The sequence below is a fragment of the Amycolatopsis coloradensis genome (genome assembly GCF_001953865.1).
Lineage (GTDB): Bacteria > Actinomycetota > Actinomycetes > Mycobacteriales > Pseudonocardiaceae > Amycolatopsis > Amycolatopsis coloradensis.
In genome coordinates this window covers 1-42,608 of the sequence record NZ_MQUQ01000016.1, presented here as the reverse complement: position 1 = coordinate 42,608, position 42,608 = coordinate 1, and the positions used below count along the sequence as shown (strand labels likewise).

The 42,608-nt window shown below is 68.4% G+C and carries 35 protein-coding genes and 2 pseudogenes; 29 read left to right on the top strand and 8 right to left on the bottom strand.

Annotation, left to right across the window (positions count from 1 at the left end; genetic code table 11):
- Positions 1-81: 81 nt before the first annotated feature.
- Positions 82-1,455, bottom strand: coding sequence for a glutamine synthetase family protein (locus BS329_RS29275; RefSeq protein WP_076164584.1), 1,374 nt, complete (start codon positions 1,453-1,455; stop codon positions 82-84).
- Between the two features lie 95 nt (positions 1,456-1,550).
- Here BS329_RS29275 and BS329_RS29270 point away from each other — a divergent pair, with 95 nt between their 5' ends.
- The 3 genes from BS329_RS29270 to lgt are packed head-to-tail and all read left to right on the top strand — an operon-like array spanning position 1,551 to position 4,920.
- Positions 1,551-2,693 (top strand): amidohydrolase family protein, encoded by a 1,143-nt coding sequence (locus BS329_RS29270; RefSeq protein WP_076164583.1) that lies wholly within the window; start codon positions 1,551-1,553, stop codon positions 2,691-2,693.
- Positions 2,690-3,856, top strand: coding sequence for a M20 metallopeptidase family protein (locus tag BS329_RS29265; RefSeq protein WP_076164581.1), 1,167 nt, complete (start codon positions 2,690-2,692; stop codon positions 3,854-3,856). Before BS329_RS29270 ends, BS329_RS29265 begins: the two co-directional genes overlap by 4 nt.
- A 29-nt stretch (positions 3,857-3,885) precedes the next feature.
- Positions 3,886-4,920, top strand: a complete 1,035-nt coding sequence (gene lgt / locus BS329_RS29260; protein WP_076164579.1) for a prolipoprotein diacylglyceryl transferase — start codon at positions 3,886-3,888, stop codon at positions 4,918-4,920.
- Between the two features lie 119 nt (positions 4,921-5,039).
- On the opposite strand, the pseudogene BS329_RS45560 reads toward lgt, so the two are convergent.
- Positions 5,040-5,171, bottom strand: a pseudogene (locus BS329_RS45560) (short-chain dehydrogenase); the annotation flags it as partial.
- Between the two features lie 422 nt (positions 5,172-5,593).
- Between BS329_RS45560 and gltB the strand changes: the two are divergent.
- The 8 genes from gltB (at position 5,594) to BS329_RS29210 (ending at position 17,749) form a co-directional block, all read left to right on the top strand.
- Entirely contained in the window at positions 5,594-10,162 is a 4,569-nt protein-coding gene (gene gltB, locus BS329_RS29245) for a glutamate synthase large subunit (protein WP_076164574.1), read from the top strand.
- Positions 10,155-11,663 carry a glutamate synthase subunit beta gene (locus BS329_RS29240; RefSeq protein ID WP_076164572.1) on the top strand — a complete coding sequence of 503 codons (1,509 nt, stop codon included), beginning with the start codon at positions 10,155-10,157 and terminating at the stop codon, positions 11,661-11,663. Before gltB ends, BS329_RS29240 begins: the two co-directional genes overlap by 8 nt.
- A 178-nt stretch (positions 11,664-11,841) precedes the next feature.
- Positions 11,842-13,236 (top strand): alpha/beta hydrolase, encoded by a 1,395-nt coding sequence (locus tag BS329_RS29235; RefSeq protein WP_076164571.1) that lies wholly within the window; start codon positions 11,842-11,844, stop codon positions 13,234-13,236.
- A gap of 191 nt (positions 13,237-13,427) precedes the next feature.
- A complete protein-coding gene (locus tag BS329_RS29230) occupies positions 13,428-13,640 on the top strand; it encodes a hypothetical protein (RefSeq protein WP_143253250.1) in 213 nt (70 codons plus the stop codon).
- A complete protein-coding gene (locus BS329_RS29225; RefSeq protein ID WP_076164567.1) occupies positions 13,637-14,170 on the top strand; it encodes an RNA polymerase sigma factor in 534 nt (177 codons plus the stop codon). The genes BS329_RS29230 and BS329_RS29225 overlap by 4 nt, the downstream gene beginning before the upstream one ends.
- Positions 14,167-15,156 (top strand): FHA domain-containing protein, encoded by a 990-nt coding sequence (locus tag BS329_RS29220; protein ID WP_143253249.1) that lies wholly within the window; start codon positions 14,167-14,169, stop codon positions 15,154-15,156. The genes BS329_RS29225 and BS329_RS29220 overlap by 4 nt, the downstream gene beginning before the upstream one ends.
- 188 nt (positions 15,157-15,344) lie before the next feature.
- Positions 15,345-16,277: a trypsin-like serine peptidase gene (locus BS329_RS29215; protein WP_076164565.1), complete on the top strand. Its 933-nt coding sequence runs from the start codon at positions 15,345-15,347 to the stop codon at positions 16,275-16,277.
- A gap of 80 nt (positions 16,278-16,357) precedes the next feature.
- On the top strand, positions 16,358-17,749 hold the full coding sequence (locus tag BS329_RS29210; protein ID WP_076164591.1) for a class II 3-deoxy-7-phosphoheptulonate synthase: 1,392 nt from the start codon (positions 16,358-16,360) through the stop codon (positions 17,747-17,749).
- A 72-nt stretch (positions 17,750-17,821) separates the two neighbouring features.
- On the opposite strand, the gene BS329_RS29205 is transcribed toward BS329_RS29210, so the two are convergent.
- Positions 17,822-19,138 carry a wax ester/triacylglycerol synthase family O-acyltransferase gene (locus tag BS329_RS29205; protein ID WP_208619294.1) on the bottom strand — a complete coding sequence of 439 codons (1,317 nt, stop codon included), beginning with the start codon at positions 19,136-19,138 and terminating at the stop codon, positions 17,822-17,824.
- 221 nt (positions 19,139-19,359) lie between these two features.
- On the opposite strand from BS329_RS29205, the gene BS329_RS29200 reads away from it, so the two are divergent.
- Positions 19,360-19,869: a DinB family protein gene (locus tag BS329_RS29200; protein WP_076164563.1), complete on the top strand. Its 510-nt coding sequence runs from the start codon at positions 19,360-19,362 to the stop codon at positions 19,867-19,869.
- Here the strand turns inward: BS329_RS29200 and BS329_RS29195 are convergent.
- Together BS329_RS29195 and BS329_RS29190 are read right to left on the bottom strand one after the other, a co-directional pair.
- Entirely contained in the window at positions 19,856-20,641 is a 786-nt protein-coding gene (locus BS329_RS29195) for a DUF1295 domain-containing protein (protein ID WP_076164586.1), read from the bottom strand. The two genes, BS329_RS29200 and BS329_RS29195, sit on opposite strands and share 14 nt — an antisense overlap.
- A complete protein-coding gene (locus BS329_RS29190) occupies positions 20,641-21,912 on the bottom strand; it encodes an SAM-dependent methyltransferase (protein WP_076164561.1) in 1,272 nt (423 codons plus the stop codon). Before BS329_RS29190 ends, BS329_RS29195 begins: the two co-directional genes overlap by 1 nt.
- A gap of 87 nt (positions 21,913-21,999) precedes the next feature.
- Here BS329_RS29190 and BS329_RS29185 point away from each other — a divergent pair, with 87 nt between their 5' ends.
- The 11 genes from BS329_RS29185 (at position 22,000) to BS329_RS29135 (ending at position 31,242) form a co-directional block, all read left to right on the top strand.
- Positions 22,000-23,277: an NAD(P)/FAD-dependent oxidoreductase gene (locus BS329_RS29185; RefSeq protein WP_208619293.1), complete on the top strand. Its 1,278-nt coding sequence runs from the start codon at positions 22,000-22,002 to the stop codon at positions 23,275-23,277.
- On the top strand, positions 23,271-24,011 hold the full coding sequence (locus tag BS329_RS29180) for a DUF1365 domain-containing protein (RefSeq protein ID WP_076164560.1): 741 nt from the start codon (positions 23,271-23,273) through the stop codon (positions 24,009-24,011). Before BS329_RS29185 ends, BS329_RS29180 begins: the two co-directional genes overlap by 7 nt.
- Entirely contained in the window at positions 24,004-24,615 is a 612-nt protein-coding gene (gene sigK, locus BS329_RS29175) for an ECF RNA polymerase sigma factor SigK (protein WP_076164558.1), read from the top strand. The genes BS329_RS29180 and sigK overlap by 8 nt, the downstream gene beginning before the upstream one ends.
- Complete coding sequence (locus tag BS329_RS29170) at positions 24,612-25,370, top strand: anti-sigma factor (protein WP_076164556.1); 759 nt, start codon at positions 24,612-24,614, stop codon at positions 25,368-25,370. The genes sigK and BS329_RS29170 overlap by 4 nt, the downstream gene beginning before the upstream one ends.
- 250 nt (positions 25,371-25,620) lie before the next feature.
- Positions 25,621-26,943, top strand: coding sequence for a cell division protein FtsZ (gene ftsZ, locus BS329_RS29165; protein ID WP_076164555.1), 1,323 nt, complete (start codon positions 25,621-25,623; stop codon positions 26,941-26,943).
- Positions 26,944-27,153: 210 nt separating this feature from the next.
- Complete coding sequence (gene pgeF, locus BS329_RS29160; RefSeq protein WP_076164553.1) at positions 27,154-27,861, top strand: peptidoglycan editing factor PgeF; 708 nt, start codon at positions 27,154-27,156, stop codon at positions 27,859-27,861.
- Positions 27,858-28,589 (top strand): YggS family pyridoxal phosphate-dependent enzyme, encoded by a 732-nt coding sequence (locus tag BS329_RS29155; protein WP_076164551.1) that lies wholly within the window; start codon positions 27,858-27,860, stop codon positions 28,587-28,589. The genes pgeF and BS329_RS29155 overlap by 4 nt, the downstream gene beginning before the upstream one ends.
- Positions 28,590-28,671: 82 nt before the next feature.
- A complete protein-coding gene (locus BS329_RS29150) occupies positions 28,672-29,280 on the top strand; it encodes a cell division protein SepF (protein WP_076164549.1) in 609 nt (202 codons plus the stop codon).
- 114 nt (positions 29,281-29,394) lie between these two features.
- Positions 29,395-29,670, top strand: coding sequence for a YggT family protein (locus tag BS329_RS29145; RefSeq protein ID WP_076164547.1), 276 nt, complete (start codon positions 29,395-29,397; stop codon positions 29,668-29,670).
- Between the two features lie 54 nt (positions 29,671-29,724).
- Positions 29,725-30,588, top strand: a complete 864-nt coding sequence (gene wag31, locus BS329_RS29140) for a DivIVA-like cell division protein Wag31 (RefSeq protein WP_076164545.1) — start codon at positions 29,725-29,727, stop codon at positions 30,586-30,588.
- Between the two features lie 93 nt (positions 30,589-30,681).
- On the top strand, positions 30,682-31,242 hold the full coding sequence (locus tag BS329_RS29135) for a hypothetical protein (RefSeq protein WP_076164543.1): 561 nt from the start codon (positions 30,682-30,684) through the stop codon (positions 31,240-31,242).
- Here the strand turns inward: BS329_RS29135 and BS329_RS44745 are convergent.
- Positions 31,239-31,394, bottom strand: coding sequence for a hypothetical protein (locus tag BS329_RS44745; protein ID WP_244197333.1), 156 nt, complete (start codon positions 31,392-31,394; stop codon positions 31,239-31,241). The genes BS329_RS29135 and BS329_RS44745 overlap by 4 nt on opposite strands.
- Positions 31,395-31,419: 25 nt before the next feature.
- On the bottom strand, positions 31,420-31,815 hold the full coding sequence (locus BS329_RS44740) for a hypothetical protein (protein ID WP_076164541.1): 396 nt from the start codon (positions 31,813-31,815) through the stop codon (positions 31,420-31,422).
- Between the two features lie 505 nt (positions 31,816-32,320).
- Between BS329_RS44740 and BS329_RS29125 the strand changes: the two genes are divergently transcribed.
- A complete protein-coding gene (locus tag BS329_RS29125; RefSeq protein ID WP_076164540.1) occupies positions 32,321-33,577 on the top strand; it encodes an HNH endonuclease signature motif containing protein in 1,257 nt (418 codons plus the stop codon).
- Between the two features lie 32 nt (positions 33,578-33,609).
- Here BS329_RS29125 and BS329_RS29120 read toward each other — a convergent pair.
- Positions 33,610-34,148 (bottom strand): annotated as a pseudogene (locus BS329_RS29120) (transposase).
- Between the two features lie 239 nt (positions 34,149-34,387).
- On the opposite strand from BS329_RS29120, the gene BS329_RS29110 reads away from it, so the two are divergent.
- The 5 genes from BS329_RS29110 to BS329_RS29090 all read left to right on the top strand — a co-directional run bounded on the left by BS329_RS29110 (position 34,388) and on the right by BS329_RS29090 (position 42,505).
- Complete coding sequence (locus BS329_RS29110) at positions 34,388-34,639, top strand: hypothetical protein (protein WP_076164536.1); 252 nt, start codon at positions 34,388-34,390, stop codon at positions 34,637-34,639.
- Between the two features lie 556 nt (positions 34,640-35,195).
- A complete protein-coding gene (gene ileS, locus BS329_RS29105) occupies positions 35,196-38,366 on the top strand; it encodes an isoleucine--tRNA ligase (protein ID WP_076164534.1) in 3,171 nt (1,056 codons plus the stop codon).
- Positions 38,367-38,583: 217 nt separating this feature from the next.
- A complete protein-coding gene (locus tag BS329_RS29100; protein WP_076164532.1) occupies positions 38,584-40,188 on the top strand; it encodes a penicillin-binding transpeptidase domain-containing protein in 1,605 nt (534 codons plus the stop codon).
- A gap of 43 nt (positions 40,189-40,231) precedes the next feature.
- Positions 40,232-40,915 carry an ArsR/SmtB family transcription factor gene (locus BS329_RS29095; RefSeq protein ID WP_076164530.1) on the top strand — a complete coding sequence of 228 codons (684 nt, stop codon included), beginning with the start codon at positions 40,232-40,234 and terminating at the stop codon, positions 40,913-40,915.
- A 111-nt stretch (positions 40,916-41,026) separates the two neighbouring features.
- Entirely contained in the window at positions 41,027-42,505 is a 1,479-nt protein-coding gene (locus BS329_RS29090) for a potassium/proton antiporter (RefSeq protein ID WP_076164528.1), read from the top strand.
- Positions 42,506-42,608 lie beyond the last annotated feature (103 nt).

Below are 42,608 nucleotides of genomic sequence, written 5' to 3'. Positions count from 1 at the left end.
CGCGTGAAGGCCCCCTTCCCTCGGCTGGTCACTCAAAACCATGGCCGAGGGAAGGGGGCCTTCACGCGACAGTGGGCTCGCTCAGTGCCGCCACCGCTGCGCCTCGGTGATCTCCTCCGGGCTCGCGTGCGCGAACCGCTCGATCTCCGCCCGCCGCACGTCCACGATCGTCGTCGCCAGCGGCGCGCCGAACGCGGCCGCCAGCTCCTTGTCCGCTTCGAACGCCGCGACGGCTTCCTCCAACCGCAGAGGCAGCCGCTCGATCCCGCGGGCGGCACGTTCGGCCTCGGTCAGCGTCCCCGGATCCACGTCGACAGGCTCCGGCAGCGACGCGTCCTCGTCGGCACCGGCCATCCCGGCGAACAACAGCGCGGCCGCCAGCAGGTATGGATTCGCGGTCAGATCGAAGCATTTGACCTCGAGGTTCGCCGCCGAGGCACGGTTACCGGCCACCCCGCGCACCAGCCGCAGCGCCGTCTCCCGGTTCTCCAGCCCCCAGGCGGTGTACACGCCCGCCCAGTGGTGCGGCTCCAGCCTCAGGTAGCTGACGACCGACGGCGCCCCGATCGCGAGCAGCGCGGGAAGCCGCCGCAGGATGCCCGCGCTGAACGACTCCGCGACCGGCGTCAGCCCGAAAACCCTTTCACCGCCGGAGAAAAGGTTCCGTGCGCTGTCCCAGACGCTCAGATGCACGTGCCCGCCGTTGCCGACGCCGGCGGGCGCGAACTTCGGGGTGAAGGACGCCCGCAGTCCGTGCCGGTGGCTGAGCGCGCGGATCGTTTCCTTCGTCAGGACGGCGACGTCGGCCGCACGCACCGGGTCGGCGGCGGCGACGGACAGTTCGAATTGGCCGTCGGCGTACTCGGGGTGGATCTGTTCCACCCCGACCCCCTGCTGGTCCAAAGTGGACACCAGCTGACGGAGATAGTCCGCACGCTCGGAAAGCCGCGTGTAGCCGTAGGCCGGTCCCGCGGTGGCCGACGTCGGATCGTCCGGGGTGTCGGCGCTGGTGATCACCCATTCGATTTCGAAACTCATCAGCGCCCGGTGACCGCGCGCGGCGAGCCGGTCCACCGCCGTCGCCAGCAGAGCGCGCTGATCCTGCGGATGCGGCTCGCCTTCCTGGTCGAGTTTGGTCACCGGCGCCCAGGCCCAGCCGGGCTGCCCGGCGAGGACGGTCAGCGCGTCGAGATCCGGATGCAGCCGCAGGTCACCGACCGGCCCGAGCGAATGTTCGCCACCGGTGATGCCGTCGTCGAAACCGAAGAAGTCGAAGCAGGTCGCGGCGCCCACACCCCACGCGGCCGCGGACGGCAGCTTCCGCAGCGGCACCGCCTTGACCCGCGCGATCCCGGCGTTGTCCACGAAGGTCAGCGCCACCAGTTCGACCCTCCGCGCCCGGAGGTCCCCGACGAGGGCGGTCGCGCGGGCGGTCAGTGCTTCCCGGTTCACCATGGTTCCCCATCCTGGCCTCATCCCGAGCCCCTTGCCACGCCCGGATCCGGTCATAAGGTGGGGCCGCACTCGTCGATCACGAGAAGGGACGCGCCATGCCGGGAACCCCGATCCTGCCGTTCGTCGCCGAGGCCCGGCTGGTGGACCACCACTGCCACGGTGTCGTCACCGGAGATCTCGGCCGGATCGAGTTCGAGCAGATGCTCACCGAGGCCGACACCGTCTCTTCACTGGGCACGACGTTGTTCGACTCGCTGATCGGCCTCGCCGTCCGCGCCCGCTGCGCCCCGATGCTCGGCCTGCCACCGCACGTCCCGGCCGAGGTCTACCTGGCCCGCCGCGCCGAATTGGGCGCCGCCGAGGTCAACGCGCGATTCCTGCGCGCCACCGGCACGACGGAGTTCCTGCTCGACGGCGGCTTCCTGCCGGACACGCTGACCACGACCGGGCAGTTCGCGGCCCTGTCCGGCGCCCGCGCGCGGGACATCGTCCGGCTCGAACAGGTCGCCGAAGCGGTGATCGTCTCCACCACCGCCGCGGGATTCGCCGCCGCCTTCACCGGTGAGCTGGCGAAACGCGCCACGACGGCGGTCGGCTTCAAGTCCATCGCCGCCTACCGGGTCGGACTGGACCTGGCGGGGGAGCGCCCCACGGGCACCGAAGTCACCGAGGCGGCCGGTCGCTGGCTCGCCGGGATCGAGGCGGGCGAACCGGTCCGGCTCGCCGACGAGGTGCTGCATCGGTTCCTGATCTGGACCGGGATCGACCTGGCCCTGCCGATCCAGTTCCACGTCGGCTTCGGCGATTCCGACGTCGACCTGCACCGCTGCGATCCGCTGCTGCTCACCGGGCTGCTGCGGGCGACACGGTCGCGCGGGGTGCCGATCATGCTGCTGCACAACTACCCCTTCCACCGGAACGCCGCGTATCTGGCGCAGGTGTTCGAGCACGTGTTCATCGACGTGGGACTCGCGACGCACAACGCCGGTCATCGTGCGCCCGCGATCATCGCGGAGACAATGGAGATCGTGCCGTTCGGAAAACTGCTGTTCTCCACCGACGCGTTCGGGCTGGCCGAGCTGTACCACCTCGGCACCGGGTTGTTCCGGCAAGGACTGTCGGACTTCCTGTGCGCCGGGCTGTCCGCCGACGTACTGTCCGAAGTGGACGCACGCCGGATCACGGCGCTGGTGGGGCACCGCAACGCCGAACGGGTGTACGGGCTGGAGGGGACATGACGGAACTGGACGAACTACAGGACCGGTGGGAGGCCGCCGTCGAGGCGGAGCTGCCGTCCGCGATCGAGCTGCGGCACCGGGTGCACGCCGACCCCCGCGCGTCGGGGAATGAAGAGGACACCGCGCGGGTCGTCATCGAGGCGCTGGGCATCGACGGCGTCCGGGTCGCCAAGACCGGCCGGGCCGTGCTGTTCCCCGGCACCGGGCCGGGACCGGCCGTGGCGCTGCGCACCGAACTGGACGCGCTGCCGGTCACCGAGCGGACCGGCGTCCCGTGGGCTTCGGAGACGTCGTTGATGCACGCGTGCGGGCACGACGTGCACATGGCCGCGCTCGTCGCGACCTGCCGCGCGGCTGCCGTCGTCGGGGTGCCACGGCCGCTCCTCGCGCTCCTGCAACCGCGTGAGGAGACGTCGCCGTCCGGCGCGCTGGACATCGTCGAGTCCGGGGTGCTCGCCGAGTACGGCGTCGAGTCGGTCATCGGCGCGCACGTCCAGCCGCGGCTCGCGGCGGGGGTGGTGTCGGCGGTGCCGGGGCCGGTGAACGCGTCCACCGAAGAATTCGACGTGGTCGTCCGCGGCCGGGGCGGGCACGCCGGCTACCCGCATCTGCTGCGGGACCCGATCCTCGCGCTCAGCCAGATCGTGGTGAGCCTGCAACAGCTCGCGAGCCGCCGCGTCGATCCGGTGTTCGGCGCGGTCTGCTCGATCGGCCGGATCGAGGCGGGGACGACGGCGAACGTGGTACCGAACGAGGCCCGCCTCTCCGGCTCGCTGCGGCTGATGCGCGCGGAGGACCGCGACCTCGCGCTGGAGGGGCTCGCCGAGGTCGTCCACGGCACCGCCAAGGCGCACGGCTGCCGGGCTGAACTGGAGATCCGTCCGTGCGAACCGGTGCTGCACAACGACGCCGGGCTCACCCAGCACGCGCACCGGCGGCTCGTCCGCGCGGGGGCGAACGTCGACCTCGACTTCCGGTCGTTCGGCGCCGACGATTTCGCGCACTACTGCGGGGTGACGCGCGGCCTGATGATGTTCGTCGGCCTCGGTGACACCGCCGGCGCTCCCAGCCTGCACGACGAGCTGTTCCTGCCGCCGGACGCAGCAGTCGGGCAGGTGGCTTCCGCGCTGATCGCGGGCTTTTTGGCCGCCGTCGAGGGCTGACGGTCCCAAGACGCGGAAGAAGCGCTACGGTGGCCGACGTGAATACCGCCTCGGCAGCGTTCCTCGCGACCATCCCCAGCCCCGACCAGGGCGTCTGGCATATCGGACCGGTCCCGCTCCGCGCCTACGCGCTCTGCATCATCGCCGGCATCATCGTGGCGATCTGGCTGGGCGAACGGCGCTGGATCGCCCGTGGCGGCACGAAGGGCACCGTCATCGACGTCGCCGTCTTCGCGGTGCCGTTCGGCCTGGTCGGCGGGCGGCTGTATCACGTCATCACCGACAACCAGCTGTACTTCGGCGAGGGCAAGAACCCGGTCGACGCGCTGAAGATCTGGGACGGCGGCCTCGGCATCTGGGGCGCGATCGCGCTGGGCGCGGTCGGCGCGCTCATCGCCTGCCGCCGCCGGGGGATCCCGCTGCCCGCGATGGCGGACGCGCTCGCGCCGGGGATCGTGATCGCGCAGGCACTGGGTCGGGTCGGCAACTACTTCAACCAGGAACTCTACGGCGCGCACACGGATCTGCCGTGGGGACTGGAGATCTACCAGCGCTACAACCCGGCCAACCCGGACGACTTCCTGAACGGCATCGCGATCGGGCACGTCCCGCTGCCGGACAGCCCGGTGCACCCGACGTTCCTCTACGAGCTGATCTGGAACCTCGGCGTCGCGCTGCTGGTCATCTGGGCGGACAAGAAGTTCCGCCTCGGCCACGGCCGCGCGTTCGCGCTCTACGTCGCCGGGTACACCGCGGGCCGGTTCTGGATCGAGATGATGCGGACCGACACCGCGAACCACATCCTCGGCCTGCGGGTCAACGTGTGGACCTCGATCCTGCTGTTCGCCGCGGCGATCGTCTACTTCGTCCTCGCCGCCAAGCGAGGGCCGCGGGAGCTGCCGGAAACGCTGTGGAACAAGGGCGTGCCACGAGACGACCCCTCGGATGCCGAAGACGCGCCCAAGAGCGAGGAACACGCGGAGATCGCGGCGGCCCCGGACACGGTCCGGGACTCGGCCGTCGACAAGGCGACCGAGGACCCGAAGCCCGACTCCGAGAAGTAGCGCTCCGCGTTGCCCACCACCACCTCGAGCGCGGACGTCGTCACCGAGCCGACGGAGATCGCGTTCACCCGGACCTTCGGCGCGAGGTACGCGGCGAAGCCCCGTCCGGTCACGCGGCCCATGACGGACGAGATGTTGACGACCGAGCCGCCGGTCTCCAGTAGGGACGGTGCCGCCGCGACGGTCAGCGCGTGGGCGGTGGAAACGGTGAAGCGGAAGGATTCTTCGAGGAACTCGGTGCTGGTTTCCAGCAGCGGCCGGGTCGCTCAGACGTCGCCGCGCCGATCCCGCGTCCGGCGCCGGTGACGACGGCGACCGGGTCCGTGAGCCGGAAACGGCCAGGATCAAGCGCAGAACAGTAACATGTTCTAGTTATGTGGCCCAGCGTGCGAAGCGCGCCCGAAGTGACTAGGGTCGCCTCGCCGCGTCTCGTGACAACCCGGAACAGGACATATACTTAGCGGGACGAACTACCGTGACCCCATCAGGAACTGTGTCGTTCCGGGCATCCAGATCGTTACCCATCAGCGGGCTTTCTCGTCCGATGAACTGATGCCCGCATGTTTCCCAGGTGTTAAAGTCGCGCTAACGAACGGGCCATCGTCGTCCCGTGCGCATTCCCCCGGCCGGCCCGTCCGGCCCGCTGAGCACAGACGACGAAGGAGGTCCCTTCATGATCTTCTCCGCCATTCCCGGCAAACAAGGTCTCTACGATCCCGAATCCGAACAGGACTCCTGCGGTGTGGCCATGGTGGCCGACGTCCGCGGGCGCCGCTCGCACGGCATCGTCACCGACGGCCTGGCCGCGCTGACGAACCTCGACCACCGTGGCGCCGCCGGTGCGGAGCCGACCAGTGGCGACGGTGCGGGCATCCTGTTGCAGCTACCCGACGGGCTGCTGCGGGCCGAAGTGGAGTTCGCCCTGCCCGAGGCCGACGCGGACGGTCACCAGACCTACGCGACCGGGATCGGTTTCCTGCCATCGGACACCGAGGAGCGCGGCGAGGCCGTCGCCCTGATCGAGCGGATCGCCACCGAAGAGGGCCTCGACGTCCTCGGCTGGCGTGAGGTCCCGGTCGACGCCGACCGCGCCGGCATCGGCCCGACGGCACGTTCGGTGGCGCCGCATTTCGCGATGCTGTTCGTCGCGGGCGCCGAGACCGACGGACGGCGCCCCGGCGGGCTCGAACTGGACCGCCTGGCCTTCTGCCTGCGCAAGCGCGTCGAGAACGAGAGCGTGACCGCGGGACGGGGCACCTACTTCCCGTCGCTGTCCTCGCGGACGATCGTCTACAAGGGAATGCTGACCCCCGAGCAGCTCCCGCTCTTCTTCACCGACCTGACCGACACCCGGCTCACCAGCGCCATCGCGCTCGTGCACTCCCGGTTCTCCACCAACACCTTCCCGTCGTGGCCGCTGGCGCATCCGTTCCGGTTCGTCGCGCACAACGGCGAGATCAACACCATCCGGGGCAACCGCAACCGCATGCGCGCCCGCGAGGCGCTGCTCGAATCGGACCTCATCCCCGGCGACCTCACCCGCCTGTACCCGATCTGCTCGGCCGACGCGTCGGACTCCGCCTCCTTCGACGAGGTGCTGGAGCTGCTGCACCTCGGCGGCCGGTCGCTGCCGCACGCGGTGCTGATGATGATCCCCGAGGCGTGGGAGAACCACACCGGGATGAACGCCCAGCGTCGTGCGTTCTACCAGTTCCACGCCAGCCTGATGGAGCCGTGGGACGGCCCGGCCTGTGTCACCTTCACCGACGGCACGCTCGTCGGCGCGGTGCTGGACCGCAACGGCCTGCGTCCCGCCCGATGGTGGCGCACCGCCGATGACCGGGTCGTGCTGGCCAGTGAGGCCGGAGTCCTCGACGTCGCCCCCGCGGACGTCGTGGCCAAGGGCCGTCTCAAGCCCGGGCGCATGTTCCTGGTGGACACCGAGGCGGGCCGGATCGTCGACGACGAAGAGGTCAAGTCGGAGCTGGCCAAGGAACTCCCGTACGAGGGCTGGCTGCACGCCGGTCTGCTGCAGATCGCCGACCTGCCCGACCGCGACCACATCGTGCAGAGCCACGATTCGGTGCTGCGGCGTCAGCTTTCCTTCGGCTACACCGAAGAAGAGCTGAAGATCCTCCTCGCGCCGATGGTGGCCAAGGCGGCCGAGCCGATCGGTTCGATGGGTTCCGACAGTCCGCCCGCGGTGCTGTCGCAGCGTTCCCGGCTGCTCTACGACTACTTCAAGCAGAATTTCGCGCAGGTCACCAATCCGCCGCTGGACGCGATCCGCGAAGAGCTGGTCACCTCGATGAGCCGGATCATGGGCCCCGAGCGGAACCTGCTCGCCCCCGGCCCGGCCTCGTGCCGCCACGTGCAGCTGCCGTATCCGGTGATCGACAACGACGAACTCGCCAAGCTGATCCACATCAACGACGACGGCGACCTTCCCGGCTTCGCGTGCAGTGTCCTTTCCGGACTGTACGAAGTGGACGGCGGGGCCGACGCGCTGGCGTCCGCGATCGAACGGGTCCGGCGCGAGGCCTCCGAGGCGATCGCGGCGGGCGCGCGCACCCTCGTGCTGTCCGACCGCGACTCCGACCACCGCATGGCGCCGATCCCGTCGCTGCTGCTGGTGTCCTCGGTGCACCACCATCTGGTGCGCACCAAGGAAAGGCTCCGCGTCGCGCTGGTCGTCGAGACCGGTGACGCCCGCGAGGTCCACCACATCGCGCTGCTGCTGGGCTACGGCGCCGCCGCGGTGAACCCGTACCTGGCCTTCGAGACCATCGAGGACATGATCTCGACCGGTGCGATCACCGGCATCGAACCGGCCAAGGCGATCCGCAACTACGTCAAGGCGCTCGTCAAGGGCGTTCTGAAGATCATGTCGAAGATGGGCATCTCGACCGTCGGCGCGTACACCGCGGCGCAGGTGTTCGAATCCTTCGGGCTGAGCCAGGATCTGCTCGACGAGTACTTCACCGGGACGTCGTCGAAGCTCGGCGGCGTCGGACTGAGCGTGCTCGCCGAAGAGGTCGCCACCCGCCATCGCCGCGCGTACCCGGACAACCCGACCGACCGGGTCCACCGTGGACTCGAGACCGGCGGCGAGTACGCGTACCGCCGCGAGGGCGAACTGCACCTGTTCACCCCGGAGACCGTCTTCCTGTTGCAGCACGCGACGAAGACCGGCCGCGAAGAGGTCTACAAGCAGTACTCCGACGAGGTGCACCGCCTCTACCGCCAGGGCGGCGCGCTGCGCGGGCTGTTCTCCTTCCGCGAGGGCACCCGCGAACCCGTCCCGCTGGACGAGGTCGAGCCCGTCGAGGCCATCTTCAAGCGCTTCAACACCGGCGCGATGTCCTACGGCTCGATTTCGGCCGAGGCACACGAAACCCTCGCCATCGCGATGAACCGTATCGGCGGCCGGTCCAACACCGGTGAGGGCGGGGAAGACCCCGAACGCCTGTACGACCCGGAGCGGCGCAGCGCGATCAAGCAGGTCGCGAGCGGCCGGTTCGGCGTCACGAGCGAGTACCTGGTCAACGCCGACGACATCCAGATCAAGATGGCGCAGGGCGCGAAGCCGGGCGAGGGCGGGCAGCTGCCGCCGAACAAGGTGTACCCGTGGATCGCGCGGACGCGGCACTCCACGCCGGGCGTCGGGCTCATCTCGCCGCCGCCGCACCATGACATCTACTCGATCGAGGATCTCGCCCAGCTGATCCACGACCTCAAGAACGCCAACGAGAACGCCCGCATCCACGTGAAGCTGGTGTCCTCGCTCGGCGTCGGCACGGTCGCGGCGGGCGTGTCGAAGGCACACGCCGACGTCGTGCTGATCTCCGGCCACGACGGCGGCACCGGTGCCTCCCCGATGAACTCGCTCAAGCACGCGGGGACGCCGTGGGAGATCGGACTCGCCGAGACACAGCAGACGTTGCTGCTCAACGGTTTGCGTGACCGGATCACCGTGCAGGTCGACGGCGCGATGAAGACCGGCAAGGACGTCGTCGTCGCCGCGCTGCTCGGCGCGGAGGAGTACGGCTTCGCGACGGCGCCGCTGATCGTCGAAGGCTGCGTCATGATGCGCGTCTGCCACCTCGACACCTGCCCGGTCGGCGTCGCGACCCAGAGCCCTGATCTGCGCAAGCGCTACACCGGCCAAGCCGACCACGTCGTCAACTACTTCCGGTTCGTCGCCGAAGAAGTCCGGGAAACGTTGGCGGCACTCGGTTTCCGCACCCTCGACGAGGCCATCGGCCACGCCGAGATGCTGGACACCGACAAGGCGATCGAGCACTGGAAGGCCTCCGGGCTCGACCTGTCGCCGATCTTCGAGATGCCGAAAGAGACCCCGTACGGCGGGGCGAAGCGGCGCACGCGAACGCAGGACCACGGCCTGGAACACGCGCTCGACCGGACGCTGATCCAGCTCGCCGAGGCGGCGCTGGAGGACGCGCATCCGGTGCGGCTGGAACTGCCGGTGCGGAACGTGAACCGGACCGTCGGCACGCTGCTCGGTTCCGAGATCACCCGCCGCTACGGTGGCGAGGGCCTGCCCGAGGACACGATCCACGTGCTGCTGACCGGTTCCGCCGGGCAGTCGCTCGGCGCGTTCCTGCCGCGTGGCATCACCCTCGACATGGTCGGTGACGCGAACGACTACGTCGGCAAGGGCCTGTCCGGCGGGCGGATCATCGTGCGCCCGCATCCGGACGCGAAGTTCGCCGCCGAAGGCCAGACCATCGCCGGGAACACGCTCGCCTACGGGGCCACCGGCGGCGAGATGTTCCTGCGCGGCCAGGTCGGCGAACGGTTCTGCGTGCGCAACTCCGGCGCGGTGGTCGTCGCCGAGGGCGTCGGCGACCACGCCTTCGAGTACATGACCGGCGGGCAGGCCGTGGTGCTCGGCCCGACCGGGCGCAACCTCGCGGCAGGCATGTCCGGCGGCGAGGCCTACGTGCTCGACCTCGACCGGAGCCGGGTCAACGAGGAGATGGTGAACCTCCTGACCCCGCGGTCCGAGGATCTCGCCTGGCTCAAGAAGACCGTGCAGAAGCACTACGACCTCACACGTTCGGCCGTGGCCGCGTCGCTGCTCGGCGACTGGCCGCGTCGCTCGGCGGCGTTCACCAAGGTGATGCCCCGCGACTACCAGCGTGTCCTTGACGCGGCGAAGGCGGCGCGTGCCGCGGGCCGCGACGTCGACGAAGCGATCATGGAGGCCGCACGTGGCTGACCCGACCGGTTTCCTGAAGTATGAGCGCGAAGAGCCGAAGAAGAAGTCCAAAGAGGAGCGTCTCGCCACCTGGGGCGAGGTGTACGCCGACGTGGAACCCGGCGAGCGCAACGAACAGGTGCGCAAGCAGGCCTCGCGGTGCATGGACTGCGGCATCCCGTTCTGTCACTCCAGTGGTTCCGGCTGCCCGCTGGGCAACCTGATCCCGGAGTGGAACGACCTGGTGCGCCGCGGCGACTGGGCCGCGGCGAGCGACCGGCTCCACGCGACCAACAACTTCCCCGAGTTCACCGGGAAGCTGTGCCCCGCGCCGTGCGAGGCGGGCTGCGTCCTGTCGGTCTCGCCGATGTCCGGCGGCCCGGTGGCGATCAAACGCGTCGAGCAGACCATCGCCGACCAGTCCTGGGAAGCGGGCTACGTCCAGCCGCAGATCTCGGCGGTCTCGTCGGGCCAGCGGGTCGCGGTCGTCGGCTCCGGCCCGGCCGGGCTCGCCGCCGCGCAGCAGCTGACCCGCGCCGGCCACGAAGTGACCGTCTACGAACGGGATGATCGGCTCGGCGGCCTGCTGCGATACGGTATCCCCGAGTTCAAGATGGAGAAGAAGGTCCTCGACCGGCGGCTCGCGCAACTCCGCAACGAGGGCACGAAATTCGTCACCGGCTGCGAGGTCGGCGTCGACCTGACCGTCGAGGAACTCCGGGCGGGCTACGACGCGGTGGTGCTCGCCGTCGGCGCGCTGCGCGGCCGCGACGACACGACGACCCCAGGCCGCGAGCTGTCCGGGATCCACCTGGCGATGGAACATCTGGTCCCGGCCAACAAGTACGTCGAGGGCGACGGCCCGTCGTCGGTCGACGCCGCGGGCAAGCACGTGGTCATCATCGGCGGTGGCGACACCGGCGCCGACTCTTACGGCACCGCGACCCGCCAAGGCGCGCTTTCGGTGACCCAGCTGGACCAGTACCCGACGCCACCGTCCACAAGGGACGACGAGCGGTCGCCGTGGCCGACCTGGCCGTACATCCTGCGCACCTATCCGGCGCACGAGGAGGCGGGCGAGCGCAAGTTCGCCGTCGCGGTCACCCGGTTCCTCGGTGACGACGACGGCACCGTGCGTGCCATCGAACTCCGGCAGGTTCGCGTGGTCAAGGACCCCGAGACCGGCAAGCGGATGGTGACCCCGGTCAACGACGAGGTCGAGGAACTGCCCGCCGACCTCGTCCTGCTCGCGATCGGGTTCGAGGGTGTCGAGCACATGCCGCTGCTCGACGGGCTCGGGCTGTCGTTGACCAGGCGTGGCACGCTTTCGTGCGGCGCGGACTGGCAGACCTCCTCGCCCGGCGTGTTCGTCTGCGGCGACGCGCACCGCGGTGCCTCGCTGGTGGTGTGGGCGATCGCCGAAGGACGCTCGGTGGCGAGTGCCGTCGACGCCTATCTCACCGGTGCTTCGGACCTGCCCGCGCCGGTGCACCCGACGGCGTTGCCGCTCGCCGTCGTCTGATCCCGCTGGAGATGTGCCGCGAAAGCCACTTTCGAGACATCTAGTGTCCCGAAAGTGGCTTTCGCGACATCCGGCGGGGATGACGAACGGCAGCGGGAGACCCCTACCCAAGGCGGAGGGCCGGGATCAGCCTCGGGGCCGACGCGGTAGGGCCGCCACGCGAGTCAAGCTCTCCCGCATGAGAAAAACGCTGGCAATACTGGCTTTCCTGCCACTCGCCGCAGCTTCCCCGGTGACCGCCGAAGCGGCGCCGGCGCTGCGCTGGACGTCACCCTGTCCGGACTACGGCATGACTCCCTCGCCGACCGCGGGCCTCGAATGCGCGAAACTCAAGGTGCCGCTGGACTATGCCGATCCCGGCGGGCGAAAGATCGAACTCACCGTTTCCCGTAAGGCGAGCACCTCGCCGAAACGCCGGGGCGTCCTGCTGATGAACCCTGGCGGTCCCGGGAGCCCCGGTCTGGCGATGCCCGCGCAACTCGCGCAGCGACAGGGGCACACCGGCCTGCTCGACAGTTACGACGTCATCGGTTTCGATCCGCGCGGCACCACCTACAGCACACCGGTGACCTGCGATCTGACCGAGGAGCAGCGGTTCATCCTCGTCGGACCGTATGCGGAAGGTCCCCGTGACGTTGCCGAGAAGGCGACGAAATCCAGTGTGGTGGCCAAGCAGTGCGCCGCGTCGAAGACCAGGGATCTCCTGCCGCACATGACCACCGCCAACACCGCGCGCGACATGGACCGGATCCGGGAGGCGCTGGGGGAGCGGAAGATCTCGTTCTACGGCGTTTCGTACGGGAGCTACCTTGGCGCCGTCTACTCCTCGCTGTTCCCGGCGAAGACGGACCGGATCGTGCTGGACAGCCTTCTCGGCCCGAAAGGCCTGGACGTCCAGGCACACCAGCGCTTCGCGGACGGTTTCGACGACCGGTTCGGTGACTTCACCGCCTGGGCGGCGGCGCGGGACGAGGTCTACCACCTCGGGCGAACGCAGGCCGACGTGACGGCGAAGTTCTTCGAACTGGTCGAAAACCGCCCGGGAATCCGAAGCGACACCTGGGCGGCGCTCTACGACGACGCGAACTTTCCGGCGCTGGCCGAGAAATGGGCCACCCCGGCCGTGTCCGCACAGGGCGGGCCGCTCGACGGCGACAACCACGCGGCACTCCAGCTCCAGGTGCTGTGCAACGACTCCGACTGGCCGGAAAGCGTGCGCTACTACCAAAAGGCCGTCGAACGCGCTCGGGTGACGCATCCGCTGTTCGGCCCCGCCGCCTCGAACATCACCCCCTGCGCGTTCTGGCCGGTGGAGCCCCGCGAACGCCCCGTGCGGATCACCGACCGGGGACCGTCGAACATCCTGCTGGTGCAGAACCTCCGCGACCCGGCGACGCCACTCGTAGGGGCGTTGGGACTGCGCTCGGCGCTGGGCGGACGGGCCAGGTTCGTCACCGTCGACGCGGGCGGGCACGGCGTTTTCACCAAGGAGAACGCGTGCGGGAACGACGTCGTCGTCCGATACCTGCGGGACGGCGTCCTTCCCGCCACCGATTCGCACTGCCTCGCTTGACCAGGAGAACAGTACGAAGATCAGCCCAGACAGCTGGCCTATTTAAGGGGGAATGCTGGGGCGGACTTCGTGACCCCACACCCCAGCCACCTTTGCCCTACCTCTCAATGACTCTTTCGAGTGACGGTGTAGACGTCCAGGGGGCCTGTCGCGAGTACTCCGCATGAGCGAACCGACTGGAGGTGATGATCATGGAATCGTGGGCTGTCCTCGCGATCGTCGTCCCGGCCGCCGTCACGATTCTCCGCGACCTCGTGGCACTGCGCCAGGACGCCGTCCGGAGGCATAACATCGAGCGCCTCGTGGAACTCGCGCCGTCGGGGCTGTGGGTCGTCGACCGGACCGCGAACGGCGGGGCAATGGAAATCGTGACGGGCAGGCCGGCGGAGCGATCGGGGTCATGACCGAATATTCGGAACGATTCGAAGACTTCTACGTCGATACCGCCCGAAGAACCAGGGATATCGCGAACTTCTTGGCGGGCGACCGTGAAATCGGGAGCGACGCGGCGCAGGACGCCTATCTGGTGATGTTCGAACGCTGGGACGAACGCAAGGCGCGGCCCCCGAGCGACAACCGTCGCTACGTGGTCGGCATCGCCGCGAAGAAAGTGGCCGACTGGTACCGGCGCAACAACCGGTTCGTTCCCCTCGACGACGAGAACGAGTTCCCGGGGCAGGGCGACCTCCACGAGCAGGTGCTCGATCGGCTGACGTTGTACAAGGAAGTGACGCTGCTTCTGGAGAACCAGCCCGCCCGGCGGAGAATGATCGGGATCCTGTACTTCCTCGCGGAGTTCAGCGGCCCGGAGATCGCGGAGCACCTCGAGATCAGCACGTCCACCGTCCGGACACAGGTGGAACGGCTTCGTGTCCGGTTGAGACCGCTGGCCTACCGGCACGAAAGGCTCGATGAAGGAGGTGAGCGGGCATGACCGCGAACGAGGACGAGGCCCTTCGCGGGCTCGTGCGGCAAGCCTACGAAGCCGCCTCTGCCGAGAGTGAGTTCGAGGTCGAAGCAGGACTGCGGGAGGTCATGAGCAGGGCAGGCCACTCGATGAGCGCCCACGCCACCGGCTCAGGGAAAACGGCGTCGTTCGTCGGGGCATTGGGCCAGGCCGCCGCCGACCTTCTTGTCAACTCGCCCTGGATTGTTTACGACGCGTCGTCGGATTCGGAGAATGATTCCGGCACCCGCTTGAACACGCTCGTCGCGAGGACTCTCGACGGTGGCTATTCCTGCGAGCCGGGGGAAGGGCGGAGGGTTTCCTTCGGGCGGAACCATCACGACGTCCACATCCCCTTGGGCGTCGACGATCGCCGGGTCGCTCGCGAATGCGGTGAGCTGACCTTCCACGACGGCCTCTGGCGGGTGCGCAACACCGGAAAGGTGCCGATCAGGCTGGGCTTCCGCCTGGTCCTGCCGGACGGGGAGCCGCTCCCGCTCGGTCCGGGCTATTCGACCCTGCTGGTCGAAGGCTCGCCGGGCCGGGTCCACGCGCTGGAACTGCGAGTCGTCGGGCGGGACCACGCGATCCCCGTCGCGCGCCCGAACGACCAGACCGTGGTTCCGGCGACCTGGTCACTCTCGCCGGTGGAAAGGGTGCTGTTGACGACGCTCAGCCAGCGGTATCTGCTTCACGAACCGGAGCCACGGCCGTTGTCCGCGCGGACCGCGGCCGCTTCGCTGGCGGAATTGCAGCCGGACGTCAACTGGACGGCCAGACGCGTCGAACACATCGTGACCGCTGTCCGCACACGCTTGGCCGCAGCCGGTGTCCCGGGGCTGACGAGGGAAGAAGTCGGTGAACCGGTCGGCGATGCGTTGAAGCGCAACCTGATCCGCGAACTGCTGAAATCCGCGACCTTGACACCGGTCGACCTCGGGTTGTTGCGGCAGGACCGCCACCGCGTCGGATAGGGCCGTTTTCGAACGCCGCGGGTGAGGACACGTTCTCGCCCGCGGCGTTCGCCGTGCTCGGCCGAACGGTCCATACGCGACCACGGATGCGGCCGAACGGCCGCTTGTACGGCCAGTAGTGAGGCAAATACTTTCAGAATGTCGTGCAAGTCATACGGCAATTCACCGGTGGCGAAAGGTGGTACGCCATGAAGAGGACGGCTTCCCGGGCCGGGATCCTGGCGGCGTTCGTGGGACTGGCGGTGACGGCGCTGACGGCGGTCGCGAGTTCCGCTCACGCCGGACCGGTCCACCATCAGGCGGCGGTCGACGCGCAGGCGGTCGCGGCGTACTGGACGCCCGAGCGGATGCGGTCGGCGATCCCGATCGAACAACTGGTCAAGGCCCCGGACCTTTCGCCGAAGGACGTCGCGAAGGGGGAGAGCACGATCATCCAGAGCATCCCCAACGGCGGCGGTGCGTGGACCGGGGCGGGCAAAGTCGCGCAGACCGCCGGCCGCGTGTTCTTCACCATGGGCGGGCGAAACGCGTCGTGCTCCGGTGACGCTGTCACCAGCGCGAACGGCAGCGTTGTCATCACCGCTGGGCACTGCGTGAAGTACCAGGGCGCCTGGCACACCAACTGGACGTTCGCGCCCGGTTACGACAACGGCAACACGCCCTACGGCACCTGGGCCGCGAAGAGCACGCTGACCACTCCGCAGTGGGAAGCGAGCGAAGACATGAATTACGACGTCGGCGCGGCCGTGGTCAACCCGCTCAACGGGCAGAAGCTGACCGACGTCGTCGGCGCACAGGGGATCGCGTTCAACCAGGCGCGCAACCAGACGATGTACACGTTCGGTTACCCGGCGGCGGCGCCGTACGACGGCACGAAGCTGATCTATTGCAGCGGAAGCACGATCACCGACTTCCTGCTGACCAAGGACCACGGGATGAACTGCGACATGACCGGTGGTTCGAGTGGTGGCCCGTGGTTCCTCAACTTCAGCGAGGCGACCGGCGCGGGTGTCCAGGCTTCGGTGAACAGTTTCGGTTACACCTTCCTGCCCGGCTACATGTTCGGCCCGTACTTCGGCGTGGACGTCCAGAACCTCTACAACAAGGCGCAGGCCGCCTGAGCACACCGGTCGCCCGTCCACCTTTTGGGAGCTTCGTCCCGGTGGGCGGGCGGCTTTCGCGGCGGCATATCCTGGTGCCTGTGAACTGGACAGTGGACGTTCCCGTCGACACGCTCCCCGAACTGCCTCCTCTCCCTCCCGAGCTGCGCAATCGGCTCGACGACGCGCTTTCCCGGCCCGCGGCGCAGCAGCCCGAATGGCCGGATCCCGAGCTGACGAAACGCGTACGCGGCGTGCTGGAGAGCGTGCCGCCGATCACCGTCCCCGCCGAGATCGACCGGCTTTCCGACCGGCTCGCCATGGTCGCCCGCGGCGAGGCGTTCCTGCTGCAGGGCGGTGACTGCGCGGAGACGTTCGAGTCGAACACCGAACCGCACATCCGCGCCAACCTGCGCACCCTTTTGCAGATGGCCGTCGTGCTCACCTACGGCGCGAGCCTGCCGGTGGTGAAGGTCGGCCGGATCGCCGGCCAGTACGCGAAGCCGCGTTCGGCCTCCACCGACGCGCTCGGCCTGCCGGTGTACCGCGGCGACATCATCAACTCGCTCGTCGCCAAGCCCGAACTCCGCGTGCCCGACCCCGGCCGGATGATCCGCGCCTACGCCAACGCGGGTGCCGCGATGAACCTCGTCCGCGCGCTCACCGGCGCCGGGATGGCGGACCTGCACCAGGTGCACGACTGGAACAAGGACTTCGTGAAGTCCTCGCCCGCCAGCGAGCGCTACGAGGCGCTGGCCGCGGAGATCGACCGCGGTCTGCGGTTCATGTCGGCCTGCGGGGTCACCGACACCTCACTGCAATCCACCGAGATCTTCGCCAGCCACGAGGCACTGCTGCTGGACTACGAGCGCTCGATGCTGCGGATGGACCGCGCGGACGCGACGAACCCGAAGCTGTACAACCTGTCCTCGCACTTCCTGTGGGTGGGTGAGCGGACCCGGCAGCTCGACGGCGCGCACATCGCCTTCGCCGAACTGCTGGCCAACCCGATCGGCCTCAAGATCGGCCCGACGACCACGCCCGAGCAGGCCGTCGAGTACGTCCGGCGGCTCGACCCGCGCAACGAGCCCGGCAGGCTGACACTCATCGCCCGGATGGGCAACGGCAAGGTCCGCGAGGTGCTGCCCGCTATCGTCGAGAAGGTCGAGGCGTCCGGGCACAAGGTCATCTGGCAGTGCGACCCGATGCACGGCAACACGCACGAGTCGTCGACGGGCTACAAGACCCGGCACTTCGACCGTATCGTGGACGAGGTCCAGGGCTTCTTCGAGGTGCACCGCAAGCTCGGCACCTACCCCGGCGGCATCCACGTCGAGCTGACCGGCGAGGACGTCACCGAATGCCTCGGCGGCGCGCAGGAGATCTCGGATCTGGACCTTTCGGGCCGATACGAGACCGCTTGCGACCCGCGTCTCAACACGCAGCAGTCACTGGAGCTGGCGTTCCTGGTCGCGGAGATGCTTCGCGGCTGACGGGGCCCTCGGATGTTATGAACGGACCTTTCATAACAAATTCTGTTATGAAAGGTCCGTTCATAACACGCGCTAAGCGGTGTCCAGGAGACGCGAAGCCGACTTGAGCACCCCGTCCCGCAGCGAACCCACGTCCGAGACCGCCGCCCCGTTCGCCTGTAGTCCGATGTGGACGGAATCCCGATAGGTCGCCACCGCGATCCCGACCGCCTGCCGTGGCGCCAGCGGCACGAACGGGTACACGCCCTCGAGCCGTGTCCCGTCGAGGGTGAGCCGGTCCGGTGGCACCGGCACCGTGGTCACCACGAGGTCGAACAGCAGCGGCGTGGCCAGTCCGGCGGCCTTGGTGCCGAGCCGGTGCAGGATCGGCGGCATCCGGTCGGCGAGCAGCGGGAACGCGCCGGCGCCCCGGGCCGGGCCCGCGGCCTTGTTCCGGCCCATCTCGCGCTGGACGGCCAGCAGCCGATCCACCGGATCGTCGAGCCCGACCGGCAGCTCGCAGAGGTACCCGGACAGCTTGTTGCCGCCGAGTTGCCCGGCCGACCGCCGGCGCATGCTGACCGGGATGAGTGCCCGCAGGGTCCGGTCGTCGGCGCGCTGGCCGCGGTTGATCATCCATTCGCGCAGCGCGCCGGAGAGGACCGCCAGCACGACGTCGTTGGCAGTACCGCCGTGGGCCCGGCGGATCCGCCGGATCTCGGCGGTGTCCAGCCGGGCGAAGCCGAGACGGCGTTCGGTCGACGGTGGCGCGCTGATCGGCGACAGCGGCGAGCGGGTCGCGCGGACGACCGACGACGCGATCCTGGCGGACTCCCCGGCCTGGGCCAGCGTGGAACCCAGCACGTCCTTGATCGCGTCCACAGGGGACCGTGGCGCGGGTGACCCGGCCCCGCTGTGCACGCGCCTCACCTTGCGGGGGAGCGCGTCGAGCAGGCCCGAGGCGACGGCGTACGCGCCGGCACCGTCGGTGAGCGCGTGGTGCAGTTTCAGCAGCAGCGCGAACTCGCCGTCCGGCAGGCCGGTGACGAGATGCAGGTTCCACAAGGGCTTTCCGGTGTCGAGCGGTCGTCCCATCCACCGCGACGCGTAGGCGGAGAGCGGGTCCGGTTCGTACAGGGAGCTCAGGTGGTGATGTGAAATATGTTCACTGGCAACGAAAGTCGGGTCCTCCACCCAGCTGGCGGCGCCGGGCGGGAACAGCGCGGCGCGAGGGCGCCGGCGAAGCTTCGGGATCCGGGCGGCCCGCTCGGCGAGCAGCGAGGTCAGCTTACGCGCGTGCACCTGCCCGTGCGGACGGAAGGTGACCACCGCGCCCATGTGCATGGGCGTCGTTTCGCTTTCCAGGCAAAGGAAAGCGACATCGAGTGCGCTCAGCTGGGGGCCTGACATCAGTGACCTTTCCCGGATCCGGCGGCGATGGGCACAACTTCACCAGCCTGACATGACGGGCGGGTGGTCGTCATGTTTCGCGGGCGCTAATTACCGCCGGTTTCACTCGAACGATGGGACCTCGGCCGGACATGGCCCACCGCTTCGCGGCCAGATGGTGGACGACCCGGCGCGAGAACTCGCTCGCGAACTGTCGGTGGGGCCCGGCAGACTGCACGACCATGACCGACGAACCGAAGCGCCCCGAACCACCGCTCACCGGCGATGAGCGCACCCAGCTGAACGGCTTTCTCGACTTCCTCCGCGCCACCGTGGTGTGGAAGTGCTCCGGGCTCACCGACGAACAGGCCCGGCGCCCCCTCGTACCCAGTGAGCTGACCACCGTCGCCGGTCTGCTCGGGCACCTGACCCTGGTCGAGCAGTACTGGTTCAACGTGGTGCTCGACGGCCAGGAGGACGTCTGGAAGGAGGCACTCGAAACCGACCCCGACGCCGAGTTCCGGGTCGCCATGCAGACCCCGGTCGAGCAGCTGATCGCCGCCTACGAGGCCGAATGCGAGCGGAGCCGCAAGATCGTCGCCAGGATGGGACTGGACGACGAGGTCGCCTTCCGTGGCGACCGCAAGGTCAACGTGCGGTTCGTGGTCACGCACATGATCGAGGAGACCGGCAGGCACGCCGGCCACCTCGACCTGTTGCGTGAGCTGACCGACGGCCTCACCGGGGAATGACCCGGCGCGGGGGCAGGGGGAAGAACCCGCTGGTCCGCTCGACATACGTCGCGTATCCCGGCCGGGACCGCCGCAAACCCTTCTCCAGCAAGGGCTTTCCGGTGCCCTTGGCCAGCGTGTAGGTCATCGCGATCGGCGACAGCACGGTCGCCGCCCCCACCCAGCTCGAACACGCCAGCAGGTACAGGCCCCACCACACGCACGCGTCGCCGAAGTAGTTGGGATGCCGCGTGTAACGCCACAGCCCGCTGTCGAGCACCTTCCCCTTGTTGTCCGGGTCGGCCTTGAAGCGGCGCAGCTGCTCGTCGCCGATGGTCTCGAATGCGAAGCCGACCAGCCACACCGCGACGCCGATCCACGCCGTCACGCCGAAGGAGCCGCCGTACATCGCGAACTGGACCGGGAGCGACACGAACCAGAGCACCACCGCCTGGAACAAGTACACGCGGACGAACAGCTTGAGCGCCGGATTCTCCCCGGCGCTCTCCGCCATCCGCACGTAGCGGGGGTCTTCTGGCAGCTTGTGGTTGCGCAGGTGGAGGTGCACGCCGAGACGCACACCCCAGATCACCGTCAGTGCCGCGGCGACCACGCGCAGCGCCACCGGCCCGTCCCCGAGCGGGGCGGCGACCAGCGCGACGAGCGCGAAGCCCGGCCCCCAGAACGTGTCGACGGTGTCGTAGCGCTTGCGTGCCAGCGCGATGCCGAAGGTGACGACGATCGCCAGCAGGGTCACCCCGGCGGTGACGAGCAGGGTCCCCCCGAGAGGCATCAGGACCACTCCCGGGTGGCGGGCAGCCCGCTCGAACCCTCGTCGGACGAGCGGACCGCGAGGATCTGGTCCACGCCCATCCGGTTCTCCTCGAACGCGAGCGCGCCGCCGACTAGGTAGAGCCGCCAAACCCGCGCCCCGGCTTCGCCGATCAGCGCCACGACGTCGTCCCAGTTGCTTTCCAGGGTCTTCTCCCAGGCCCGGACCGTCCACACGTAGTGCTCGCGCAGCGCGTGGACGTCGCGGATCTCGAACCCGGCGTTCTCCAGATGCCCGAGCGTGCGGCTCAGCGGCCGCATCGTCATGTCGGGGGCGATGTAGCGCTCGATGAACGCGCCGCCGCCGGGCGCCACCGCGCCGCGGGACATCTGTTGCAGGACCAGCCGCCCGGTGGGCTTGAGCATCCGGAACAGCGTCCGCGTGTACTCGGGGTAGTTCTCCTCACCGACGTGTTCACCCATCTCGATGGTGGCGACGGCGTCGAAGGGCTCGTCGGTCAGTTCGCGATAGTCCTGCCTGCGGACTTCGACGCGATCCTCCAGGTCGTGCTGGGCGAGGCGGCCCCGGACGTGCTGTAGCTGTTCCGCCGAAAGCGTGATGCCGACGGCGTGCACGCCGTGGTGCTTCGCCGCGTGCACCAGCAGCGAACCCCAGCCGCAGCCGACGTCGAGCAGCCGCATCCCCGGCCGGAGCGCGAGTTTGCGGCAGATCAGTTCGAGCTTGTCCCACTGGGCCTGTTCGAGGTCGTAGCCCTCCTCGCCGGACGTCCAATACGCGGACGAGTAGGCCATCGATTCGTCCATCAGCAGCTGGTAGAAGGCGTTGCCGAGGTCGTAGTGGTGCGAGATCGCGGACTTGTCGCGGAGCAGGCTGTGCAGTTTCCCCGACAGCCGGGCCTCCTCGACGGGCGGTTTGGGCGGCGGCCCGACGACGCCGAGGCTCACCGCGAGCCGGAGGGCTTCGGCCCATTCGCGGGGACCGAGCTTCGCGCCGCGCACGGCGCCGGACCGGGTCAGCGCCCAGATCCGGCGGAATCCGTCGGCGAGGTCGCCTTCGACATCGAGATCACCGGAGACGTAGGCCCTCGCCAGACCCAATTCGCCGGGGGCGTAGAGGAGACGGCGCAGCGCGCGGCGGTTGCGGAGGACCACGGTCGGGGCGTCCGGCGGACCGGCGCGGACGCCGTCCCAGGTACGGAGACCGACCGGGAGGGAACCACCGAGGAGCCGCTCGACGAACGGGACCAGGCGGGACGCGGGACTGTTCGGCATAGTCGTCATTCGCTCCCGGACCGGAAAGGGATGGGTCGGACGATGCGCCGGTTCACGCGATCCAATCCTCTCGCGGCCCGGCTCCGAATGCCTCACGTGCACATCAAGGGTCAACGCATCGGAGTCATCGGCAGCGGCGTCGCCGGCCTCACGGCCGCGTACTTGCTGCAACGCCGCTACGAAGTGCTGCTGTTCGAAGCCGAAGACAGGCTGGGCGGGCACGCGCACACCCACGACGTCCCGAGCGCGCGCGGCGGCACCGTCGGCGTCGACTCCGGGTTCATCGTGCACAACGAGCGCACCTACCCGAACCTGCTCCGGTTGTTCGCCGAACTGGGCGTGGCCACCCGCGACACCGAGATGTCGATGAGCATCCGCTGCGACGGCTGCGGCCTCCAGTACGCCGGCGCGAAGGGCCTGAAGGGCCTCTTCGCCCAGCCACGCAACGCCGCACGCGGGCGCTATCTGCGGATGCTCGCCGACGTCAAACGCTTCCATCGGCACGCGAAACGCGTCCTCGAAGCGCCCGAAGCGGGCGATGTCACCCTCGGCGCGTTCCTCGCGATCGGCGGGTACACGAAGTACTTCGTCGACCACTTCATGCTCCCGGTGGTCTCGACCGTCTGGTCGGCCGACCGGAACGACACGCTGAAGTACCCCGCGCGCTACCTGTTCGAATTCCTTCGCAACCACGGGATGCTGTCGGTCGGCGGGTCCCCGAGCTGGCGCACCGTCGTCGGCGGTTCCCGCGAGTACGTCGACCTGGCCGCCAAGCAGCTGACCGCTGTGCACCTGTCGACGCCGGTCCGTTCGGTCGAGCGCACCGCGCGCGGCATCGAGGTCCGCGACGACGCCGACACCCGGCACCGGCTCGACAAGGTCGTCCTGGCCACGCACGCGGATCAGGCGCTGGCGCTCCTCGCGTCGCCGACCAAGGCCGAGCGCGACGTCCTCGGCGCGTTCCGGTACTCCAGCAACGAGGCGTGGCTGCACACCGACACCGGCGTGCTCCCGACGGCGGAATCGGCGCGGGCGGGCTGGAACTACGCCATGCCGTTCTGTGGTGCCGACCTCGGCGCGGTCCAGGTGTCCTACGACATGAACCGCCTGATGCGGCTCGACGAGCCGACCGGCTACGTCGTCACGCTCAACCCCGGCACCGCCCCCGACGACGGAGCGGTGCTGGCCAAGATGAACTACGAACATCCCGTCTACACCCCGGAATCCGTCACTTCCCAGCGACGGCTGCCCGAACTCAGCGACGACACGGTCGCTTACGCCGGGGCGTACCACGGCTGGGGGTTCCACGAGGACGGCTGCGCGTCCGGCGTCCGCGCGGCCGAGAACTTCGGGGTGCGATGGTGACCGTCATAGCCGTGCTCTACGACTCCACGGTGGCGCATGTCCGGCGCAACGATCCGCCGATCTCGTTCGCCCACCGCGTCTATCTGTGGCTCATCGACCTCGACGCGCCACCGAAGTTTCCGAAGTGGCTCCGGCCCTTCGCCCGCTTCGACTCACGAGACCACTTCGCGCCCGAGGACACCTCCAGCATCCGATCCAAATTGGACCGCTGGCTCGCGGCGCGCGGTGTCGACCTTCGAGGCGGCCGGGTCCTGATGCTCGCGGGCGCGCGGATGCTCGGGCACAACTTCAACCCGATCACCCTCTACTGGTGCCACCGGCCCGACGGTGAACTCGAATGCGTCGTCGCCGAGGTCCACAACACCTACCGCGGCAGGCACGCGTACCTCCTGCGCCCCGACGCCGACGGGATCGCCCGCGCGGACAAGGAGTTCTACGTCTCGCCGTTCCAGTCGATGGACGGCGAGTACCGGATGGCGGTGCCGCGGCCGGAGTCGCTGCTCTCGGTCCAGATCGCGCTCCGGCAGGGCGGGGCGACACCGCTGACCGCGTCGCTGCGCGGCGTGCGGCGGCCCGCCACCGCCAAGTGGCTGGTGCACATGCTGATCACCCGTCCGCTCATGCCGCACCGGGTCTCCGCGCTGATCCGGCGGCACGGGGTCAAACTGTGGTTGAAGAAGGCGCCGTCGACTCCGCGGACGCCGCAGACGGCCGGAGGCAGGCTTGATGGATGAATCGGCACGCCCGCGCAGGATGGCGCCCGTTCCCGGACCGGACGGCGAACCGGCAGGTCCGACGGCCGAGGAACTGCTCGTCCGGGTGGCGAAAGGCGACGAGCGGGCCTTCGACGCGCTCTACGATCAGCTCGCGGGCCCGGTACTCGGCCTGGTACGGCGGATCCTCCGTGACGTCGCACAGTCGGAAGAAGTCACCCAGGAGGTGATGGTGGAGCTGTGGCGCACGGCCACGCGCTACTCCCCGGAGCGGGGGAGCGCGCTGAACTGGGCCATGACGCTCGCGCACCGCCGCGCCGTCGACCGCGTCCGGTCGGCGCGGGCCAGCTCGGACCGCGAGGTCAAAGCGACCTTCGAGGCCGCCCGCGCCCGGCCCTTCGACGAGGTGGCCGAGGCCGTCGCGGCCCGCTGGGAGCGTTCGCAGGTGCGCCGCTGCCTGACCAGCCTGACCGAGCTGCAACGGGAATCCGTGCTGCTCGCCTACTACCAGGGCTACACCTATCGCGAGGTCGCGGAAGTGCTGCGAACCCCGCACGGGACCATCAAGACTCGACTCCGGGACGGCCTGATCAGGCTCCGGGACTGTTTGGGGGTGACGGTATGACGATGCCCGAAATGCACACGCTCACCGGCGCGTACGCCGTCGACGCACTGTCCGAATTGGAGCGTGCCCAGTTCCAGCGTCACCTCGGCGAGTGCGCTTCGTGCGCTCAAGAGGTCCTCGAACTCCAGATGACCGCGACCCGGCTCGGCGCCGCGCTGGCCGAAGACCCGCCGCCCGAACTCAAACGCCGCGTGCTCGCGCAGGCGATGGCGACCCGGCAGCAGCCGCCGAAGACCCGTTTCGAAACCGGGGAACGCGTCAAGGAGCGCCGTCGCGCCCCGCGCTGGGCGATCGCCGCGGCCGCCGCGGCGATCGTCGGGCTCGCGGGCACCGCCGTGTTCGGCGGCATCGCCTACGACAACCACTCGCAGCTGACCGCGGCGCGGGAACAGGCGGACCGGTACGCGCCGGTCGCCGACGTCCTTTCGGCCGCCGATCTCCGGACCGGCCACGCCGAGGCCACCGTCGGGGGAGGCGGCACCGTGGTGATGTCGCGTTCGAAGGACCGGCTCGTCTTCACGGCCGCCCAGCTGCGGAAGAACGATCCGGGCCGGACCTACCAGGCGTGGTTCATGTACGCGGGTGCCGCGCCGAAGCCCGTCGGGCTCATTTCCGGTGGTCAGGACGGTGCGCTGCTGGTCGCCGACGGACTCGGCGGGGCCGAGCGGTTCGCGCTCAGCGTCGAACCGGCGGGTGGATCACCGACAGGATCGCCGTCGAAGGACGTCGTCATGGTCATGCCGATGCCCACCTGATCCCGCTCCTACCAGGCCGCCGTTCAGCGCTGCGGCGGGGTCTCGCTCTTGCGCCCGGGAACATGTTGTGGCAAAACACCTTTGCGACACACGGCGTGGCTACTGGATTCGAGCCTGCCTGGTGCATACCGTCCTGCTTCAACGTCGGCAGTTGACATAACTCTCAATCTGAACTTCAGCTCGAGGGTTTCAGCTGAGGCTCAGCGACCGGCGGGCAACACGAGCACACACGATCAGGAAGGCGGCTCCGATGACGCCCCCGCACAACTACCTTGCGGTGATCAAGGTCGTCGGTATCGGCGGCGGCGGAGTGAACGCCGTGAACCGCATGATCGAGGTCGGCCTCAAGGGTGTCGAGTTCATCGCGGTGAACACCGACGCTCAGGCACTGCTCATGTCCGACGCCGACGTCAAGCTCGACATCGGCCGGGAACTGACCCGCGGCCTCGGTGCCGGCGCCGCCCCCGAGGTGGGGCAGAAGGCCGCCGAGGACCACCGCGACGAGATCGAAGAGGTCATCAAGGGCGCCGACATGGTGTTCGTGACCGCGGGTGAAGGCGGTGGCACCGGCACCGGTGGCGCGCCCGTCGTCGCCCAGATCGCCCGCAAACTCGGCGCGCTGACCATCGGCGTCGTCACCCGCCCGTTCACCTTCGAGGGCAAACGCCGCAGCAAGCAGGCCGAAGACGGCATCCAGCAGCTGCGCAACGAATGCGACACCCTGATCGTCATCCCGAACGACCGGCTGCTGCAGCTGGGCGACATCGGCGTTTCGCTGATGGACGCCTTCCGCTCGGCGGACGAGGTCCTGCTTTCGGGTGTCCAGGGCATCACCGACCTGATCACCACGCCGGGTCTGATCAACCTGGACTTCGCCGACGTCAAGAGCGTCATGTCCGGCGCGGGCTCCGCGCTGATGGGCATCGGCTCGGCGCGCGGCGAGGGCCGGGCGATCCAGGCGGCGGAGAAGGCGATCAACTCGCCGCTGCTGGAAGCGTCCATGGACGGGGCGCACGGCGCGCTGCTGTCGATCGCGGGCGGGTCGGACCTCGGCCTGTTCGAGATCAACGAGGCCGCGTCGCTGGTGCAGGAGTCCGCGCACCCCGACGCGAACATCATCTTCGGGACGATCATCGACGACTCGCTCGGCGACGAGGTCCGGGTCACCGTGATCGCGGCCGGTTTCGACGCCGGCACGCCGACGCACAAGAAGCTCGACCCGTCGACGTTCGGCTCCCGGTCGAACTCGACCGCGTCCGCCCAGGCGGGCCAGGTCAACGGCGGTGGGGCGACTCCGGTGCAGAGCCCGCCCTCCGGGGCGACTCCGGTGCCGTCGACCGGTTCGAACGGCTACCCGGTCGCGCCGCCGCGCACGCACACGCCGATGCCGTCCTCCCGCAACGAGGGCAACAGCTCGCTGAGCGGCGGACTTCCGCAGCCCGGCGGCGGCTCGCGCGGGTACTCGCCGATCGGGTCGAACTCGACCCACGGCAGCCTGCCCGGCCGCGCCACCCCGGTGCACGACGATCCGTCGGACGACGAGGTCGACGTGCCTCCCTTCATGCGGCGGTAGTTTCATCGCGCTGCCGCGATCACGCTGACAGGGCGCTCATTTCAGGGGGAAGGTACATTTTCCCTTGAGGGGGCGCCCTGCCATCGTGATAGCGGGGCCTGTCGGCCAGAAGGCGCGACTTCAAAAGATCAAAAGACCTCGGTCACCTTAGCCACGGTCACTTTGGTCGTGGTCACCTTGGCTGGGGTCGCCTTGGTGTGGGAGGCTGTTTTGCGGGTACGGCGGGTCGTCACGACAAGGGTGGGCGGGGCTTCTCGTGCCCCTTACGACACCTTCAACCTCGGTGATCACGTCGGTGACGACGCGGGCGACGTCTTCGCCAACCGCAAACGTCTCGCCACCGAACTCGGCCTCGCCGAGGACAAACTGGCGTGGATGGAACAGGTCCACGGCCGCACCGCCACCGTCGTCGACGGCTCCGAGACCTCCGCCGCCGAAGCGACCGACGCTCTGGTGACGGCCGAGGTCGGTGTCGCACTCGTCGTGCTCGTCGCAGACTGCGTTCCCGTCATGCTCGCCGACGTCGAAGCCGGTGTCGTCGCCGCTGTCCACGCGGGCCGTGTCGGCGCCAGGGTGGGCGTCGTCCCCGCCGCGATCGAGGCGATGCGCTCGCTCGGCGCCGAACCAGGCCGGACCGAGGCGCTGCTTGGTCCCGCGATCTGCGGCGACTGCTACGAAGTCCCCGCCGACATGGCCGCCGACGTGGAGAAACACGTGCCGGGCAGCGCCTGCAAAACCCGCAAAGGCACCCCGGGGCTCGACCTGCGCGCCGGGCTCTGGCGGCAACTGGCCGACCTCGGCGTCGGCAAGATCGGCGTCGACCCGCGCTGTACCAACGAAGACAAGACGCTGTTCAGCTTCCGCCGCGACGGCACCACCGGCCGGATCGCGGGCATCACGTGGCTGGACGCCTCGTGAGTGACGCCCGTAAGAAGGAACTCGCCGCCAATCTCGCCGAGGTGGAAGACCGGATCGCCGCGGCGTGCGAGGCCGCAGGCCGGGAGCGCGACGAGGTCCGGCTGCTCGCGGTCACCAAGACCTTCCCGGCGCTCGACGCCGCGCTGCTCGCCGACCTCGGCGTGGTCGACCTCGCCGAGAACCGCGATCAGGAGGCGGGCGCGAAGGCCGAAGAGGTCGCCGGTCTGCGTCCGGACGCCCGCGTCCGCTGGCACATGGTCGGCAGTCTCCAGCGGAACAAGGCCAAATCGGTCGTCCGCTGGGCCGACGAGGTCCAGTCCGTCGACTCCGAACGCCTCGCCGACGCGCTCGCGAAGGCGACCAGGTCGGCGCTCGATTCCGGGCAACGCGATCACCCGTTGGACGTCCTCATTCAAGTAAGTCTCGATGACGATCCGAAGCGCGGCGGCGTCCGGGTGAACGAGGTAGGCCAAGTGACGGAGCGGATAGCCCATGTGGGTGATATTCGGCTCTGCGGGCTTATGGCGGTGGCTCCACTGGGTATTGATCCCGCGGAAGCGTTCGAGAAGCTCGCTCGTGCGTCGGAGCGCCTGCGGGAAGAACACCCAAAAGCCCGTGAACTCTCCGCCGGAATGAGCCATGATCTCGAACAGGCGATCGCGCACGGCTCGACCTGTGTGCGTGTCGGAACCGCGTTGCTCGGTGGGCGCGGTTTAGCCTCGCCCTAGGGAATACCGTCTCGTCGCTACGGGGAGTGGTGACAGGGGCGGGGGAGCACGGTGCGGGACGCGGCTAAGGCTAGGGAGAGGCATGAGCGCGCTGCAGAAGCTGAAGGCCTACTTCGGGATGGTGCCCGCGGACGAAGACGGCTATGACGTCGAAGAGGACTACCGGCGAGGCTACGCCTCAAAGGATTATGTCGACGACGACTACGACGACGAGCCACCAGCCCGGTCGCGGGGTGGACGTTACCGGGACGTCGAAGACACGTATGACGAGCCCGTCGCCCGGGCTCGGTCACGCTCCGTGGTCGCGGCGGAGCCGGCGGTCCACGGGGCACTGGCGATGGACCGCCAGCCGGAACCGGTCGCCCGGCTGCGTCCGGTCACGGAGCCGGTCCGTCCGGCCGTCCGTGACCCGCTGAGCCGGATCACCACGCTGCACCCGACGAGCTACGCGGAGGCGCGGGCGATCGGCGAGCACTATCGCGAAGGCATCCCGGTGATCATGAACCTCACCGAGATGGAGAACGCGGACGCGAAGCGTCTCGTCGACTTCGCCGCGGGGCTCGCTTTCGCGTTGCGAGGGTCGATGGACAAGGTCACCAACAAGGTGTTCCTTCTCTCACCGCCCGATGTGGACGTCACGGCGGAAGACCGCCGGCGGATCGCCGAAGGTGGATTGTTCCTGCGCGGCTGATCACCCGGTGACCGCTGAGCGCAGCCGGATGTGATTTTGTCGACTCATCGGCATCTCGTGCCCGTCAACTGCGTCTTTTGACGCGAGGCATGGCAGAGTGGTTACGTGAATGCTGTGTTGCTGGTCGTCTGGTACGTGCTGTTCGCTTTCTGGCTCCTGCTGACGGCACGGATCGTCGTCGAACTCGTGCGTGCTTTCGCTCGCGAGTGGCGTCCTGCCGGAGGGGTTGCGGTAACGCTCGAGACCATCTACACAGTGACCGACCCACCGGTTCGTCTGTTCAGACGAATCATCCCGACCGTACGAATCGGCGGCGTCGGACTGGACTTATCGATTATGGTGCTGCTGTTGGTTGTGTTCTTCGCGATGCAGCTGACAACGCCAGGGTGATTTTCGGGGAAGCCCGGGTGGACCTGCAGGCCATGGAGTGCGTGAGGTGATCTGATGTCGTTGACCCCCGCTGACGTGCACAACGTCGCGTTCAGCAAGCCGCCCATAGGCAAAAGGGGCTACAACGAGGACGAGGTGGACGCGTTCCTCGACCTGGTGGAGACCGAGCTTGCCCGGTTGATCGAGGACAACAACGAGCTGCGGCAGCAGGTCGAACAGCTCGACAACGAGCTTGAGACCACCCGTGGAGAGCTCGAAAACGCCAAGGCGGGAGCTGTCGGCCCGCCGCCACAGGTGCGCGACGAGCCGTCGCGTCGCCTGGCCCCGGTGCCACCGCCGCAGTCGGCGATGGAGCAGACCCAGGCCCATTCGATGGTGCCGGACAACGGGGAGCCCAACGTCCAGGCCGCCAAGGTGCTCGGGCTGGCGCAGGAAATGGCCGACCGGCTCACCGCCGAGGCCAAGACCGAGTCGGACGGCATGCTCGCCGAGGCGAGGACCAAGTCCGAGCAGTTGCTCTCGGACGCACGGTCGAAGTCGGACTCGATGGTGAACGAGGCGCGCACCCGCGCCGAGACCATGCTGAACGACGCGCGGACCCGTGCCGAGACCTTGGAGCGCCAGGCGCGCGACAAGGCGACGACCATGGAGCGCGAGGCTCAGCGCAAGTACACCGAGACCATGAACAACATGAACGCGGAGAAGGGCTCGCTGGGCAAGAAGATCGAAGAGCTGCGCACGATCGAGCGGGAATACCGCACGAGGCTGCGCGGGTTCCTCGAGTCCCAGCTGCGTGAGCTCGACGACCGTGGTTCGGCCGCTCCCGCTTCGGCGTCTTCGTCGAACTCGGGGCAGTCGGGGTCGTCCTCGGGCGGCGGACAGGGTTACTCGTTCGGTCCTCGGGCCGAAGCGGGCTGATTTCTCACCTGGGGTTTTCTACACAGTGGAACGGCCTCGGCACTCTCCGGAGGGTCGGGGCCGTTTCGCTTGCCCGTCGTGTTGTAATTCACCGTGCTCTACATCGTCCTAGTACTGGTACTGGCGGCTCTGGGGCTGCTCGTCGCGGCGCTCATCACCGCGAACTCCCTATGGGCTTGGATCTCCATCGGCCTCTCCGTCGTCGCCGGGTTGCTGCTCGTCTTCGACTTGCTGCGCCGCCGGAAGAAGCGGGCCGTCGCTCCCGCCGAGGAAACGGCGGACGGCGAAGCCGACGAGGAGCCGGAAGCCGACGAGCCTGACGAAGCCGACGACAAGCAGACCGTCCTGATGCCCGCCGCCGGTGAGCTGGGCGACGCGGACGAAGCTCCGGAGCCTCAGCGCAATGGCGACCCGGGCGAGGAGGAGAGCGACCCCGCCGATGTGGTGGTCGTCTCCGAACTCGAGGTCGAGGTCGTCGTCGTCGACGAATACCCGCGCTATCACGTGACGACTTGCGCGTGGCTCGAAACCCGGGCCACGATCCCGCTCGGTATCGGCGAGGCGCGTCAGCTCGGATTCACTCCGTGCGCGCTGTGCACTCCCGACGCCGAGATCGCCGGAGAGCACCGCGACAAGACCAAAGCGGACAGCTAGGCGCTCTTGAGCGTCTGAGCCGCTTTGCCGACCGAGACCACGTCGGCGGCGACCGTGTCGAGAACCAGGCGCTGTTCCTCGTCGGCGTCCGCGACCCCGGTCGATCCGGGGCGCAGCAAAAGCGACGAGGCCGTCACGGACAGGCCACGCAAGGCTTCCGCCGCTTTCTCCGGCGCGTCACGCTGTCCAGGCGCGGGGCTCCTTCGTGCCTGGTTCCGCGGCGAGCAGGCCGTGCTGCGCGACGGCGGCGGCGAGGACCATCAGGAGCAGGTACTCGACGAGCACGTACCGCGGATCGAGATGTCTGGTCGTCGCGTTCATGCCGACGGACATCTGCACCATGCAGCCGTTGAAGATCATGGGCCGCGTCCGCATGACGGAGAACCCGCCGAGCAGGGCGAGGGAGCCGCCGATGCGCTGGCAGGCCTTGCTGAGACTGTCACGCCATTCCGGTTGCATGATGGCGAAAGTGCCGAGCAGGAACGACACGGTGAGCGGGTCGCCGGGCCGGAAACTCGCGACGACGAGGGCCAGCGCCACCCCGAGCCCGCAGCGGAGTACGCCGACCGCCACGAAAACGCGCCGCTCAGCTCGATTCGGCGCAGTTCCTTCCTCAGTCCTTTCGGAACGTCCACACGGGACTCGTCGCCCACCAGTCGCGGTACACCGACCGCGAGGATCACCGCGGGCGCGAACCACGCCAGCAACCGCAGATCCGCCCGGAGCGGCCCGCCGACCGCCGCGATGAGACAGAAGAGCGCGGTGAGCGCGGCAGGAACCCGAGCCCGCTGACACCGCCGAGAACCACCAGCAGCACGAGAAGGAATCCGGGCCCCTTCATCGGGCCCCGCAGATCGACATACCCGTCAACCTAGAGGCGATGGCGCGGACGGCAACTCAGACCTCTTGTGTTGCCCAGTGGATCGCAACTAGAGGACTAATTGCGGCAGGTGGGCGGTTGAGCGTCACTTTGCGGGTCTCGGGGGTTCCTTCGCGTTCTTAAGGTGCTTCGCTTTACTAAAGGTCGCTACGCTAAACGGTCTGGCACATATGTTCGATAAGGCGTATCGTTGGTGTCGTGGCCAGCGAAAACAGTTCTCAGCGAGCGTGCGCCGAGTGGTGGCGTGTCGATACTGGGACGTTGCATGCCCGTAAGCAGGAAATCGAAGTGTTGAAGCGCCGGTTGGATGCGGAGCAGTACGCGATTCTGGCGGAGTTGAATTCCCGCGGGATCCGTGGGTGTTCTGGGCATTCGACGTTGATGGGGTCGATTCTCGAGGACTTCAATGTGTCGAAGAAGGAGGCTAGTGCTCGCGCTGATCGGGCGTTGGCGTTGCACCCTGGTGTGGCTATCGGCGGAGACGCTGTGCCGCCGCTGGCGCCCTTGACCGCTGAAGCAGCCGCGGAGGGTGCGATCGGTGGTGGTCAGATCGACGCGATCATCGGTGCTCTCGCTCAGGTCCCCTCCTTTGTTTCCGAGGAGGAGGTGCGGGCCGGGGAGAAGATCCTGGTCGATCTGGCTCGGCGGGCGGGGCCGAAGGAGATCGTCACGGCCGGGCGTCGAATGCTGAACACGATGGATCCCGACGGCAAGGAACCGCGTGACAAGGGTCCGAAGGACGCTCGTCCGGAGTTGCGGTTCGTCAAGCATCGTGATGGCACGCTGGGGTTCGCGGGGACGTTGGATCTGGAAACCTATGCGCGGTTGAAGTCCGATCTTGATCCGTTGGCCAAGCCCCACAAGGCCGTGGACGGTGCCCGAGACTCCCGCAGCCAAGGCGAACGCTACGGGGACGCGTTCGCCGACTATGTACGACTCAAGACCGCCAGCCCCGATCTTCCCGGTCAGGCCGGGGAATCGACGCAGATCCTGGTCACCATGGCCTACGAGGACCTGATGACCGAGGTCGGCGACGGTCTCCTCGATTTGGTCGGTCCGATCTCCGCGACCGATGTGCGGATCCTGGCCTGTGATGCCCGGATCCGGCCTGTCGTGCTCTCCGGAGCCGGGCAACCCCTCGACGTGGGGCGGTCCAGCCGTTCTGCTACTACGCCGCAGAAGCACGCGTTGAAGATCCGGGACGGTGGCTGTTCGTTCCCTGGCTGCGACATGCCGGTGCAGCGCTGCACGGCTCACCATATTGTGTTTTGGCGTCATCGCGGTGAAACGAAAATCGATAATTTGGTGCTGCTCTGCACGAAACATCACCGGCTGATCCACAAAAGCGAATGGAAAGTTCAGATCGCCCAGGATGGACTACCGGAATTCATCGCACCAGCCTACCTCGACCCCACCGGAGAACCGAGACGCAACACCATGCACCTGCGGGTATAGGCCGATGGCAGCGACGCTCCTTCGAGAGTGTCTCAGTAGGTGATCTTTTTGAAGCAGGTGAGTGTGAGGAATGCGCAGAAAGTGGTTGGCGTGGCGTCGTATCGGGTAGTGAGCCGGTGGTAGCCGAAGAACCAGGCGATGGATCGTTCGATGACCCAGCGGTGTTTGCCGAGCTTCGTGCTGGTCTCGATGCCTTTGCGAGCTATGCGAACTTTGATGCCCTGATCGTGGATCCATTGTCGCAGGTCGGCGTGGTCGTATGCCTTATCGGCGTGCAGCTTCCCGAATTTGCGGCGACGCGGTCCGCGTCGGGATCTGATCGCCGGGATGGCCATTACGAGAGGCTTGAGGGCATAGGAATCGTTGGTGTTGGCCGCGGACACCGCCACCGCGAGAGGAAGTCCTGCCCGGTCGGGCCGGTGACCCCGAACGACGGTGGCAGATACCGCCACGCGCACCCGCTGGTCAACACGAAGACGATCGCGGTGAACACCGCACGATCGTCCACCCGAGCCGGTCCGCCGCCCTGCGGGCGAACCCCATGCTCTGGAATCAGTGGCGCTGCCAGCACCCACTACTCATCCGGAACCAACCGCCGCGACAGATCATCCACGACCCAAGATCATGCACCACGCCTCATCCAACATCTAGTGAGACACACTCTTAGCGGGATCCACTATGGACCGAAGGCAAAGAACCATGGGCGAGACCTGAGGGCGAGTTCCGTCTGCGCACCCGAGCGCCGCGACCGTCTCCCGCCTGACTGTATAACGCCCTACACGCTGGCGTATTCGACGCATCCTGCCCTCGATGTGTTCCAGGGAGCTGATCGGCTGCGACAGGATCAAGAAAGGCAAGGACGGACTCGTCGATCCGCTGGAATATCAACTCGCCCGTGGGCTGCTCCTCCAGTTCGCCCGCGAGCAGGACCAGCGGCCGTGTGCCGACGAAAACACGGTCACCCGCTCGACCGGGCCGGTCGGCAACTCGGGAAGTGACCTCCAGCGGAGGATCCCGTCCCAACTCTCCGCGTCACGGAACTTGCTCTCCCGGTCGCAGTAGAGACCGAACACATCGTTGTCCTGGTAAGTACCGAGACGCAGTGCGGTGCCAGCGCCCAGCCGTGCCTGCGCCTCGAACAGCTGAAGGCACGGGACGTCCGGGTCGGCCGTTTCCCGCCACGGTCTCCCGCAGTGCCATCTCGACGCCCGCCCACATCTCGATACGTTCGCCGAGCAGTGCGGTGAACTTCGACGATTGCTCGGCCAGCCGGTCCGTCATGGCGGCAGTATGGACGTGGTCCAGGCGAGCCGTCGCCTGGATTCCGCACCCCACCTCGACAACCCGGTTGCACCCGCGCGCTATCCTTGATTCCACTGGCACCGATCCGGCCATCACCGGGGAGCCTCCGGAAGAACAGGGCCCGCGTCCTCGGCGGACGAGCCCCCAGTAGAACCGGACGGGTACGGCCCGTCACAGCCGTCGAATGAGCGGCCCAGCCGGAACACCACCGGCCGGGCAAGCGGGGTGGTACCGCGGAACGCGCCGGAAACGGCCGTCTCGTCCCCGTGTGGGTGAGAGCCCGTACGAGCGAGACGAACCGCGAGGAGCACCGAAGATGTATCCCAAGGCACAGATGGACGGCGAGGCCGGCGTCCCGTCCCAGCCTTCGTTTCCCGAGTCGGAAAAGCGCGTCCTCGCGTACTGGGAATCCGATCGGACGTTCCAGGCCTCGATCGACGCCCGCGAAGCCGGGAGCAACGGTTCGAACGAGTACGTCTTCTACGACGGCCCGCCGTTCGCCAACGGTCTCCCGCATTACGGTCACCTTCTCACCGGGTACGTGAAGGACCTGGTGCCGCGTTACCAGACCATGAAGGGCAAGCGCGTCGACCGCCGCTTCGGCTGGGACACCCACGGCCTGCCCGCCGAACTCGAGGCCATGCGCCAGCTCGGGATCACCGAGAAGGCCGAGATCGACGCCATGGGCATCGACGTCTTCAACGACGCGTGCCGCGAGTCCGTGCTGCGCTACACCGGCGAATGGCAGGACTACGTCACCCGCCAGGCCCGCTGGGTCGACTTCGACAACGACTACAAGACGCTCGATGTCACGTACATGGAGTCGGTGCTGTGGGCGTTCAAACAGCTGTGGGACAAGGGTCTCGTCTACGAGGGCTACCGCGTCCTGCCCTACTGCTGGCGCGACGAGACCCCGCTGTCCAACCACGAGCTGCGGATGGACGACGAGGTCTACGCCAGCCGCCAGGACCCGGCCGTCACGGTCGGTTTCCGCTTGGAGGGCAACGACAACGAACTCGACGGCACCTATCTGCTGATCTGGACGACGACGCCGTGGACGCTGCCGTCCAACCTCGCGACCGCGGTGCACCCGGACGTCCGGTACGTCGTGGTGGAGTCGGCGGAACAGGACGGCAAGCGGTTCCTGCTCGCCGAAGCACGCGTCGCGTCGTACGTCCGCGAACTCGGCGAAGAGCCGACTGTCGTCGGGCACTACACCGGGACCGAGCTACTTGGAACCCGTTACGCCCCACCGTTCCCGTACTTCGCCGGGCACGAGAACGCGCACCGCGTGTTGTCCGCGGACTACGTCACCACCGAAGACGGCACCGGTGTCGTGCACATCGCGCCCGCCTACGGTGAAGAGGACAAGGTCGTCACCGACGCCGTCGGGATCGTCCCGGTCACGCCGGTCGACGCGCAGGGCAAGTTCGACGCCACCGTGCCGGACTACGCGGGCCAGCAGGTGTTCGACGCGAACCCGAACATCATCAAGGATCTCAAGAACGGCACCGGTTCCGCCGGTCGCCAGGGCGCGGTGCTGCTGCGCCACGAGACCTACGAACACCCGTACCCGCATTGCTGGCGCTGCCGGAACCCGCTGATCTACCGCGCCGTCTCGTCGTGGTTCGTCGCGGTGACCGAGTTCAAGGACCGGATGATCGAGCTGAACCAGCAGATCACCTGGTACCCGGAGAACGTCAAGGACGGCCAGTTCGGCAAGTGGCTGGAAAACGCGCGAGACTGGTCGATCTCCCGTAACCGCTACTGGGGCACGCCGATCCCGGTGTGGCAGTCGGACGACCCGGCGTACCCGCGCACGGACGTCTACGGCTCGCTCGACGACCTCGAGCGCGACTTCGGCGTGCGGCTGGAGGATCTGCACCGGCCGTTCATCGACGAGCTGACCCGGCCCAACCCGGACGACCCGACCGGGAAGTCCACCATGCGCCGGATCGAGGACGTGTTCGACGTCTGGTTCGACTCGGGCTCGATGCCGTACGCGCAGGTGCACTACCCGTTCGAGAACAGCGAGTGGTTCGAGCACCACTACCCGGGCGACTTCATCGTCGAGTACATCGGGCAGACCCGCGGCTGGTTCTACCTGCTGCACGTGCTGGCGACCGCGCTGTTCGACCGGCCGGCGTTCCGCACCTGCATCTCCCACGGGATCGTGCTCGGCTCGGACGGCCAGAAGATGTCCAAGTCGCTGCGCAACTACCCGGACGTCAACGAGGTCTTCGACCGCGACGGCTCCGACGCGATGCGCTGGTACCTGATGGCGAGCCCGATCCTGCGCGGCGGGAACCTGATCGTCACCGACAAGGGCATCCGCGACGCCGTCCGCCAAGCCGTGCTGCCGCTGTGGAACTCGTACTACTTCCTCGCGCTCTACGCGAACGCCGAGGGCGTCGAGGGCCAGTGGCGTACGGATTCCAAGCACGTCCTCGACCGCTACGTGCTGGCGAAGACGCACGAACTGGTGACCGACGTCGAGCACGCGCTCGACACCTACGACGTCGCCGGTGCCTGTTCGACCGTCCGCGACTTCCTCGAAGTACTGACGAACTGGTACGTGCGCCGGTCGCGCGACCGGTTCTGGGCGGGCGAGCAGGACGCGATCGACACCCTGCACACCGTGTTGGAGGTGACGTCGCGGGTGGTGGCGCCGCTGCTGCCGCTGACCGCCGAGGTCGTCTGGCGTGGGCTGACCGGTGGCCGTTCGGTCCACCTGACCGACTGGCCGAACTCGCTCGACCTGCCCGCCGACGCGGCGTTGGTGACGGCGATGGACCGGGTGCGCCAGGTGGCTTCTTCGGCGCTTTCGCTGCGGAAGTCGAACAAGCTGCGGGTCCGGCTGCCGCTGGCCAAACTGGTCGTCGCCGCGGACGAGGCGGATTCGCTGCGCGAGTTCACCGACATCCTGCGTGACGAGGTCAACGTCAAGTCCGTCGAGCTGACCACGGACGTCGCCGCGCACGGCGGTTTCGAGGTCGCGGTCAACGCCCGCGCCGCCGGGCCGCGGCTGGGCAAGGACGTCCAGACGGTGATCAAGGCCGTCAAGGCGGGCGAGTGGACGACGTCGGAGAGCGGAGCCGTCGTGGCCGCCGGAATCGAACTCGTCGAGGGTGAGTACGACCGGCGCCTGGTCGCCAAGGGCGGCGGCGCGGCCGCGGAACTGCCCGGCGGGGCGGGTCTGGTGCTGATCGACACCGAGGTCACCGACGAACTGGCGGCCGAGGGCCTGGCCCGCGACCTGGTCCGGGTCGTCCAGCAGGCCCGCCGGGACGCGGGTCTCGACGTCGCCGACCGGATCGCCCTCACCGTCGACGCGCCGGAGGACGTGGTCACGGCCGCGACCACGCACGAGGAGTTCATCGCGTCGGAGACGCTGGCGACTTCGGTGGCCTACGGTGCCGTCGCCGACGGCTCGGCCGGGGCGGTCGGGGAGGGCACCAAGGTGACCGTGGCGGTCGCCAGAGCCTGACTCTCGAAAGTGACCTGAAAGGCCCCTTCATTGCGAAATTCGCAATGAAGGGGCCTTTCGCGTCCTTCAGGCACGGACGCGGTCTGGACCACCGGGATCACGAAACGGATTCGGTATAGCCGCTTTCCTGTCCGAAGCGCGCCTCGCGCGGGGGAACTCGGCAGGCTGACGCCCGGGGGCGCGCGAGGGGCGTGCCGCACTGGGGGAGAGCGAGTCCATGAGTCCTGCCCGGAAAAGAGGGATTCTGCTCGGCGCCGCGCTGGCGGTCGTCGCCATCGTGGTGGCCGCGGTGGTGCTGCTGGTCAAGGAGGATCAGGCGCCCGCCGCCGCAGGCGGCCCTGGAGGGTCCACCGCGGCCGCGCAGGAGAGCCCGGCTCAGGTCGCCACCCGGTTCTTGCGGCTGTTCGACACGGGTGACCTGACCACCGCGCCGGTCGATGACCCGGCGGCGGCCACGACCGCCCTGTCGGGGGCGCGCGGCGCGCTTCACGGGGCGTCGGTGCGGACGTCTCTTGGCGAGGTCCCGACGACGCCGGGCGACGCGACCACCACGTCGGCCACTTTCCACGCCTCCTGGACCTTGGCGGGCAACAGTGTCTGGAAGTACGAAGGCAAGCTGGACCTGGTCCGCAACGCCGGGAAATGGGTGGTCCGCTGGGCGATGTCGGTGATCCACCCGAAACTCGAAGCCGGTCAGCGGCTCTCCGTCGCGCCCGTTTCGGCCAAGCCGGTCGTGGCCGACCGGGACGGCAAGGCCCTCGTCGGCGGCGACGCGGCGGGCGTCGCGCCGATCCTCCAAGGGGCGCTGTCCAAGGTCGCGTCCGAGCGGAACGGCGGCAGCGGGACCCCGGCCAACGTCTCCGTGTCGCGTGTCGACGCTTCCGGCAAGCCGGTCGAAACGCTCTTCGGGCAGGCCGCGGAGTCCGGCCAACCGCTGGTCTCGACCTTGAGCGTGGCGTCCCAGAGCGCGGCGCAGAAAGCCGTCGACGGCTTCCAGGGCTCGGCGATCATCGTCGCGATGAAGACCAGCGGCGACCTGCTGGCGGTCGCCCAGAACGCGGCGGCGGGCAGTCAGCCGAAGGCGCTCAGCGGTCTGTACGCGCCGGGTTCGGCGTTCAAGATCGCCACGGCGACCGCGGCGCTGCACCAGGGTGGCGTCTCCGCGGATTCGCCGGTGGCCTGCCCGGGCAGCGAGCAGATCCGGACCCGCACCCTCAAGAACGAAAACGGGTTCGACCTGGGGACCGTCTCGCTGAAGACGGCGTTCGCCGCGTCGTGCAACACGACCTTCGGCCGACTCGCCGGGCAACTGCCGCCGGACGGCCTCGCGAAGGCCGCGAGCCAGCTCGGTCTCAACGCCGACTTCGGGATCCCGGGGCTGGACACCGAGACCGGGAAGGTCGAGCCGTCCAGCAGTGCCGACGAGCAGGTCGAGGCCGGGATCGGACAGGGGAAAGTGCAGGTCAGCCCATTGGGCGCGGCGCTCATGGCGGCCACGGTCGCGACGGGGAAACCGGTGGTGCCGAAGCTGTGGCAGGGGCTGGAGACCACCGTCAACGCCGGCTACCAGGCCCCGCCCGCCGGAGTGCTGAACCAGGTCCGGGCGATGATGCGCGAGGTCTGCACGACCGGGACCGCGAAGGCGTTGAAGGGCAGCGGGAACGTCTTCGGCAAGACCGGGACCGCGCAGTTCGGCTCGGGCGCCGGCGCCAACGGCTGGTTCGTCGGCTACCGGGGAGACGTCGCCTTCGCTGTCATGCTCGAAGGCTCCAACGACTCCGAACCCGCGGTCCGGCTGGCGGCGAAGTTCCTGGCAGGCTGATCTTTCGGTCCGCGCCGAACCGTGGGTCTTCTACGGTGAACGCATGGAAACGATCGCCTTGGCCGAGGTCGCGGCCGTGCTCGCCGATCCGAGCCGCGCGTCGATGTGTCTCGCGCTGCTCGACGGGCGTGCCTGGACGGTGACCGAGCTGGCCGGAGCGGCCGACGTGGCCGCGTCGACGGCGAGCGAGCACGTGACGAAGCTGACCGGGGCCGGGTTCGTCGTCCGGGTCAAACAGGGGCGGCACAGCTACGTCCGGATCGCCGATCCCCGGGTGGCGGAGCTGATCGAGCATCTGGCGCAGCACGCCGAACACCGCCCGGTGAAGGGATTGCGGTCGTCGGTCCGGGTGAAGCGGCTCGAGTTCGCGCGGACCTGCTACGACCACCTCGCCGGGACGGTCGGGGTCGCGCTGCGGGACGGGATGCTCTCCGCCGGACTGATCGACGAGGCCGACGGCCTGACGCTGACCGGCCGCGGACGTGAGGTACTCGGCACGCTCGGGGTGGAGATCGCCGACAGCCGCCGTCCGATGCTGCGGGACTGTCTGGATTGGACAGTCCGGCGTGATCATTTGGCGGGCCGCGTCCCCGCGGCGTTACTGTCTCACGGAGTGAGTGCCGGCTGGTTGTCGCGTGAGGGCAATCGCGCGGTGAAAGTCCTGTCCGCGGCGGAGAAACCCTTCGCGGAACTCGGCGTCGACCTGGTGGCCCTGCGCAGTCCGTAAAGGACAGTCTGTAACACAGGCTATCCGGATGGTTTTCGACCGGTACACGGACGAGTGACGAACACCGCCTCACTATTCTGAAGGCCTCACGGCGGCCGGACGGGAGGCGACATGGAGCAGCTCCCGCTCATCCTGGGCACCGGTGGCGCGGTCCTCCTCGTCGCCGTGATCGCCGTCCGGGTGTCGATCCGGGTCGGCCTTCCCTCGCTGCTGCTCTACCTGGGGATGGGGGTCCTGCTCGGCGAGGCCGGGTTCGGCATCCAGTACGACAACCCCGGACTCACCCAGTCGCTCGGCCTCGCCGCGCTGGTGATGATCCTGTCCGAAGGTGGCCTCACCACCCGGTGGACGGCCGTGAAACCCTCGCTGGGCATCGGAATCGCACTGTCCACAGTGGCCGTCGCGGTGAGTGTCGCGGTCACCGGCGCGGCACTGCACTGGTTGCTGGGCCTTGACTGGCGGATGGCGTTGCTGTGGGGCGCGGTGCTCGCGTCGACCGACGCCGCCGCGGTCTTCTCGGTGCTGAGATCGGCGGGGGTCGGGAAGCGGCTCGTCGGTGCGCTGGAGATCGAGTCGGGGATCAACGACGCCCCGGCCTACATCGCCGTCGTCGTCCTCGCCGAGGGCACGACCATCGACTGGTCGCTGCCGCTGCTGGTGGTCTACGAACTCGCCGCCGGGCTGATGATCGGCCTGGCCTTCGGCTGGGGCGGGGCGTTCGCACTGCGCCGGGCGGCGCTTCCCGCCACCGGTCTGTATCCGCTGGCCACGGTCGCGGTCTGCGTCGTGGCGTACTCGAGCGGGCAGCTGGCTCACGCGTCGGGCCTGCTCGCGACCTACGTCGCCGCTCTGGTACTGGGGAATTCGAAGCTGCCGCACCGGTCGGACACGCTGTCCTTCGCCGAAGGGCTCGGCTGGCTCGCGCAGATCGGGCTGTTCGTGCTGCTCGGCCTGTTCGCCTCGCCGAGCAGGATCTTCGAAAGCCTGGTCCAGGGCCTGGTCGCGGGCGCGGTCGTGCTGCTGCTCGCCCGGCCGTTGTCGGTGGTGCTGTCGGCGCTGCCGTTCAAGATCCCCTGGCGAGAACAGGTGTTCCTGTCGTGGGCGGGGTTGCGCGGGGCGGTCCCGATCGTGCTCGCGCTGATCCCGCTGTCGTCCGGGTTACCCGGCGCACAGGAGCTGGTCGACGCGGTGTTCGTGCTGGTCATCGTGCTGACCCTGCTTCAGGGGGCGACGCTGACCCCGCTCGCGAAAGTGCTCGGGCTCGCCCGGCACGACGAAGCGCACGAGATCGACGTCGACTCCGCGCCGCTCGACGAGATGGGGGCCGAACTCCTCCAGGTCCGGATCAACTCCGGGTCGAAGATGCACGGCGTCTACCTGGCCGAACTGCGGCTTCCGGTGGGGGCGACGATCAGCCTGCTCGTTCGCGACGGCACCGGCTTCACGCCCAACAAGAACACCCGGCTCCAGGAGCGTGATCAGTTACTCGTCGTGACCACCTCCGACGCGCGCGACGCGGCCGAACGACGCCTGCGGGCCGTCGACCGGGCCGGTCGCCTCGCCAGGTGGAAGGGCGAATCCGGCCAGTAGATCACGACCGGCACCAGCTGTTCGTCGGTTAATCCCAGAAAATTCTTCCTTTTCGTCCTCTAGATGAGTGATTCCGTGAAGGTTGTGTGAGGGGTGCCGCTGT

Coding starts and splice junctions, on each gene's coding strand:
- BS329_RS29275 (WP_076164584.1), bottom strand. CDS start 1,455: ATGGTGAACCGGGAAGCACTGACCGCCCGCGCGACCGCCCTCGTCGGG.
- BS329_RS29270 (WP_076164583.1), top strand. CDS start 1,551: ATGCCGGGAACCCCGATCCTGCCGTTCGTCGCCGAGGCCCGGCTGGTG.
- BS329_RS29265 (WP_076164581.1), top strand. CDS start 2,690: ATGACGGAACTGGACGAACTACAGGACCGGTGGGAGGCCGCCGTCGAG.
- gltB (WP_076164574.1), top strand. CDS start 5,594: ATGATCTTCTCCGCCATTCCCGGCAAACAAGGTCTCTACGATCCCGAA.
- BS329_RS29235 (WP_076164571.1), top strand. CDS start 11,842: ATGAGAAAAACGCTGGCAATACTGGCTTTCCTGCCACTCGCCGCAGCT.
- BS329_RS29230 (WP_143253250.1), top strand. CDS start 13,428: ATGGAATCGTGGGCTGTCCTCGCGATCGTCGTCCCGGCCGCCGTCACG.
- BS329_RS29225 (WP_076164567.1), top strand. CDS start 13,637: ATGACCGAATATTCGGAACGATTCGAAGACTTCTACGTCGATACCGCC.
- BS329_RS29220 (WP_143253249.1), top strand. CDS start 14,167: ATGACCGCGAACGAGGACGAGGCCCTTCGCGGGCTCGTGCGGCAAGCC.
- BS329_RS29215 (WP_076164565.1), top strand. CDS start 15,345: ATGAAGAGGACGGCTTCCCGGGCCGGGATCCTGGCGGCGTTCGTGGGA.
- BS329_RS29205 (WP_208619294.1), bottom strand. CDS start 19,138: ATGTCAGGCCCCCAGCTGAGCGCACTCGATGTCGCTTTCCTTTGCCTG.
- BS329_RS29200 (WP_076164563.1), top strand. CDS start 19,360: ATGACCGACGAACCGAAGCGCCCCGAACCACCGCTCACCGGCGATGAG.
- BS329_RS29195 (WP_076164586.1), bottom strand. CDS start 20,641: ATGCCTCTCGGGGGGACCCTGCTCGTCACCGCCGGGGTGACCCTGCTG.
- BS329_RS29190 (WP_076164561.1), bottom strand. CDS start 21,912: ATGCCGAACAGTCCCGCGTCCCGCCTGGTCCCGTTCGTCGAGCGGCTC.
- BS329_RS29185 (WP_208619293.1), top strand. CDS start 22,000: ATGCCTCACGTGCACATCAAGGGTCAACGCATCGGAGTCATCGGCAGC.
- BS329_RS29180 (WP_076164560.1), top strand. CDS start 23,271: ATGGTGACCGTCATAGCCGTGCTCTACGACTCCACGGTGGCGCATGTC.
- sigK (WP_076164558.1), top strand. CDS start 24,004: ATGGATGAATCGGCACGCCCGCGCAGGATGGCGCCCGTTCCCGGACCG.
- BS329_RS29170 (WP_076164556.1), top strand. CDS start 24,612: ATGACGATGCCCGAAATGCACACGCTCACCGGCGCGTACGCCGTCGAC.
- ftsZ (WP_076164555.1), top strand. CDS start 25,621: ATGACGCCCCCGCACAACTACCTTGCGGTGATCAAGGTCGTCGGTATC.
- BS329_RS29150 (WP_076164549.1), top strand. CDS start 28,672: ATGAGCGCGCTGCAGAAGCTGAAGGCCTACTTCGGGATGGTGCCCGCG.
- wag31 (WP_076164545.1), top strand. CDS start 29,725: ATGTCGTTGACCCCCGCTGACGTGCACAACGTCGCGTTCAGCAAGCCG.
- BS329_RS29110 (WP_076164536.1), top strand. CDS start 34,388: ATGTGTTCCAGGGAGCTGATCGGCTGCGACAGGATCAAGAAAGGCAAG.
- ileS (WP_076164534.1), top strand. CDS start 35,196: ATGTATCCCAAGGCACAGATGGACGGCGAGGCCGGCGTCCCGTCCCAG.
- BS329_RS29100 (WP_076164532.1), top strand. CDS start 38,584: ATGAGTCCTGCCCGGAAAAGAGGGATTCTGCTCGGCGCCGCGCTGGCG.
- BS329_RS29095 (WP_076164530.1), top strand. CDS start 40,232: ATGGAAACGATCGCCTTGGCCGAGGTCGCGGCCGTGCTCGCCGATCCG.
- BS329_RS29090 (WP_076164528.1), top strand. CDS start 41,027: ATGGAGCAGCTCCCGCTCATCCTGGGCACCGGTGGCGCGGTCCTCCTC.